55 protein-coding genes and 2 tRNA genes (2 of these 57 running past the window's edge) are annotated in these 56,055 nt (G+C 72.2%); 16 read left to right on the top strand and 41 right to left on the bottom strand.

What is annotated here, in order from left to right:
- The 6 genes from ACYVKF_RS05230 to ACYVKF_RS05205 all read right to left on the bottom strand — a co-directional run.
- On the bottom strand, positions 1-2,166 hold the 5' portion of the coding sequence (locus tag ACYVKF_RS05230) for a WD40/YVTN/BNR-like repeat-containing protein (protein WP_460965320.1). It extends 522 nt beyond the left edge of the window; only the first 2,166 of its 2,688 coding nucleotides appear in the window; its start codon is at positions 2,164-2,166; its stop codon lies off the left edge, out of view.
- A 227-nt stretch (positions 2,167-2,393) separates the two neighbouring features.
- Positions 2,394-2,666, bottom strand: a complete 273-nt coding sequence (locus ACYVKF_RS05225; protein ID WP_056915162.1) for a hypothetical protein — start codon at positions 2,664-2,666, stop codon at positions 2,394-2,396.
- A gap of 129 nt (positions 2,667-2,795) precedes the next feature.
- Entirely contained in the window at positions 2,796-6,368 is a 3,573-nt protein-coding gene (smc, locus tag ACYVKF_RS05220) for a chromosome segregation protein SMC (RefSeq protein ID WP_460965318.1), read from the bottom strand.
- A gap of 196 nt (positions 6,369-6,564) precedes the next feature.
- A complete protein-coding gene (locus tag ACYVKF_RS05215) occupies positions 6,565-6,873 on the bottom strand; it encodes a chorismate mutase (RefSeq protein ID WP_200947721.1) in 309 nt (102 codons plus the stop codon).
- A 26-nt stretch (positions 6,874-6,899) separates the two neighbouring features.
- A complete protein-coding gene (locus ACYVKF_RS05210) occupies positions 6,900-7,103 on the bottom strand; it encodes a hypothetical protein (protein WP_460965316.1) in 204 nt (67 codons plus the stop codon).
- A gap of 144 nt (positions 7,104-7,247) precedes the next feature.
- Positions 7,248-7,544: an acylphosphatase gene (locus tag ACYVKF_RS05205; RefSeq protein WP_056915165.1), complete on the bottom strand. Its 297-nt coding sequence runs from the start codon at positions 7,542-7,544 to the stop codon at positions 7,248-7,250.
- A gap of 185 nt (positions 7,545-7,729) precedes the next feature.
- Between ACYVKF_RS05205 and ACYVKF_RS05200 the strand changes: the two genes are divergently transcribed.
- Positions 7,730-8,860 (top strand): cell wall-binding repeat-containing protein, encoded by a 1,131-nt coding sequence (locus ACYVKF_RS05200; RefSeq protein ID WP_460965314.1) that lies wholly within the window; start codon positions 7,730-7,732, stop codon positions 8,858-8,860.
- A gap of 9 nt (positions 8,861-8,869) precedes the next feature.
- Here ACYVKF_RS05200 and mutM read toward each other — a convergent pair whose 3' ends face one another.
- From mutM to ACYVKF_RS05165, 7 genes are all read right to left on the bottom strand, one after another.
- The gene (mutM, locus tag ACYVKF_RS05195; RefSeq protein WP_460965312.1) at positions 8,870-9,739 is read right to left on the bottom strand and encodes a bifunctional DNA-formamidopyrimidine glycosylase/DNA-(apurinic or apyrimidinic site) lyase; all 870 of its coding nucleotides are present in this window, start codon (positions 9,737-9,739) and stop codon (positions 8,870-8,872) included.
- Positions 9,740-9,760: 21 nt separating this feature from the next.
- Entirely contained in the window at positions 9,761-10,609 is an 849-nt protein-coding gene (gene rnc / locus ACYVKF_RS05190; RefSeq protein ID WP_460965310.1) for a ribonuclease III, read from the bottom strand.
- Positions 10,610-10,647: 38 nt separating this feature from the next.
- On the bottom strand, positions 10,648-10,842 hold the full coding sequence (gene rpmF / locus ACYVKF_RS05185) for a 50S ribosomal protein L32 (protein ID WP_056915169.1): 195 nt from the start codon (positions 10,840-10,842) through the stop codon (positions 10,648-10,650).
- A 1-nt stretch (position 10,843) separates the two neighbouring features.
- Entirely contained in the window at positions 10,844-11,440 is a 597-nt protein-coding gene (locus tag ACYVKF_RS05180) for a YceD family protein (protein ID WP_056915170.1), read from the bottom strand.
- Positions 11,441-11,553: 113 nt separating this feature from the next.
- A complete protein-coding gene (locus tag ACYVKF_RS05175; RefSeq protein WP_460965541.1) occupies positions 11,554-13,611 on the bottom strand; it encodes an acyltransferase family protein in 2,058 nt (685 codons plus the stop codon).
- Positions 13,612-13,658: 47 nt separating this feature from the next.
- On the bottom strand, positions 13,659-14,204 hold the full coding sequence (gene coaD / locus ACYVKF_RS05170; RefSeq protein WP_056915172.1) for a pantetheine-phosphate adenylyltransferase: 546 nt from the start codon (positions 14,202-14,204) through the stop codon (positions 13,659-13,661).
- Positions 14,205-14,255: 51 nt separating this feature from the next.
- Positions 14,256-14,816 carry a hemerythrin domain-containing protein gene (locus tag ACYVKF_RS05165; RefSeq protein WP_460965307.1) on the bottom strand — a complete coding sequence of 187 codons (561 nt, stop codon included), beginning with the start codon at positions 14,814-14,816 and terminating at the stop codon, positions 14,256-14,258.
- A gap of 162 nt (positions 14,817-14,978) precedes the next feature.
- On the opposite strand from ACYVKF_RS05165, the gene ACYVKF_RS05160 reads away from it, so the two are divergent.
- Positions 14,979-15,275 carry a hypothetical protein gene (locus tag ACYVKF_RS05160; RefSeq protein ID WP_056915174.1) on the top strand — a complete coding sequence of 99 codons (297 nt, stop codon included), beginning with the start codon at positions 14,979-14,981 and terminating at the stop codon, positions 15,273-15,275.
- A gap of 70 nt (positions 15,276-15,345) precedes the next feature.
- Here the strand turns inward: ACYVKF_RS05160 and rsmD are convergent, their stop codons facing one another.
- The 4 genes from rsmD to ACYVKF_RS05140 are packed head-to-tail and all read right to left on the bottom strand — an operon-like array spanning position 15,346 to position 20,757.
- On the bottom strand, positions 15,346-15,921 hold the full coding sequence (rsmD, locus tag ACYVKF_RS05155; protein WP_056918217.1) for a 16S rRNA (guanine(966)-N(2))-methyltransferase RsmD: 576 nt from the start codon (positions 15,919-15,921) through the stop codon (positions 15,346-15,348).
- Positions 15,922-15,957: 36 nt separating this feature from the next.
- Positions 15,958-16,734 (bottom strand): alpha/beta fold hydrolase, encoded by a 777-nt coding sequence (locus tag ACYVKF_RS05150; RefSeq protein WP_460965304.1) that lies wholly within the window; start codon positions 16,732-16,734, stop codon positions 15,958-15,960.
- A gap of 52 nt (positions 16,735-16,786) precedes the next feature.
- Positions 16,787-19,066: an ATP-dependent DNA helicase RecG gene (locus ACYVKF_RS05145; RefSeq protein WP_460965302.1), complete on the bottom strand. Its 2,280-nt coding sequence runs from the start codon at positions 19,064-19,066 to the stop codon at positions 16,787-16,789.
- Positions 19,067-19,068: 2 nt separating this feature from the next.
- A complete protein-coding gene (locus ACYVKF_RS05140; protein ID WP_460965300.1) occupies positions 19,069-20,757 on the bottom strand; it encodes a DAK2 domain-containing protein in 1,689 nt (562 codons plus the stop codon).
- Between the two features lie 165 nt (positions 20,758-20,922).
- Here ACYVKF_RS05140 and rpmB point away from each other — a divergent pair, with 165 nt between their 5' ends.
- Positions 20,923-21,117, top strand: a complete 195-nt coding sequence (gene rpmB / locus ACYVKF_RS05135; protein ID WP_055814433.1) for a 50S ribosomal protein L28 — start codon at positions 20,923-20,925, stop codon at positions 21,115-21,117.
- Between the two features lie 163 nt (positions 21,118-21,280).
- On the opposite strand, the gene thiL is transcribed toward rpmB, so the two are convergent.
- Complete coding sequence (gene thiL, locus ACYVKF_RS05130) at positions 21,281-22,246, bottom strand: thiamine-phosphate kinase (protein WP_056918220.1); 966 nt, start codon at positions 22,244-22,246, stop codon at positions 21,281-21,283.
- Between the two features lie 188 nt (positions 22,247-22,434).
- Between thiL and ACYVKF_RS05125 the strand changes: the two genes are divergently transcribed.
- Together ACYVKF_RS05125 and ACYVKF_RS05120 are read left to right on the top strand one after the other, a co-directional pair.
- Positions 22,435-22,668 (top strand): Lrp/AsnC family transcriptional regulator, encoded by a 234-nt coding sequence (locus ACYVKF_RS05125; RefSeq protein ID WP_056915180.1) that lies wholly within the window; start codon positions 22,435-22,437, stop codon positions 22,666-22,668.
- A gap of 1 nt (position 22,669) precedes the next feature.
- The gene (locus ACYVKF_RS05120; RefSeq protein ID WP_460965297.1) at positions 22,670-23,149 is read left to right on the top strand and encodes a DUF3515 family protein; all 480 of its coding nucleotides are present in this window, start codon (positions 22,670-22,672) and stop codon (positions 23,147-23,149) included.
- A 253-nt stretch (positions 23,150-23,402) separates the two neighbouring features.
- On the opposite strand, the gene ACYVKF_RS05115 is transcribed toward ACYVKF_RS05120, so the two are convergent.
- On the bottom strand, positions 23,403-24,548 hold the full coding sequence (locus ACYVKF_RS05115) for a D-alanine--D-alanine ligase family protein (protein ID WP_056915182.1): 1,146 nt from the start codon (positions 24,546-24,548) through the stop codon (positions 23,403-23,405).
- Positions 24,549-24,622: 74 nt separating this feature from the next.
- Here ACYVKF_RS05115 and ACYVKF_RS05110 point away from each other — a divergent pair, with 74 nt between their 5' ends.
- On the top strand, positions 24,623-25,696 hold the full coding sequence (locus ACYVKF_RS05110; protein ID WP_460965295.1) for a trans-sulfuration enzyme family protein: 1,074 nt from the start codon (positions 24,623-24,625) through the stop codon (positions 25,694-25,696).
- Positions 25,697-25,704: 8 nt separating this feature from the next.
- On the opposite strand, the gene ACYVKF_RS05105 is transcribed toward ACYVKF_RS05110, so the two are convergent.
- The gene (locus ACYVKF_RS05105; RefSeq protein ID WP_460965293.1) at positions 25,705-26,703 is read right to left on the bottom strand and encodes an NAD(P)H-dependent glycerol-3-phosphate dehydrogenase; all 999 of its coding nucleotides are present in this window, start codon (positions 26,701-26,703) and stop codon (positions 25,705-25,707) included.
- Complete coding sequence (locus tag ACYVKF_RS05100) at positions 26,700-27,461, bottom strand: lysophospholipid acyltransferase family protein (protein WP_460965291.1); 762 nt, start codon at positions 27,459-27,461, stop codon at positions 26,700-26,702. Before ACYVKF_RS05100 ends, ACYVKF_RS05105 begins: the two co-directional genes overlap by 4 nt.
- Positions 27,462-27,567: 106 nt before the next feature.
- Here ACYVKF_RS05100 and cofC point away from each other — a divergent pair, with 106 nt between their 5' ends.
- Complete coding sequence (cofC, locus tag ACYVKF_RS05095; RefSeq protein ID WP_460965289.1) at positions 27,568-28,236, top strand: 2-phospho-L-lactate guanylyltransferase; 669 nt, start codon at positions 27,568-27,570, stop codon at positions 28,234-28,236.
- Positions 28,237-28,256: 20 nt separating this feature from the next.
- Positions 28,257-28,475: a hypothetical protein gene (locus ACYVKF_RS05090; RefSeq protein WP_460965287.1), complete on the top strand. Its 219-nt coding sequence runs from the start codon at positions 28,257-28,259 to the stop codon at positions 28,473-28,475.
- Positions 28,476-28,484: 9 nt separating this feature from the next.
- Here ACYVKF_RS05090 and murA read toward each other — a convergent pair whose 3' ends face one another.
- From murA to leuC, 4 genes are all read right to left on the bottom strand, one after another.
- Entirely contained in the window at positions 28,485-29,801 is a 1,317-nt protein-coding gene (gene murA, locus ACYVKF_RS05085) for a UDP-N-acetylglucosamine 1-carboxyvinyltransferase (RefSeq protein WP_056915187.1), read from the bottom strand.
- 135 nt (positions 29,802-29,936) lie between these two features.
- Complete coding sequence (locus ACYVKF_RS05080) at positions 29,937-30,683, bottom strand: HU family DNA-binding protein (RefSeq protein WP_460965284.1); 747 nt, start codon at positions 30,681-30,683, stop codon at positions 29,937-29,939.
- A 408-nt stretch (positions 30,684-31,091) separates the two neighbouring features.
- Positions 31,092-31,685: a 3-isopropylmalate dehydratase small subunit gene (gene leuD, locus ACYVKF_RS05075; protein ID WP_056915189.1), complete on the bottom strand. Its 594-nt coding sequence runs from the start codon at positions 31,683-31,685 to the stop codon at positions 31,092-31,094.
- On the bottom strand, positions 31,685-33,145 hold the full coding sequence (gene leuC, locus ACYVKF_RS05070; protein WP_460965281.1) for a 3-isopropylmalate dehydratase large subunit: 1,461 nt from the start codon (positions 33,143-33,145) through the stop codon (positions 31,685-31,687). The genes leuD and leuC overlap by 1 nt, the downstream gene beginning before the upstream one ends.
- Positions 33,146-33,287: 142 nt before the next feature.
- Between leuC and ACYVKF_RS05065 the strand changes: the two genes are divergently transcribed.
- Both ACYVKF_RS05065 and ACYVKF_RS05060 read left to right on the top strand, forming a co-directional pair.
- Positions 33,288-34,031 (top strand): IclR family transcriptional regulator, encoded by a 744-nt coding sequence (locus ACYVKF_RS05065; protein ID WP_056883602.1) that lies wholly within the window; start codon positions 33,288-33,290, stop codon positions 34,029-34,031.
- Between the two features lie 154 nt (positions 34,032-34,185).
- Complete coding sequence (locus ACYVKF_RS05060) at positions 34,186-34,779, top strand: MerR family transcriptional regulator (protein WP_056915191.1); 594 nt, start codon at positions 34,186-34,188, stop codon at positions 34,777-34,779.
- Between the two features lie 95 nt (positions 34,780-34,874).
- Here the strand turns inward: ACYVKF_RS05060 and ACYVKF_RS05055 are convergent.
- The 5 genes from ACYVKF_RS05055 to gltX all read right to left on the bottom strand — a co-directional run bounded on the left by ACYVKF_RS05055 (position 34,875) and on the right by gltX (position 37,439).
- Positions 34,875-34,947: transfer RNA gene (locus ACYVKF_RS05055), tRNA-Glu, on the bottom strand.
- A gap of 109 nt (positions 34,948-35,056) precedes the next feature.
- Positions 35,057-35,128 (bottom strand) — tRNA-Gln (locus tag ACYVKF_RS05050).
- Positions 35,129-35,224: 96 nt separating this feature from the next.
- Complete coding sequence (locus ACYVKF_RS05045) at positions 35,225-35,437, bottom strand: hypervirulence associated TUDOR domain-containing protein (RefSeq protein ID WP_460965278.1); 213 nt, start codon at positions 35,435-35,437, stop codon at positions 35,225-35,227.
- Positions 35,437-35,916: an SRPBCC family protein gene (locus ACYVKF_RS05040; protein ID WP_460965276.1), complete on the bottom strand. Its 480-nt coding sequence runs from the start codon at positions 35,914-35,916 to the stop codon at positions 35,437-35,439. The genes ACYVKF_RS05045 and ACYVKF_RS05040 overlap by 1 nt, the downstream gene beginning before the upstream one ends.
- Entirely contained in the window at positions 35,913-37,439 is a 1,527-nt protein-coding gene (gltX, locus tag ACYVKF_RS05035) for a glutamate--tRNA ligase (protein WP_460965274.1), read from the bottom strand. The genes ACYVKF_RS05040 and gltX overlap by 4 nt, the downstream gene beginning before the upstream one ends.
- A gap of 136 nt (positions 37,440-37,575) precedes the next feature.
- On the opposite strand from gltX, the gene ACYVKF_RS05030 reads away from it, so the two are divergent.
- Positions 37,576-38,259, top strand: a complete 684-nt coding sequence (locus tag ACYVKF_RS05030; protein ID WP_460965272.1) for a DUF2306 domain-containing protein — start codon at positions 37,576-37,578, stop codon at positions 38,257-38,259.
- A 53-nt stretch (positions 38,260-38,312) separates the two neighbouring features.
- On the opposite strand, the gene ACYVKF_RS05025 is transcribed toward ACYVKF_RS05030, so the two are convergent.
- Both ACYVKF_RS05025 and ACYVKF_RS05020 read right to left on the bottom strand, forming a co-directional pair.
- Positions 38,313-39,083, bottom strand: a complete 771-nt coding sequence (locus ACYVKF_RS05025; RefSeq protein ID WP_056915195.1) for a fumarylacetoacetate hydrolase family protein — start codon at positions 39,081-39,083, stop codon at positions 38,313-38,315.
- Between the two features lie 20 nt (positions 39,084-39,103).
- The gene (locus tag ACYVKF_RS05020; protein ID WP_056915196.1) at positions 39,104-40,057 is read right to left on the bottom strand and encodes a GlxA family transcriptional regulator; all 954 of its coding nucleotides are present in this window, start codon (positions 40,055-40,057) and stop codon (positions 39,104-39,106) included.
- Between the two features lie 94 nt (positions 40,058-40,151).
- Here ACYVKF_RS05020 and ACYVKF_RS05015 point away from each other — a divergent pair, with 94 nt between their 5' ends.
- Complete coding sequence (locus ACYVKF_RS05015) at positions 40,152-40,331, top strand: hypothetical protein (RefSeq protein ID WP_056915197.1); 180 nt, start codon at positions 40,152-40,154, stop codon at positions 40,329-40,331.
- An 8-nt stretch (positions 40,332-40,339) separates the two neighbouring features.
- On the opposite strand, the gene ACYVKF_RS05010 is transcribed toward ACYVKF_RS05015, so the two are convergent.
- Positions 40,340-41,269, bottom strand: coding sequence for an SGNH/GDSL hydrolase family protein (locus ACYVKF_RS05010; protein WP_460965269.1), 930 nt, complete (start codon positions 41,267-41,269; stop codon positions 40,340-40,342).
- 60 nt (positions 41,270-41,329) lie between these two features.
- On the opposite strand from ACYVKF_RS05010, the gene ACYVKF_RS05005 reads away from it, so the two are divergent.
- Positions 41,330-42,262, top strand: coding sequence for a 3-methyladenine DNA glycosylase (locus tag ACYVKF_RS05005; RefSeq protein WP_460965268.1), 933 nt, complete (start codon positions 41,330-41,332; stop codon positions 42,260-42,262).
- 114 nt (positions 42,263-42,376) lie between these two features.
- Positions 42,377-43,804: an argininosuccinate synthase gene (gene argG, locus ACYVKF_RS05000; RefSeq protein WP_056915200.1), complete on the top strand. Its 1,428-nt coding sequence runs from the start codon at positions 42,377-42,379 to the stop codon at positions 43,802-43,804.
- A 90-nt stretch (positions 43,805-43,894) separates the two neighbouring features.
- On the opposite strand, the gene ACYVKF_RS04995 is transcribed toward argG, so the two are convergent.
- The gene (locus ACYVKF_RS04995) at positions 43,895-44,575 is read right to left on the bottom strand and encodes a response regulator (protein ID WP_082552847.1); all 681 of its coding nucleotides are present in this window, start codon (positions 44,573-44,575) and stop codon (positions 43,895-43,897) included.
- A gap of 84 nt (positions 44,576-44,659) precedes the next feature.
- On the opposite strand from ACYVKF_RS04995, the gene ACYVKF_RS04990 reads away from it, so the two are divergent.
- Entirely contained in the window at positions 44,660-45,139 is a 480-nt protein-coding gene (locus tag ACYVKF_RS04990; protein ID WP_056915202.1) for a response regulator, read from the top strand.
- A gap of 98 nt (positions 45,140-45,237) precedes the next feature.
- Positions 45,238-46,785 (top strand): PAS domain-containing sensor histidine kinase, encoded by a 1,548-nt coding sequence (locus tag ACYVKF_RS04985; protein WP_460965264.1) that lies wholly within the window; start codon positions 45,238-45,240, stop codon positions 46,783-46,785.
- Between the two features lie 512 nt (positions 46,786-47,297).
- On the opposite strand, the gene cimA is transcribed toward ACYVKF_RS04985, so the two are convergent.
- From cimA to ACYVKF_RS04950, 7 genes are all read right to left on the bottom strand, one after another.
- Positions 47,298-48,878: a citramalate synthase gene (gene cimA, locus ACYVKF_RS04980; protein ID WP_460965262.1), complete on the bottom strand. Its 1,581-nt coding sequence runs from the start codon at positions 48,876-48,878 to the stop codon at positions 47,298-47,300.
- A gap of 276 nt (positions 48,879-49,154) precedes the next feature.
- A complete protein-coding gene (locus ACYVKF_RS04975; RefSeq protein WP_460965260.1) occupies positions 49,155-49,880 on the bottom strand; it encodes a gamma-glutamyl-gamma-aminobutyrate hydrolase family protein in 726 nt (241 codons plus the stop codon).
- Between the two features lie 19 nt (positions 49,881-49,899).
- Positions 49,900-50,667 (bottom strand): 3-oxoacyl-ACP reductase, encoded by a 768-nt coding sequence (locus ACYVKF_RS04970; RefSeq protein WP_460965258.1) that lies wholly within the window; start codon positions 50,665-50,667, stop codon positions 49,900-49,902.
- An 11-nt stretch (positions 50,668-50,678) separates the two neighbouring features.
- The gene (locus ACYVKF_RS04965) at positions 50,679-52,058 is read right to left on the bottom strand and encodes an aldehyde dehydrogenase family protein (RefSeq protein ID WP_056918233.1); all 1,380 of its coding nucleotides are present in this window, start codon (positions 52,056-52,058) and stop codon (positions 50,679-50,681) included.
- Positions 52,055-53,422, bottom strand: a complete 1,368-nt coding sequence (locus tag ACYVKF_RS04960) for a glutamine synthetase family protein (RefSeq protein ID WP_056918234.1) — start codon at positions 53,420-53,422, stop codon at positions 52,055-52,057. Before ACYVKF_RS04960 ends, ACYVKF_RS04965 begins: the two co-directional genes overlap by 4 nt.
- A 20-nt stretch (positions 53,423-53,442) precedes the next feature.
- The gene (locus ACYVKF_RS04955; protein ID WP_056915209.1) at positions 53,443-54,165 is read right to left on the bottom strand and encodes a FadR/GntR family transcriptional regulator; all 723 of its coding nucleotides are present in this window, start codon (positions 54,163-54,165) and stop codon (positions 53,443-53,445) included.
- 62 nt (positions 54,166-54,227) lie between these two features.
- Positions 54,228-56,055: the 3' portion of a GcvT family protein gene (locus ACYVKF_RS04950; protein ID WP_460965255.1), read on the bottom strand. The gene runs 638 nt beyond the window's last position; only the last 1,828 of its 2,466 coding nucleotides appear in the window; its start codon lies off the right edge, out of view — the gene reads right to left on this strand; its stop codon occupies positions 54,228-54,230.

Below are 56,055 nucleotides of genomic sequence, written 5' to 3'. Positions count from 1 at the left end.
GGCCGAGTGGCCGGCACCGAGGTCGAACGCCTTGGTCAGGTCGGCAGCGCTGCGCGTCGCCGTCCAGCCCTTCATCCCGGTGTAGACGAACTCGCCACCGAAGATGAAGTGGTCCGGGTTGCCCGAGTCCAGGGAGATCGGCGCGATGAACCGCGGCAGCGGGTCACCGGGGTCGAGGGAGTACGACGTCGCCTCGGCCTCTGACTGGGCGCCGGGGTTCAGCGCGCAGTTGTTGGTGATCTTCACCGCGAGGTTGGTGTACTCCTGCAACTGGTTGCAGCCCTGGCGCGGGTCGGCCGCGCCGTCGCCACCGTCGCCACCGAAGTTCGAGCCCATCTTGGTGTCGCTGTTCGAGCCGTCGGGCCTGACGGCCAGCAGGTTGGACACGCCGTTGTCCTGCAGGCCACCGGAGACGACGACGCCGCCGTTCTTGGCGTCCTTGCCCACGGAGACCGAGTAGTACTGCAGGGCGTCCATCGTGCCGTCGGCCGTCGCGGACTCGAGGTCGGTCGCGTTGCCGTTGGCGTTGACCGTGCCGTTGACCGGACGGCGGTAGACGCCGCCGTCGTTGCCGAAGAAGACCGTGGGCTTGCCGGCCCTGGTGCCCACCGTGACCGAGTGCTGGTCGGGGTGACCGGCGAGCGGGCAGGTGTTCGAGGCGTCGGAGAGGCTCCAGCACGGGAAGGTGAAGTTCCAGTAGGGCGAGACTGCCGACCAGTGCGACCCGGCGTCCTTGGTCTCGAAGACCTCCTCGAGCCCGGCCCAGACGTGGTCACGGTTCGCGGGGTCGACCTGGAGGAACTGGTTGTACCAGGCCTGCACACCGACGGCGTACCCCTTGCGGTCCAGGGCGGAACCGCTGTTGTGCAGCTGCGCCGCGTCGGCGATCTTGTTCCACGGTCCGCTCGGCGAACCCGACTTGGAGACGAAGATCCCGGCCAGCGAGGACGCGGTGCTGATCTTGCTCGGCTGCTGCACCTCGGCGTAGAGGCGGCTGCCGTCCTTGCTGAAGGCGAAGGTCGTGTAGCCCACGTCACTGCTGTTGCTGATGCTGCCGAGCGTCACCGAGAGCTTGTGCCAGCTCGACGGGCCCGCGGTGAAGTCGTTCGTCTCGTAGAACCCGTTGTAGGTGTCACCCGAGCGCCAGCCGATGGCCGCGATGACGTGCTTGGGGTTCTTGGGGTCGACAGCGATGTCGTTGACGATGTTCTTGTATGCCGCGTTGGTCGCCCCCGAGGACGTGTTGCCCTTCCAGTCGGACCCGGCCGGGACGAGCACGGCGCCCGCGTCGTCCTTGATCTCGGGCATCCACGACATGTTGGGGGCGAACCCGAAGGTCCAGGCCCCGGCCTTGGTGCCGGCCGCGTGGTACCAGATGCCACGGTTGGTCGCCGCGAAGACGTTGGAGCCACCGCCGAACCGGATGCGGCCGATGGTCGTCGACTCCAGCTCCTTGCCACCGACACGGTCGGTGGGGGCGAAGCTGCCCGAGGCCGGGGTCGCGAGGCGGTAGACACCGGCCCCGACGTAGGACGTGCCACCCGTGTTGGCCTCGCCCGTGGCGTACCAGAGCGAGCTGTCACCGGCGAGCTGCAGGTCTCCGCCGCTCAGCGACGGGAGGCTGTCCGCGATGGGGGTCCAGGCGCCGCCACCCACGGAGGAGCGCCAGACACCGCCGTCCGCTCCCGCCGCATACACGTGGTCGCTGGAGTCGGCCGCGAGCCCGGTGATGCGGCCCGTCACCTTGCCGGCTCCCCCAGAGGAGTTGGAGTTCCAGTCGCGGTAGCGCGGGTCGTCGGCGTCGTAGGGCACCTTGGTGACCTCGTGCCACGTGCCGGCCGTCTTGGGCAGCGACTGCAGCTGGGTGTAGGCCGAGCCGTACGCCCCGGGCGCGACGATGCCGGGCGCGGTGCGCGCCTGCTCGAACTGCTCCGCGATGGTCACGGCTTCCTTGGACTCGTTCTGCGCCTCGGTGGGGTTGCCCCCGGCGATCATGAGCGCCTTCTCCATCACCGCGGCGTTGTAGTGCTTGTCGCGCCACTGGTACTTGAGCCAGGCCTCGTTGAGCTCGTGCCGACCGAGGAAGCCGGCGGATCCGCCGGCCACCAGGGCGATCCCGGCACCCGCGGCGACCAGCCGCCGGGCTCGGGGGGAAAGGGATGCCATCGTGTTCGTCTCCTCCGACGCAGAACCGGGCCCGATCGGGCCCCGCCACAGCATCGGACCCCGGACGACCAACGATCCGTGACATCTGTCATGGACCGTTCAGTTGAGCCCCGTCATCGGATGTTCGGTGAACGCGGCCGGCGCCCGGGCACGACGAAGGCCGCCCCGGAACGGGACGGCCTGCTCGGTGCGACCAGCGCGGTGGTGCGACCAGCGCGGTGGTGCGGTCAGCTCGCGCGGCGGTGACGCCCGGAGTCCTCGGACGGGTCGCGCTGCACGGTGTCGCTCACCTTGTCCTTGGTGGCGCTGATGACGTCACCGGTCTTCTCGATGGTGGACTCGAGGGTGTCCGCGGTCTTCTCCTTCACCGCGGCCACGATCTCCTCGCCCTGCGGGCTGAGCAGGTCACGGCCCTCCCGGCGGGCGGGGACGGCCACGACGGCGACGACGGCCAGGGCCAGTCCGACGCACAACAGCATCCCGATGATCAACGGCACCATGGGTCCAGAGTGCCCTGCCCAGCACCCCGGGCCAAATCGACACCCCGCCGTGGGACGACCGGTCGTGCCGGTCGCTCCCCCGCGACACGCGAGGTGACCTGCGGCGCAGCAGTCGGGCCGGACGCAGCCTCAGGCGCTCTGCGCCGCGACGTCGCGGATCCGCTGCGAGACCACAGTGGTCACACCGTCACCACGCATCGACACGCCGTACAACGCGTCGGCCACCTCCATGGTGCGCTTCTGGTGGGTGATGACGATGAGCTGGCTGGAGTCGCGCAGTTCCTCGAAGAGGGTGATGAGGCGCCCGAGGTTGGCGTCGTCGAGCGCCGCCTCCACCTCGTCCATGATGTAGAAGGGGCTGGGCCTCGCCTTGAAGATGGAGACCAGCAGGGCGACCGCCACGAGCGACCGCTCGCCGCCGGAGAGCAGCGAGAGCCGCTTGATCTTCTTGCCGGGCGGACGGGCCTCGACCTCGATGCCCGTCGTGAGCATGTTGGACGGGTCGGTGAGGGTCAGCTTGCCCTCGCCCCCGGGGAACAGCCGGCTGAAGACGCCCTCGAACTGGGCGGCCGTGTCGTGGAACGCCTCGGTGAAGACGCGCTCCACGCGCTCGTCGACCTCCTTGACGATGTCGAGCAGGTCGCGCTTGGACTTCTTGAGGTCCTCGAGCTGGTCGGTCAGGAACTTGTGGCGCTCCTCGAGCGCGGCGAACTCCTCGAGCGCGAGCGGGTTGACCCGCCCGAGTGCGCTGAGCCCGCGCTCGGCCTTGCGCAGCCGCTTCTCCTGGACCTCGCGCACGTAGGGCGCCGGCTCCGGCAGCGCGTCCTGGTCGTCGTCCGGGCCGGGCACGTGGGGCACCAGCTGGTGCGGCCCGAAGTCCTCCATGAGGACGGCCGGGTCCATGCCCAGCTCCTCGACGGCCTTGGCCTGCATGGCCTCGATCCGCAGCCGCTGCTGGGTACGGGCGACCTCGTCGCGGTGCACGGTGTCGGTGAGCTCGCGCAGCTCGTCCTGCAGGGCGCTCACCTCGCGCCGCACCTGGGCGAGCGCCTGGTCCCGCTCCGTGCGGGCGGTCTCGGCCAGGGCCCGCTGCCGGGCGGCGGTGTCGAGGGTGGTGGCCACGAGCGAGACGGCGTATGCCGCGCCGCGACGGACCGCCTCGGCGACCGTGGCCTCGCGCTTGCGGCGCTCCTGGCGGGCCGCGAGGCGCTGGCGGGCGGCGAGCTCGTTGCGCGCTGCCCCCTCGAGGGACTCCGCGCGCCCCTTGAGGGCCCGGGCCCGCTCCTCCTTGGTGCGCAGCGTGAGGCGCACCTCGGTCTCGGTGGCGCGGCCGCGGCTGGCGAGCGCCTCGAGCCGGTCGCGCTCGTCGGTGCTGGGGTCCTGGGCCTCGGTGGGCTCTGCGCTGGCCTCGTCGAGCCGCTCGGAGAGGGCCGCGAGCTCGACCCGGTCGGCCTCGAGGGCCTCGGTCGCCGTCGCGATGCTGCGCTCGGTGCGCTCGGCCTCGGCCCTGGCAGCACGGACGGTGGCTCCGAGCTGACCGAGCCGCTCGGCCACGGCGGCCATCTTCGCGTCGGAGTCGTGCAGCGCGTCGAGTGCCACCTCGACGTCGGCGGCGGCGTCCCGGTGGCGCTCCAGGGCGCTCGTGAGCGCGAACCTGGCCTGCTCGCCGCGTCGCGTCGCGTCGGCGACCCGGTCGCGGGTCTCGTCGACCGCCGACTGGATCTCGATCAGGCTCGGGGCGTGGCTGCTGCCACCGCGGACGAACCCGGGAGCGAACACGTCACCGTCGGCGGTCACCGCGGTGACCCCCTCGCCCCCGGCCACGAGGGCTGCCGCGAGGGCGGGGTCGTCGACGAGGGCGACCCGGTCGAGCAGCTGCTCCACGGCCGGGCGGACCGTCGCCGGCGCCTCGACGACCTCACGAGCCCACACCGCCGAGCCCTCGAGCGCCGGCCAGGTGGAGGGGTCGCTCGAGGTCGCGGTCTGGCCCACGAGGAACGCGGCGCGGCCGGCGTCGTCGGCGCGCAGCGTGAGCAGGGCGCGGGCCGCGTGGTCGACCGACTCGACGGCGAGCGCGTCACCGGCCCAGCCGAGGGCTGCGGCGACGGCCGCCTCGTGGCCACCCTTGACCTGCAGGAGTGAGGCGACGGAGCCGACGATGCCGTGCTGGGAGTCGGCGGCGGCGAGCAACGTGGCCGCGCCGTCCTTGCGCGACAGGCTCAGCTCCAGGGCCTCGAGCCGGGCGGCGGCCGTGGTGCGGTCGCGCTCGGCGGTGCGCTCGGCCTCCTTGTGCTTCTCGACCTCGGCCTCGAGCGTCTCGAGGACGGCGGCGGCCTTCTCGTAGGCGGAGTCCAGGCCCTCCTCGCCCTCCTCGTCCACGGCGACCGAGGCCTCGAGCTGGGTGAACTCGCGCTCGGCGGTGGCTGCCCGCTCCTGCGACTGCTCGACGATGCCGCGCAGGCGACCGATCTCGGCCTCGCCCGCCTCGATCCGGCTGCGGCGGGCGCCGACCTGGCCGGCCAGCTTGGCCAGACCCTCCCGGCGGTCGGCCGCGGCACGGACCAGGCGCTGGAGGCGCTGCTGCTCCGCGGCATACGCCTGCTCGGCCGCGGTGCGCTCGGCGATGGCGGCCTCGAGGGCCTTGGCGGCCTCGCGGACGTCGGCGAGCAGCGCCTCCTCCTGCTTGCGCGCCTCGGCGGCCTGGGCCTTGAGCTCGTCGGGGTCGCGACCGGTGGTCTGCTCGTCCTGGCTGTCCTGGGACAGCAGGCGGACGCGTTCGGAGGCGAGCGACTCGGTGGAGGCGAGCTTGTCGCGCAGCTGCTGGAGGGCGAACCAGCGCTCCTGCGCCTTCGCCAGTTCGGGCGCGGCGTCCTGCGCCTGCTGCTCGAGGGTGGCGAGGCGGCTGCGCAGCATGGTCAGGCCCTCCTCGACCTCGGTGCGCTTGGCGATGAGGGCCGACTCGTCGGCGACCTCCTGCTCGAGCGTCGAGGTGAGCTGGACGAGGTCGTCGGCCAGCAGGCGCAGTCGCGCGTCGCGGGCGTCGGCCTGGATGCCGGCGGCTCGACGGGCCGCCTCGGCCTGGCGGCCGAGCGGGCCGAGCTGGCGCCGGATCTCACCGGTCAGGTCGTTGACGCGGGTGAGGTTGGCCTCCATCGACTCGAGCTTGCGCAGCGCCTTCTCTTTACGCTTGCGGTGCTTGAGGACGCCGGCCGCCTCCTCGATGAAGCCGCGGCGCTCCTCGGGGGTCGCGCGCAGCACCGCGTCGAGCTGGCCCTGGCCGACGATCACGTGCATCTCGCGGCCGATGCCGCTGTCGGACAGCAGCTCCTGGACGTCGAGCAGGCGGCAGGACGTGCCGTTGATGGCGTACTCCGAGCCACCGTTGCGGAACATCGTCCGGGCGATGGTGACCTCGGTGTAGTCGATCGGCAGGGCGCCGTCGGTGTTGTCGATGGTCAGGGCCACCTCGGCGCGGCCGAGCGGCGCACGGCCGGCGGTGCCGGCGAAGATGACGTCCTCCATCTTGCCGCCGCGCAGGCTCTTGGCCCCCTGCTCCCCCATGACCCAGGCGAGGGCGTCGACGACGTTGGACTTGCCGGAGCCGTTGGGGCCGACGATGCACGTGATGCCGGGCTCGAGGCGCATCGTGGTCGCCGAGGCGAAGGACTTGAAGCCCTTCAGGGTCAGGCTCTTGACGTACACGAGCGGGTCGGCTCCTGGGTGAGGTGGAGGGGCAGCGTCTGGATCGCAGTCACCTTACCCGCGAGGGCGCCGTCCTCCCGGCACGTGCCACGTCCCTGCGTTGCCTGTGCACCGTGGGGCGGGTGTGACGCCAGTGGCGGCCTGGGGCGGCTCAGCGGCGGCCGAGGAGCGGCCCGGTGGCCAGCACGGCGGCGGGTCAGGACTTGGCGATCGCCTCGTGGTGGTGGATGACCTCGGCGATGACGAAGCCCAGGAACTTCTCGGCGAACGTCGGGTCCAGCCCGGCGGTGTCGGCGAGGTCCCGCAACCGCGCGATCTGGGCCTCCTCGCGCGCGGGGTCCGCGGGCGGCATACCCTCACGGGCCTTGAGCTCGCCCACTTGCTGGGTGCACTTGAAGCGCTCGGCGAGCAGGTGGATCAGGGCGGCGTCGATGTTGTCGATGCTCGCCCGCAGGCGCAGGAGCTCGGCGGACGTCGCCCCTTCGTCGGGGCGGCGGTCGGGCAGGTGATCGGGCAGGTGATCGGGCTGGGTCACCCGGCAATCGTAGGCGCGCCCGCGCCCACGACGTCCGGCTGTCTCACTCGCTCCCGCAGGGTCTCGCGCAACGAGTCGTTGTCCCGCTGGAGGCGGTCGACGAGGTGCTCCAGGTCGGCGACACGACGGCGCAGTTCGAGGGTCTCGAGCATCAGTCGCTGGTCGTAGGCGACGCGGTAGCCGACCAGGGCCTTGGCCATGTTGACTCCTAGGAGACGGCTGGCGACCGTCGGGGATCTGCCGGTGGGGGGCCGTCTCTCAGCGTGACAGCCTCGCCAACGCTGGTCAATGGACGAGCCCGGGCGCATCGCGACGGAACGCCCGGCGCACCCCTGCGCCGCCCGCTACTTCTCGACGAACCCGTCGATGCCGTCGCGCGGCGCCCCGAACGACGTCACGCAGGTCTGCACGTCACCAGGCCGCAGGTGCTGGGTCGGCTTCTCCTCCAGCATCGCGATCAGCCTGCGCACCTGGTCCTGCTCACCCTGGGCCACGACCTCGACCCGGCCGTCGCCGGCGTTGCGGGCGTGCCCGACGAGCCCGAGCTCCAACGCGCGCGCTCGCACCCACCACCGGAAGCCCACGCCCTGCACCCGGCCATGCACCCAGATGACCGCCCTCGCGGGCCCGTCGTGATCCATCTGCCCCACCTCCACCGCTTCGCCTGGTCCTGCCCGCGTGCTCGTCGGGCCGGTCGTCGACCGACTCCACAGTTGTACCTTGCCGATGCACGCAACCACCACAGCCAAGGCCCCGATCGTGGCCCGGATCGCCTACGGTCTCCCCCGTCGCAGGCGCCCGCAGGGGGCGCCGGGGGAAGGGACCCATGACTCGTCGAACCACCACCATCACCACCGTCGCGGCCACGGCCTGCGCCCTGGTCGCCTCGGGGGCACTGCTCGGTGCTCCCGCGTACGGCGCCGCGCCGGCCGCCGTGCACCGCGCCGCTCCCGCCGTGGTCACCGGGGCCGGCACGGCAGCAGGAGCGGACTCCGCTGCTGCCGCGGCGACCACGCGTCGGCTCGCGGGAGCCAACCGGTACGAGACCGCTGTCGCCGTGTCGCGGTCCGCGTTCCCCGGGACCGTCGACTCGGTCTTCGTCGCCTCCGGCGCGACCTTCGCCGACGCCCTCGCCGCAGGGGCTGCCGGGGGGAGCCAGCAGGCCCCCGTGCTCCTCGTGCCCCAGAGCGGCACCCTGCCGCCCGTCGTGGCCGCCGAGCTCGACCGCCTGGGCCCGTCGCGCATCTATGTCGTCGGCGGGACCGGGGCGGTCAGTGGGCAGATGGGGGTCCAGCTCGGCACGCACGCGCCTGTCACCCGCATCGCGGGGGTCGACCGCTTCGACACCGCGGCGAAGCTCGTGCCGTTCCACGTCTACACCGACGGGGCCGACGGCGGCACCGAGGGCCCGGGGTCGGCCGTCCTCGCCAACGGCCTTTCCCTGGCTGACGGCGTGACCGCCGGAGCCCTCGCCGCCCACCGCCGCAACCCGGTGCTCGCTTCGCCGCTCCTGCTCACGACCACCGGCTCGTTGCCCGGCTCCACGCGCAGCGCGCTCAAGGCCGGCGGCTTCGTCGACGTGGTCATCGTCGGGGGCACCGGCGTGGTCTCCCCTGCGGTGGAGAAGGAGGTCCGCACCCTCCTCCCGAAGGCCCGGGTCACCCGCTTGGCGGGAGCCGACCGCTACGCCACGGCAGCAGCCGTCTCCCGGGCGTCGATCCCCCAGGCGCCTGCCCAGGACGTCTTCCTCACCAGCGGCACGACCTTCGCCGACGCGCTGAGCGTCGCGCCGGTCGTCTCGCCGCGCGCTGTGCGGTACGCGTTGCTGCCGACGCGCAAGGACTGCGTCCCCGCCGTCATCCTCGCCGAGGTCAGGCGCCTCCAGTCCCCGCAGCGCACCGCCGTCGGCGGGACCGGCGTCGTCTCCGACGACGCGCTGGCGCTCAAGCCCTGCTGACCTCCGGTGTCAGCCGCGCCGGGCTCGGGGGCGCGGCTGGCACCGCGGGCAGGAGAACGACGACCGGTTCATGAAGGCCTCGCGCCGGATCAGCGTCCCGCAGCGGTCGCACGGACGCCCCTCCTGGCCGTAGGCGTGCAAGGAGCGGTCGAAGTACCCCGAGGCGCCGTTGACGTTGACGTACAACGCGTCGAAGCTCGTGCCGCCCTGCCCCAGCGCCTCCACCATCACCTCGCGGGCGTGCTCGAGGACCCGGGCCAGCGTCGGCCTGGTGAGGGAGGAGCACAGCCGTTCGCCGTGCACCTGCGCGCGCCACAGCGCCTCGTCGGCGTAGATGTTCCCGACACCGGAGACCAGCGTCTGGTCGAGCAGGGCGCGCTTGACCGCCACGTCCTTGCCCTTCATCCGCCGCACCACGGCAGCCCGGTCGTACGCCTCCTCGAGCGGATCGGGGGCGATGTGGGCCACCGGCTCGGGCACACCCTCGGGCGTGAGGTCGGCCAGCGCCATACCGCCGAACGTCCGTTGGTCCACGAACCGCAGCTGGGGACCCTCGTCGGCGAAGTCGAACACCGCGTGCAGGTGCTTCTCCGCCGGGGCGTCCGGCGCCTCGACGAGCAGCTGCCCGCTCATGCCGAGGTGCGCGATCAGGCCCTGGCGGGAGCCGTCGGGGGTGCGCAGGACGAGCCAGAGGTACTTGCCGCGCCGCCGCGCCTGCTCGACGTGGTTGCCGGCGAGCCGGTCCGCGAGGTCGATCGGCCCCGGCAGGTGACGGCGCGCGACGCGGGCACCGCGGAACTCCGCCCGCTCGATGGTCCGGCCCACGACGTGGTCGGCCAGGCCGCGACGGACCACCTCGACCTCGGGCAGCTCGGGCACGGCGGTATGGCGTCCGCTCGCCTAGGAGGCTGAGCCGGCTGCGGCCTCGGCCGCAACGGCCTCGGCCTCGGTGTCCTCGGCTGCCGTTGACCGGGCAGCGGCACCGGCCGCCTCGGCCTTCGCCGCAGCGGTCCTGGCGGCTGCGGCCTCCGCCTCGGCGGCCCTGGCGCTCAACGCACGCCAGGCGAGCTCGGCGGCCTTCTGCTCCGCCTCCTTCTTCGAACGCCCGGTCCCGGCGCCCAGCACCTCGGACGCGACGACCGCGTGCGCGGTGAAGGTCTTCTCGTGGTCGGGGCCCTCCTCCTCGACGCGGTACTCGGGGACACCGAGGGACGTCGCCGCGGAGAGCTCCTGCAGGCTCGTCTTCCAGTCCAGGCCGGCGCCGAGCGTGGCGCTCGCGGCCATCAGCGGGTCGAGCAGGTGGTGGACCAGCGTCGCCGCGGCGTCCATGCCGGCGGACAGGTAGACGGTGCCGATGACGGCTTCCATCGTGTCGGCGAGGATCGAGGCCTTGTCGCGACCGCCGGTGGTCTCCTCACCGCGCCCGAGCAGGACGTGGTCGCCCAGGCCCAGCGTGCGGGCGACGTCGGCGAGGGCCCGCATGTTGACCACGGCCGCGCGCAGCTTGGCGAGCTGGCCCTCGGGCAGGTCCGGGTGCGTGGTGTAGAGCGTGTCGGTGACGACCAGGCCCAGCACCGAGTCGCCGAGGAACTCGAGGCGCTCGTTGTTGGGCAGGCCACCGTTCTCGTACGCGTACGAGCGGTGGGTCAGGGCACGCAGCAGCAGCGGCTCGTCGACGGGCCCACCCACCACCTCGGTGAGGTGCTGGAGGAACCCGTCGACGGGCCGCTGCGTCTCGCTGTCCCCCACGGGGGACGGAGTGGAGCTCAACGGAGAGTCAGACCGACTCAGCCCTGGTGCTCGGTGCGCTCGGCGACCGTGTAGTGACGACCCTTGTAGGTGCCACAGGACGGGCACGCGATGTGCGGCTGCATCTGGGCCTTGCACTGGGGGCACGTGGTCAGCGTGGTCGCCGTCGTCTTCCAGTTCGCGCGACGCGAACGGGTGTTGGAGCGCGACGTCTTCCGCTTTGGGACAGCCACGTCAGTTCCTCTTCTCTTCGATGGTGCTCTGGGTGGTGGTGCTGGCGTCGGCGGTCAGCGCGTTGAGCGCAGCCCACCGGGGGTCGATCACTTCGTGCTGGTGGTCGGGATCATCGGCCAGGTGCACTCCACACTCGGAGCACAGACCCGGACAGTCCTCCCGGCACACCGGCTGGAACGGCAGTGCAGGCACCACCGTGTCCAGGAGCACGGACTCGAGGTCGAACAGGTCCCCCTCGAGCTTGTGCTCCTCGGTCTCGTCGTCGTCCGCCCCCACCTCGCGGTGGTGGGCAGCACGGTCGGCGTAGGCGAACAGCTCCTGGAAGTGACCGTCCACGTCGTGGGCGATCGGGTCCAGGCACCGCACGCAGGCGCCGGTTGCCGTGGCGTGGACCGAGCCGGTCACGAGCACTCCCTCGACCACGGACTCGAGCCGCAGCTCGAGCTCCATCGCCGCGCCCTGGGGCACTGCGACGACCTCCGTGCCGAAGTCGGCAGGTGCCTCGACGGTCCGCTGGACCTGCACCATGGATCCGGGTCGCCGACCGAGGTCCGTGGTGTCGAAGACCAACGGCGATCGGGGATTGAGGTGTTCCATGGCTCCAGCTGTGTCGAGTGACTCGGTCGACCGCCTCGGATGAGACGTAGACCGACGCACGAGGTTACCGGAGCGCGTGCCACTCTCCCAAATGCACGGAGATCGGCACCGGGTCAGTGCCCGGCGGTGCTGGGGTCGCCGGACCCCGGCAGCCCGTCGAGCGCGGCACCGAGCTGGGCCGCCAGCGACCGCACGTAGGTCGCCGTGAGGTGGTCGCCGGCCCGGTGGATGCTCACGTGGCCGATGGCCACCGGGCACTGGGCCACCGGGCAGATGTACGGCGTCAGGTCGATCAGCGCCGTGCCCGACGCCTGCGCGGCCAGTCGCTGCACGGGCAGTCCGCTGCCGGCGACGGCGGGCTCGCGGTCGAAGGCGCAGCGCGTCAGCTCACGGGGGTGCCGGGCGGTGCAGACGTCGAGGTCGTCCGGGGACAGCGGGCTGTCGCCCAGCACCGCCAGCCTGCTGCCGAGCGCGCGGACCTCCTGCCACCGCTCCCCCAGACCGGCCACGAGGGCGTCGCGGCTGGCCGCACGTCCGTCCCACGCGGTCGCGGCGTACCCGGAGGTGAGGACGAGGTCGGGTGGGTTCGCGCGCAGCGCCTCCATGACGTGGCGGTTCCAGGCGTCGCAGGACGGGTAGGGCTGCCCCGCCTGCTGGGCGTGTCCTGCCGCGAAGGCGCACGCCGACTTGCCGTAGGTGACGATCCGCCACCCGCGACCCGGCGCGAGCCGTTCCAGGGCCGGCAGCCACTGCATGGCCTTGGAGTCCCCGACGAGCGCGACCGTCGTGGTGCCGGCCCGCACGCCGAACTCGCACGGCACCGGGGCCGACGCGAGGCGGTCGACCTGGCAGCGGTCGACGTCGGCCGCGGGCCGGTCGTGACCGGCGAGCTGGGGGTCGGGGGTGAGCCACTCCCAGTCGTCCACGGCATACGTGGCCGGGTCGGTGCCCGGGGGCGTCGACAGGGCCGCGGCCCCCAGCTCCCCCACGGCCGGTATGGCGCCGGAGACCGGGGTGGTGCGGAACGGCGAGGGGGCGTGCGCCAGGGGCAGGGCGGCGAGCGCGCCGGCGGCGGACAGGGCTGCCCCGAGCACCAGCACCCGTCCGGTGCGGGCGGCGAGCGCCGTGCTGTGGTGGACGGGCTGCTCGAGGTACCGGTGGCTGAGCCAGGCGGGAACGACCGAGGCGAGCACGACGAGCACCTTCTGGGTGCCGGTGAGCCCCTGGGCCGCCCAATCGGCGAGGATCACGGCCGGCCAGTGCCAGAGGTAGAGGGAGTAGGAGAGGCCGCCGATCCAGACCATGGGGCGCGTCCCGAGGACCCGGACCGGCCCCCCGCTCGCCCCGGTCCACCCCGCCCAGAGCACGGCCGCGGCCCCCAGGGTCGGCACGACGGTCCAGGGCCCGGGGGCCGACGCCCCGACCGGCAGCCGCACGGCGGTGCCGAGGACGGCGGCGAGGCCGAGCCAGCCGACCACGGCCGGCAGGTGCCGCGCCCACGCGGCGCGCGCGGGCTCGGTGTGCGGGCCGGCCTCGCGGGCGGCGCACCAGACCGCCAACGCGGCGCCGACACCGAGCTCCCACGCCCGGGTCGTGGTGACGAAGTACGCGCGGTTCGGGTCGACGGCGTTGAGCCACACGGCATACGCGAAGGACGGCACCGCGATCACGGCGAGGAGCAGGCCGACCGAGCGCATCGACGGGCGGCGGCCGAACCGGCGCAGGACGAAGGCGAGGGCGATGAGCGCCACGGGCCACACGACGTAGAACTGCTCCTCGACGGCGAGCGACCAGAAGTGCTGGACCGGCGAGGGGCTGGTGTCGGAGGCGAGGTAGTCGACGGCGCGGTGGGCGAAGAGCCAGTTGACGACGTAGAGGGCCGCCCCGGCGATGTCGCTGCCGATCTCCCGGCGCCGCAGCCCGGGCACGACGAACCACGTCACGGCCGCGGTCACGACCAGCACGAGGACGGCCGCCGGGAGCAGGCGTCGCACGCGCCGCCCCACGAACCGGCTCCACGAGATCGTGCCGGTGCGTACGAGCTCGCGCACGAGGATCCCCGTGATGAGGAACCCGGAGATGACGAAGAAGACGTCGACGCCGAGGAAGCCGTTCTTCAGCGGGAGGCCGGCGTGGTAGGTCAGGACGAGCAGGACGGCGACCGCCCGCAGGCCCTCGATGTCCGGCCGGAAGCGATCCGGCCGGTGGGTCCGTGCAGTCAGCTGGATGCCCCCGGTCGACGCTCCCCGTCGACGGCCAGGCGGGCCACGAGGGCGTCGCGGACGCGATCGGTGACCAGCCCGGAGACGTCACCGCCGTAGCGGACGACCTCCTTGACGAGCGAGCTCGACACGTGGCCGAAGGTGGGCTCCCCGGGCAGGAAGACCGTCTCGAGACCGGTCAGGTGACGGTTCATCAGGGCCATGGGCAGCTCGTAGGCGAAGTCCGTCCCGCTGCGCAGGCCCTTGACGACGACCTCGGCGCCGACGGCGCGGCAGACGTCGACGAGCAGCTGGCCACCGAACACCTCCACCCGGACGCCCTCGAGGTCGCCGAGGGCGTCCTCGATGAGCTCACGGCGCTCGTCCGGGGTGAACACGCCCTGCTTCGCGGGGTTGTGCAGCACCGCGACGACGACCTCGTCGTGCAGGGCCGCCGCACGCCGGATGACGTCGACGTGGCCCAGGGTCACGGGGTCGTAGGACCCGGGGCAGACGGCGCGGCGCGGCGCACCGGTGGCCGGGGTGGGGGCGGGGCTGGTCACAGCGGCACGCTAGCAGCGGGACCCCCGCACCCCCGCCCCGTCAGCGGCGGCTCACTCGTCGTCGTCCTCGTCGTCCGCCGGGAGCAGACCTTCCTTGTGCGCCTTGGCGACGATCGAGCGGACGTTCTCGATCGAACCGGCGCCCTCGTCGAGGAGGCGGTTGCGCTCGGCCGTCCACTTCGCGCCGAGGTCGTCACGGACCTCCTGGGACACTTCGGTGCGTGCGGGGTTGAGGATCGTCTGCTCCTCCTCGCCGATGTGGTGGTTGAGGGCGGTGGCCAGGTCCTCGACCGCGTCGTCGAACTTCTGCGTGTCGGTGCCCTTGCACTCCAAGAGCGCGAGCAGCGCCTCGTTGCCCTCGGCGTGCTCCTCCTCGCCGTGCTCGGCCTCGTGGTCGGTGATGGCGTCCTTGCGCTGGAGGTTCGGGTAGACCTTCGACTCCTCGGCCTCGCCGTGGGCGATGAGCACCGCTGACAGGGCGGCGCGGGCCGCCTCGCGGTCGGCCGTGGCGTCGCGCAGGTCGCGCAGCAGGGACTCGAAGAGGCGGTGGTCGTCGAGGATGAGCTCGACCACGTCACCGGACGTGGGGCGGGGGATCTCGTAGTCCGTCATGGCTCCACCCTTCCTCACCTGCGACGACTCCACATCTCCGGGCCGGGTCCGGAGGTGGGTCCCACCCATCGGACGCGCGGTTTGAGTCCTCCGGCGGCCTGCGAAATGGTGGAGGAGTCCTGACCTCAACGGGCCGAACTCCACCGACAGAGAGGGAGCACCATGCTCACCCTGACCGAGAACGCCAGCACGATCGTCAAGACCCTGGTCGACCAGACGGAGGTCGGCGACGACGCCGGCCTGCGCTTCAGCCAGGAGGACCCGTCCGCGGGCGCCCTCACCGTGACCACCGCCGAGCAGCCCGTGCCCGGCGACGCCGTCGTCGAGAGCGACGGGGCGAAGGTGTTCCTCGACGAGACCGCTGCGGTGGCCCTGGGCGACCAGGTCCTCGACGCGAACGTCGACCAGTCCGGTGCGGTGCAGTTCAGCATCATCCCCTCGGCGGCCCCGACCGCCTGAGGCGCCGACTCCACGCGAGGGGCCCGGGACCAGTCACTGGTCCCGGGCCCCTCGTCGTCCGCTGCGCCGCTCAGGCGATCTCGTCCGGCACCCGCGGGCCGGCGAACCAGATCCGCGTCTCGCCGTAGCGCCGCTCCCCCTCGGGCTCCCACTGTGCCGGCCACCGCGGCTCCGGGGTGCGTGCGGAGCGTTCGACCACGACGAGGGCGTCGTCGCTGAGCCAGCCCGGTTCGGCGAGCAGGGCCAGGTCGGCGGCGAGCTCGTCCTCGGTGAGGGCGTAGGGCGGGTCGCTGAAGACCAGGCTGAACGGTTCGCCGGGGGGTGCCGCGAGGACCCTCGCCACCGTGGAGTGGCGCACCACGGCACCGGGGATGCCGATCCCGTCCGCGTTCGCGCGGGTCACCTTCACGGCGCCCTTGTCGGACTCGACGAGCAGCACGGACGTGGCGCCGCGGCTGAGCGCCTCGAGACCGAGCGCGCCCGACCCGGCGTAGAGGTCGAGGACGCGCGCCCCGCCCAGCACGTCGAGGTGCTCGAGCCGGGAGAACAACGCCTCACGCACCCGGTCGCTGGTGGGACGGGTCCCTGCCCCGGGAGGCGTGGACAACCGCTGCCCACCGGCCCGGCCGCTGATGATCCGCGTCACGGCGGCACGGTAACAGCGCCGGTGGTGGCGCCGCGCTCAGGGCTGGTGGACCGTGGGGTCGTCCCGGAGCACGTCGAGCAGCAGGGCCAGGACCGCGTCGGGGCGTTCCAGCGACGGCAGGTGGCCGGCCCAGTCGAGCTCGATCGACTCGGCGCCCGGGATGTCCCGGGCCAGGACCACCGCGACCTCACGGAACAGGTCGAGGTCCAGCGCCCCTGACACGACGACGGTGTCCACGGCGATGGCGGTGGGGTCGACGTCCACCCGTCGCGGCGCCGGTGGCGGGTCCTGCTCGTCCGCGGCCAGCTGCACCTCGAAGGCGTGGCGCTGCATGGCCAGGAGCCGTGCACGGGTGGCGTCGTCGGCGTCGGGTCCCAGGAAGGTGCGGACGTTCAGCTCACTGGCGCCCTCGACGTCCCCGGCCTCGAGGAGCCGGTCCTCCTCGGCGCCGAACTCCTGCACGTCCGCGGTCGGTTCCACCCCCCGGTATGCCGCGCACAGGAGCACGAGGGACGAGACCCTCCCGGGGTGCAGGGTGGCGAGCTCGAGCGCGACCCGGCCGCCGAAGCTCGACCCGACCACCGCGGCGTCGGTGATCCCGAGGTGGTCGAGCAGGGTGTCGAGGTCGTCGGCGTCGGCGTACTCCCCCGGGGGCAGCGGCGTCTGCCCGAACCCGCGGAAGTCGGGTCGCACCACGGTGAACGCGTGGCCCAGCGCCGGGACGAGGTCGTCCCACATCCGGCGGTCCGCGACACCGGAGTGCAGCAGCAGGATCGCCGGGCCCGAACCCGAGACGTCGTGGGAGAGCAGCATCCCGCCACCCTAGGGCGCCCGGAGGCTGCCTGGCTCCCGGATTTGCGCGTCGTCAGCCGCGTTCGAGGAAGGCGGCCTGCTCGGCGTCGAGGCGCTCGGCGACCGCGGCGGAGAGCTCCGGGTGACCGGTCAGCTCGGGGTCGCGTGCGACGAGCGCAGTGGCGTCGTCGCGGGCCTCGAGGATGATCTCCTCGTCCCGGACCAGCGACAGGAAGCGGAAGCTGCCCCGGCCCATCGCCCGCCCGGACCGACCGCCACCGCTCTGCTTCCCGCTGAGGACGTCGCCGGTGCCACGCAGCTGCAGGTCGAGCCGGGCCAGCTCGAACCCGTCGGTGGTGGCGGCGACCGCCTCGAGGCGTTCCATGGAGGTCTCCGTCTCCGACGACGTCATGAGCAGGCAGAGCCCGGCGTGCTGACCTCGACCGACCCGGCCGCGCAGCTGGTGCAGCTGGCTGACCCCGAAGCGGTCGGCGTCGACGACGACCATGACGGTGGCGTTGGGGACGTCCACGCCGACCTCGATGACGGTGGTGGACACGAGGACCTGCACCTCGCCGGCGTTGAACGCAGCCATGACCGCGTCCTTGTCCTCCGGCGCCATCCGTCCATGCAGGACCGCGAGGGAAAGTCCTGCGAGCGCAGGGTTGTCGCGCAGGGCCGCCTCCACGGCATACACGCTCGCGAGCTCTCGGGGCGCCGTGGCGGTGGGGGCACCGTCGTCACCGGGCTCGGCGTCCGGGTAGTCGTCCTCCGCGTCCAGGGCGCGAGGACCCGAGGAGGAGAGCGGCGCGGTCGGCAGCTCCTCGTCGTCGGCGGACACGGCGCTACCCGCTGACCCGGACTCGTCACCGATGCGGGGGCACACGACATACGCCTGGCGCCCGGAGCGGACCTCCTCGGCGACGCGCTCCCACGTGCGCTGGACCCAGGCGGGGCGCTCGGACGGCACGACGTGCGTGGCGATCGGCGAACGGCCCCGCGGCAGCTCGGACAGGGTCGAGGTCTCCATGTCGCCGAACACGGTCATCGTCACCGTCCGAGGGATCGGCGTCGCGGTCATGACGAGGACATGGGGCGGCTGGGTTCCCTTCTCGCGCAAAGCATCTCGCTGCTCGACGCCGAACCGGTGCTGTTCGTCGACGACCGCCAGCGCAAGGTCCTGGAACTGCACCTTCTCCTGGATGAGCGCGTGGGTGCCGATGACGATGCCGGCGTCGCCGCTGGCCACCTGCAGGAGGTTCGCGCGGCGGGCGGCCGTCGCCTGGCTGCCCGTGAGCAGCGCGACCCGGGTGCCGATGTCGCTGCCGCCGAGCAGCCCGCCCTCGGCGAGGTCGCCGAGCATCGCCGTGATCGACCGGTGGTGCTGCGCCGCGAGGACCTCGGTGGGCGCGAGCAGGGCCGCCTGTCCGCCGGCGTCGACGGCGGCGAGCATGGCCCGCAGCGCGATGATCGTCTTGCCCGAGCCGACCTCGCCCTGCAGGAGCCGGTTCATCGGGACGTCGCGCGCCATCTCCGCGGCCAGGGTGTCGCCGACCTCGCGCTGCCCCGCAGTGAGCTCGAACGGCAACCGCTCGTCGAACGCCGCCAGCAGCCCCCCAGCCCGGGGCGTGCGGCCGACGGTGCGGTCAGCGGCCTGCCGGGCCCGGCGCTGGGCCAGCAGGGTCTGCAGGACCAGGGCCTCCTCGTACCGGAGCCGGTGGCGGGCACGCTGCACCTCGGGGAAGGCCGCGGGCACGTGGATGCCGCGCAGCGCCTCGAGCCGTCCGGGAAGGCCGTGGCGCGAGCGCAGCGTGGCCGGCAGCGGGTCGGGCACGGACTCGAGGTGGTCGAAGACGATGCGCACGCACTCGGCGACCGACCAGTTCTGCAGCCCCTTGACCTGCAGGTAGACCGGGATCGGGCCGCGGTCGGTGGCCGACGTCCCGAGGCCGCCCTCGACGACCTGGTAGGCCGGGTGGGTCAGCTGCCAGCGGCCGCGGTACATCCCGACCTCGCCGGCGAACACCGCACGCACCCCGGGGAGCAGCGCGTCCTTGTGGCCCCAGGCCTTGAAGAACGCGAGGTCGACGTCGTTGCGCCCGTCGGTGATCGTGACGTTGAGCATCTCGCCGCGACGCTTCTGCATGCGGCGGGTCACCGACGTCTTCACCTCGGCCACGGCGACGACGTACTTGCCGACGTGCAGGTCGGACAGGTCGGACGTGTGCTCGAGGTACCGGCGCGGCCAGAACTCGAGCAGGTCGCCCACCGTCACGAGGTTGCGGTGCTTGGCCAGGGTGCCGGCCGTCCTGGCCCCGAGGACCTTGTCGAGCTTCGTGCTCTCGTCGACCACGCCTACTCGACTCCCAGCAGCAGGGGGTAGTGCGGCTGTCCGCCGTCGATGACGGTGACTTCCACGTCGCGGTGGCCACGCTCGATCCTCGCGCCGAGGTCCTCGAGGAGCCCCTCGGGCGCGGCCTCCCCGCCGATCACGGTGACCAGCTCGCCGCCGCTGGACAGCAACCGTCGGACCACGTCGAGGGCGACCTCGGCCAGGTCGTGGCCCACGACGACGACATCGCCGCCGACCGCCCCGAGGACGTCGCCCGCCTCGCAGGGACCGGCACTCGTGAGCGCCTGCTTGCTCGCGAGGGCCACCGCGCCGTGGCGCGTGGCGGCGGCTGCGTGGCTCATCTCGGCAGCGTTCCGCGCGGCCGAGGCGTTCTCGTCGAAGACGGCGAAGGCCGCGAGTCCCTGCACCGCGGTCCGCGAGCGCACGAGGTGGACGTCGAGGCCCTCCTGCTCGGCGGCACTCGCGGCCGCCCGGGCCGCCATCTCGGTGTCGCGGTCGTTCGGCAGCACGATGACCGACAGTGCGTGGGTGGCGCGGATGGCGTCGAGCAGCTGCCCGGCGGAGGCCCGCAGGCCCGGACCACTGGTCACGACGACGGCCCCCGCTCCCTCGAACACCTCGGCCAGGCCGGGTCCCGCGGCACAGGCGACCACCGCGACGCCCGACGCCGGGAGGCGGTGGCCCACCTGGTCGGCGAAGTGCGTGACGCGGACGCGGTACGGCCGCCCTGCGTCCAGCCCTGCCTCGATCGCGGCCCCGACGTCGTCGACGTGCACGTGGACGTTCCAGAGGTCCGGTCCACCGACGACGAGCAGCGAGTCGCCCAGCCCGTCGAGGACCTCGCGCAACGCCGCTGCGCGTTCCTCGTCGCTGTCGCGCAGGAGGTACATCACCTCGAACGCGGGGCCGCCGGGCGTCCCGTCGTGGCCGCTCGTGGGGGCTCCCCCGGTGCGGCCCATCGGCTCGACCGGCCCGCCCTGGCGGCTCCACTCCTCGCGGCGACGCAGCGAGGGGTCCTCGGCGAACGGCTCCATCCGTTCGCCGACGTGGGCCCCGTCCTGGTGCACCACACGTGCCAGGGCCTCGAGCAGCAGGAGGTACCCGGCCGCACCGGCGTCGACGACCCCCGCGCGCTCGAGGGCGGCGAGCTGGCCCGTCGTGGCCCTCAGCGCCGCCGTCGCCGCGTCGAGCGCCGCCTCGGCGACGGCGGGCAGCCCCGCCTCGACCGCTGCGGCGCCCGCCTCGGCCGCCGCCTTGGCGACGGTGAGGATGGTGCCCTCCTCGGGGTGGGTGACGCTGGCGTACGCGCGGGCGCTGGCCCGCGCCATACCGTCGGCGATGACGACCGGACCGGCCTCGGGCAGGCCGCTCTCCGCGATGGCCTCCGCGAACCCCCGCACCAGCTGGCTCAGGATCACCCCCGAGTTGCCCCGGGCGGTGAGCAGCATCGAGCGGGACAACGCCGAGCACTCCTGCTCCAGGGTCGCCGTCCCGAGGATGCCGGCCTTCTCGTGCTCGGCCCGCACGGAGTCCAGCGCGGCGTCGAGGGTGAGGTAGAGGTTCGTGCCCGTGTCGCCGTCCGGGACGGGGAAGACGTTGAGCGCGTCGATCTCCGCCCGGCGTGCCGCGAAGGCCATCCGGGTGAGCACGGCCCACCGCCGCGCATCGACGGCAGACAGGGCTTCGAGCACGGTGGCAGGCTAGTGCCCAGCACCGTCGGGAGCCTCGTTTTGGTCGGAGCACCTGTCCTCGGCTACTCTTGACCGGTTCCCGTGGTCCTTCGTGGTGCTTCATTGCGCCCGCATCCGGCCCGGGACATTCCAAGTCTTGTCACCATCGAATTTCAGGAGAACCCCGTGGCTGCCAACTGCGACGTCTGCGGCAAGGGACCGAGCTTCGGTCACAACATCTCGCACTCGCACCGCCGCACCAAGCGTCGCTGGAACCCCAACATCCAGCGCGTCAAGGCTCTGGTGGGCGACGCGGGCGTGACCCCGAAGCGTCTCAACGTCTGCACCTCGTGCCTCAAGGCCGGCAAGGTCAAGCGCTGACCCTGCCCGACCGGCACTGACCGAAGCCGACCCTCCCCTCGCGGGACGGTCGGCTTCGTCGTTCCCGGGGCTGCTCCCCCGGCCACTACCCCTGGCGCGCGTCCGGTCGGAGCTCAGCGGGCGCGTCCGCGTCGCCCGCGGAGAGGTATGGCGCGGGGCCGGGTCAGCCCGCGAAGTGGTCCCAGCCCCGGGGCTGCTGGGACACCCCGTCGAGGGTGACGCCCTCGCCCTCCTCGACCCGACCGAGCGGCCGCCACCCGCCGGGCAGCGGCCCCGCGAACGTCGCGAGGAGGCTGTGCTCCTCACCGCCTGCGAGCACGCACTCGAGCGCGGCCTCGCCGACCGCCTCGCGGAGCACGATCAGGTCCGGCTCGAGGAGCGCCGAGTCGAGGGCGAGGCGCACGCCGCTGGCAGCGGCGATGCGTGAGCCGTCGCGCAGCAGGCCGTCCGAGACGTCGAGCATCGCCGTGGCGCCGGCGGCGGCGGCGGCGGGCCCGGCCGAGACCTCGACGAGGGGCCTTCGGTGGTGGGCCACGCACGTGGCCCGCACGCCCCTCGTCTCGTCGTGAGCGGCGGCGCCCTGCTGCAGGAGCACCAGCCCGGCGGCCGAGCGTCCCAGGCTGCCGTGGACGGCCACGGTGTCGCCCGGGCGGGCGCCGCTACGCAGCACCGGATCCCGCCCCTGGAGGTCGCCCAGGGCGGTGATCGACACCATGACGGTGCCGGCGGGCGCCGACGAGAGGTCCCCGCCGGCGACGGCCACCCCGGCCGCGTCGGCCAGACCGCCCAGCGTCCGGGCGAACTCGACCGCCCAGTCCGCCGGGGTCGCCGGGTCGGCGACGAGGGTGACGACCAGCGAGGTGGGGACAGCGCCCATGGCCGCGACGTCGGCGACGTTCTGGGTGAACGCCTTGGTCGCGACGTCGGCGGCCGTGGACCACTCGTCGAGCCAGTCGCGTCCGCGCACCATGGCGTCCGTCGTGACGACCACCGGTCCGGTCGAGACCAGCACCGCCGCGTCGTCCCCCGGCCCCACGAGCACGCCCTCGCGGGCGGGGAAGAACGGGAAGATCTCTGCGAGCAGCGACGCCTCCGAGACCTGCGCCAGTGTGCGACCGGCCGTGACCATGACTTGACCTCCTCGTGACAGCCCGGGGAAGACGGCCGGGACACCGGCACGGTAGCGTCTGCCCTGGCCGTGGCTCCGCTGCGGCCTGGTTCTCTCGGGACGACGACGTCCCGGCCAACCGGAACATGACGTGCCGTCGTCGACGTCACGACATGTCCCATCTTCGACAGAAGTTGAGGTGCTCAGTGGTGGTCCAGGCCTACATCCTGATCCAGACCGAAGTCGGCAAGGCGGCGACCGTCGCAGAGGCCATTGCCGGTATCGCCGGCGTGGTCCTGGCAGAGGACGTCACCGGCCCCTACGACGTGATCGCTCGCGTCGAGGCCAACACGGTCGACGAGCTGGGCAAGCTCGTCATTGCCAAGATCCAGGACGTCCCGGGCATCACCCGGACCCTGACCTGCACCGTCGTCCACGTCTGACGTGAGCCGCGCCGCCCGTCGGCGCCTGCTCGTCGCTGCCGCCGGCCTCCTCCTCCTCGGGGTGGCCGGCGGCGTGCTGTATGCCGTGCAGTCGCCCGAGCAGGTCGCCGCGCCGGCCCACGTGGCGGCGTGCGAGACCCCGATGAGCCGGATGCCGCCCACGGTCGGCGGCCAGCGTTCCCGCGAGGTCTCCGTCGCCGAGGGCACCGACCCGCGCGACGTCCGCGAGTGGGGCGACCCCGCGATCATCGCGACCTGCGGCTGGCCGGCCCTCGGCCCGACCTCCGACCAGTGCCTCGACGTCGACGGCGTCGACTGGGTCGCGCAGGAGCTCAGTGACGGCGTCCGGTTCACGACGTTCGGGCGCGACCCCGCGATCGAGGTCCTGGTCCCCGACGCCTATGCCCCGGCCCCGCTCCTGCTCCCTGCCTTCAACGAAGCCGCCAGGGCCCTCCCCGGCAACAACCGCACCTGCAGCTAGGCGCCTTCGCGCGCTGTGGCGCCCGGCCCCCCACTCAGTGGGCACCAACCGCCGCTCACCGAGCGGGATACCGACACTTCCCGCTCACCGAGATCGGTTGCAGCGGGGAGCGGAGGTGCGAGCGGAGCGGGGTGGGCAGGGGGCACGGAGTCCCGCTGGTGGGTCTGGCGGGAGCGCGGGAGCGAAGCGGAGGCGCGAGTGGACGCGGGCCGAGTGCCCCCTGCCCAGCCCGCGACCGTGCGATGACGAGGGGCTACCGGAGGCCGACGGGGCGGGTCAGGGCGAGCTGGAGCAGCTCGTCGATGAGCTCGGGGTAGCCGAGCCCCGTCGCCTGCCACATCTGCGGGTACATCGAGTGCGGCGTGAACCCGGGCATGGTGTTGATCTCGTTGATGACGACGTCCCCGGCCTCGGTGTAGAAGCAGTCGACCCGCGCCAGCCCCTCGCACCCCAGCGCCTCGAACGCCGCCGCCGCGAGCCGCTGCACCTCTGCCGCGATCTCGTCGGGGACCTTGGCCGGGCAGGACAGCACGGCCCCGTCGTCGAGGTACTTCGCCTCGAAGTCGTAGAACTCGTGCCCGCCCTCGGCGGTGACCTCGATCTCGCCGACGTGCGAGACGCGGGGCTCGTCGGTGCCACGGCCCTGGAGGACCGCGCACTCGATCTCGCGGCCGACGATCCCCTGCTCGACGACCACCTTGAGGTCGTGCGTGCGCGCCACCTCGATCGCGCCTTCGAGGGCCTCCGGCGTCGAGACCTTGGAGATGCCCATGCTCGAGCCGGCGCGGGCCGGCTTCACGAACACGGGGTAGTCGAGCGCCGCGACGGCATCCATGGCGGCGGCCTTGTCGCGACGCCACTGCGCGTCGGTCACCACGACATACGGCCCGACGGGGAGGCCGGCCCCCGCGAACAGGACCTTCATGTGGTGCTTGTCCATGCCTGCGGCCGAGGCGAAGACGCCGGACCCGACGTAGCGGATGTCGGCGAGCTCGAGCATGCCCTGGATCGTCCCGTCCTCACCGAACGGGCCGTGCAGCAAGGGGAAGACGACGTCCACCTCACCGAGCGAGCGCGGCACCTCGGCCGCCTCGAGGCTGACCAGGGTGCGGTCGGTGGTGGCCAGCGGGACGACGACGCCGGCACCGTCGGCCGCCACCTCGGGCGTGCGCTCGGACGTCAGCTCCAGCCGCTGCGGGTCACCGTCGGAGAGCACCCAGTGCCCGTCGCGGGAGATCCCGATCGGGACGATGTCGTAGGCGTCGCGGTCGATCGCACGCATCACGCCTGCCGCCGTGGCGCAGGACACCGCGTGCTCGGAGGAACGGCCGCCGAAGACGATGGCGACGCGGGGCTTCTGGGCAGGCTCGCGAGAGGCTGTGGGCTGGTCCGTGGTCATCGCGGACGAGCGTATCCCGCTCACCGGGCGGGCACGGAGCACGGCTCGCGGGCGCCGCCGCCTACGCTGGCCGCGTGAGCCACGAGCAGCTGTCCCCCGCCTCCCGCGTCGTCGCCCTCGGACGCCAGCCCCGGGTGCCCGGCGCCGGCGTCAACGCGCCCCTGGAGTTCTCGTCCACCTACATCGCGGACGGCCCCGTCAACTACGCGCGGGTCGGCAACCCCACGTGGACGGCGTTCGAGGAGGCCCTCGGCTCGCTCGAGGGCGGCGACGCGCTCGTCTTCGCCTCCGGTATGGCGGCGGTCTCGGCTGCCGTCTCCCTCGTCCCCCACGGTGGCGCGGTCGTGGTCCCGCACCACGCCTACAACGGGACGACGGCCCTGCTCGACCAGCTCGCCGCCACCGGGGCGGTCGTGGTCAGGCGGGTCGACCCGACCGACCAGGCCGCGGTGCGCGCGGCCCTCGACGGCGCCGCCATGCTGTGGCTCGAGTCGCCGACGAACCCGATGCTCGAGGTCTCGGACCTGCGCGCGTTGTCCGCGATGGCGAGGGAGACCGGCGCGATCACGGTGTGCGACAACACCTTCGCCACCCCGCTCGTCCAGCGCCCGCTCGAGGACGGGGTCGACATCGTGCTCCACTCGGTGACCAAGTACCTGTCGGGCCACTCCGACGTCATCCTCGGCGCCCTCGTGACCGCCTCGACCGAAGCCGGCGCAGAGCTGCGTGCGCGGCTGTCGACGGCGCGCGTGCTCGGCGGCGCCATCGCGGGGCCGATGGAGACCTGGTTGGCACTGCGCGGGCTGCGCACCCTGCACGTGCGGCTGGAGCGCGCCACCGCCAACGCCCGTGAGCTCGCGGCTCGCCTCGACGGCCACCCCGGTGTCGAGACGGCCCGGTACCCCGGGTTCGGTGCCATCATCGCCGTCGAGGTGCCGGGGGGTGCGGAGGCGGCCGAGCGGGTGGCCGCGGCCACCACGTTGTGGACCCACGCGACCAGCCTCGGTGGCGTCGAGTCGCAGATCGAGCGGCGCCGACGCCACCCGGCCGAGCCCCACACCGTCCCCGAGAACCTGTTGCGCCTGTCCGTGGGCATCGAGGACGTCGAGGACCTGTGGCACGACCTCGACCGGGCCCTGCGCGGCTGACCGACCGGCTACTCGGCCTCGTTCTTCAGCGCCCGGAGCATCAGGGCGCCGACGACCTCCTTGGGGCTGCGGCCGTCGTGCACCACCGCTGCGACCTGCTCGATGATCGGCACCGAGACCCCGTGGTCGTGCGCGAGCTGGAGGATCGACTCGCACGACTTCACGCCCTCGGCCGTCTGCCGGGTGACGGCGACGACCTCCTCGACGGTCATGCCCTTGCCGAGGTTGAGCCCGAACGTCCGGTTGCGGGAGAGCGGCGACATGCACGTGGCGATGAGGTCCCCCACCCCGGCGAGACCGCTGAACGTCACGGGGTCGGCACCGAGCTTCATGCCCAGCCGCGACGTCTCGGCCAGGCCGCGGGTGATGATCGAGGCCTTGGAGTTGTCGCCCATGCCGAGCCCCTCGGCCATGCCGACCGCGAGCGCGATGACGTTCTTCACCGCGCCACCGAGCTCGGCGCCGACGACGTCGGTGGTCGTGTAGGGACGGAAGTACGGCGGGTTCGAGGCCTCCGCGACCATCTCGGCGATGCGCTCGTCGATGCACGCGATGACGCTGGCGGCCGGCTGCTTCTGGGCGATCTCCTTGGCGAGGTTCGGTCCCGAGACCACGACGATGCGGCCGGGTTCGATGCCCCCGGCCTCGGCGATGACCTCGCTCATCCGCTTCGTGGTGCCGAGCTCGACGCCCTTCATCAGCGACACGATCGCGGCACCGGCCGGCAGGGCGTGGGCCCACTCGGCGAGGTTGGCGCGCAAGGTCTGCGACGGAACCGCCAGGACGACGACGTCAGCGTCCGCCGCGGCCTCGAGCGGATCGGCGGTGGCGCGGATGCCGTCGGGCAGCGCGATCCCGGGCAGGTAGTCCTCGTTGCTCCCCGCGTTGATCTGGTCGACCATCTCCTGGCGTCGGCCCCACATGGTCACGGGGGTGCCCCCGTCGGCCAGCACCGCGGCATACGCCGTGCCCCAGCTGCCCGTGCCGAAGACCGCGGCCCTGGTCACGCGCCCTCCCCGGTGCGGCGGTGGAAGTTGCCGGTCTCGGGGAGCCCGTGCTTGCGTGAGTCGAACCGCTCGGCCGGGGCCTTCTCGCCACGGATGCCCTCGAGCTGCACCGTGATGGCGTCGACGATGCGGTCGGTCGCCTGGCGCAGCAACGGCCCCGTCACCGGCTGGTCGTACAGGTCGCTGAGGTCGACGGGCGGGCCCGCGGACATCTGGATGCGCGTGCGCGGGAACAGCCTGGGCTTCTTGGAGTAGGGCGCGAGCATCTCCTGCGGACCCCACTGCGCCACCGGGATCACGGGGCAGCGGGTCGTCAGGGCGATGCGCGCCGCACCGGTCTTGCCGACCATCGGCCACAGCTCGGGGTCACGGGTCAGCGTGCCCTCGGGGTAGACGCCGACGCACTTGCCCTCGTTGACCGCGGCCACCGCCGCGCGGAAGGCGTCGGCTGCGCGACCGGTGTTGCGGTACACCGGGATCTGCTGCGCCCCACGCAGGATCGCGCCCGCCACGGGGATCCGGAAGACCGCCTCCTTGCCGAGGAAGTACGGCGGGTGGCCGTTGTCGTAGAGGAAGTGGGCGAACGTGAACGGGTCGGCGTAGGAGAGGTGGTTGGGGCAGACGATGAACCCGCCGGACGTCGGGAGGTGCTCGGTGCCACGCCAGGTGCGCTTGGTGAGCAGCAGCATCAGGGGACGCACGATCGCCACCGCCAGGCGGTAGGCGAAGGGCAGTGGGCGTGTGCCGCTGGCGGTCACGTGGGATCTCCGTGGTCAGGATCGGGGGCGACGGTCGAGTGTGCATCCTCTCTGGTCAGGGGGTCGGTGTCGAGGAACCGCGCCACCACCTGCGACGATCGGGGTGATGACGTCCCCCAGCCCCCGACCGCCCGGTCTCCGGTGGTACCTCGTGGTGCCCGTGAAGGGCGGCGCGGGCGCCAAGTCGCGACTGCACCCCCCGGCCGGCGTGGGTCGCGAGGACCTCGCGCTGGCCCTCGCCACCGACTGCCTCTCCGCCTGCTGCGCCGGTATGCCGCCCGCGCGCGTCGTCGTCGTCTCCTCCGACCCGCGGGTGTCCGAGGTCGCGCTCGGGCTCGGCGCCCACGTCGTCGCCGATCCCGGTGGGGGCCTCGACGCGGCGGTGGTGGCCGGTCGGGACCACGTCGCCGCGTCGGCACCGGGCGACCCGCTGGCCGTCCTGCTCGGAGACCTGCCGTCGTTGCGGCCCGAGGACCTGGTCGCCGCGCTGGACGCAGCAGCGGCTCACGCGATGGCGGTCGTGCCGGACGCCTCCGGCGAGGGCACGACATTGCTCACGGCCCTGGACGCGACGGCGCTGCACCCGCGGTTCGGGACCGGTTCGGCGGCGGCGCACACCGGGGCCGGGCACGTGCGGCTGGACCTCGACCTGCCCCGGCTGCGCACCGACGTCGACGACGACAGGGCACTGACCTCCGCTGCGGGCCTGGGCCTCGGTCCCGCGACGAGGGCCGCCTTGTCCGCGGCCCGTCGGGAGGCCACGGCGCCCAGGTGACGCGGGCTACGCTGCCACCCATGCAGGGCAGCGTGCACAGGTTCGACGAGCAGACCGGGGCGGGCTCCCTCCTGCTCGACGACGGCCTCGAGGTGACCTTCTCCGCGGCGGTGTTCGGGGCGAGCGCCCTGCGGCACCTGCGCCCCGGTCAGCGGTTGAGCCTGGACGTCGGTGACGACGGCCGTGAGGTCACGAGGCTCTGGATCGTCGGGATCGGCGACGACCAGGTGATCGGCTGACGCTGCCGGTCAGCCGACCTCGTAGTCGGCACCGAGCGCGTCGAGCTTCTCGGAGAACCGCTCGTAGCCGCGGTAGATGAGCTCGATGCCGTGCACCTTGGACTGCCCTTCGGCGGCCAGGGCGGCGATGAGGTAGCTGAACCCGCCGCGCAGGTCCGGCACCGTAATCTCGGCACCGCGCAACGGCGTCGGGCCGGAGATGACGGCGCTGTGGCGGAAGTTGGCCCGGCCGAAGCGGCACGGGGAGCCGCCGAGGCACTCCTTGTAGAGCTGGACGACCGCGCCCATCTCCCCCAGGGCCTCCGTGAAGCCCAGGCGGTTCTCGTAGACCGTCTCGTGGACGATCGACAGGCCACTGGTCTGGGTCAGGGCGACCACGAGCGGCTGCTGCCAGTCGGTCATGAACCCCGGGTGGACGTCGGTCTCGAGCACCAGCGAGTTCAGGGTTCCCCCGGCGTGCCAGAAGCGGATGCCCTCGTCGTCGATGTCGAAGTCGCCACCGATCTTCCGGAAGACGTTGAGGAAGGGCATCATCGCCTGCTGCTGGGCGCCGCGGACGTAGATGTCACCCCTGGTCGCCAGGGCCGCACACGCCCACGAGCCGGCCTCGATGCGGTCCGGGATGGCCAGGTGGTCGTAGCCGCCGAGCCGGTCGACCCCGTCGATCTTGATCACCCGGTCGGTCTCGACGCTAATGATCGCGCCCATCTTCTGCAGAACGGCGATCAGGTCGAGGATCTCGGGCTCGACGGCCGCGTTGCGCAGCTCGGTGACGCCCTGGGCACGGACCGCGGTCAGCAGCACCTGCTCGGTCGTGCCCACCGAGGGGTACGGCAGCTTGATGCGGGTGCCCTTGAGTCCGTTGGGGGCGGTGAGCCGCAGGCCCTCCGGCCGCTTCTGGACGTCGGCACCGAACTGGCGCAGCACGTCGAGGTGGTAGTTGATCGGCCGCTCACCGATGCGGCAGCCGCCGAGGTCGGGGATGAAGGCCTCGCCGAGGCGGTGCAGCAGCGGCCCGCACAGGAGCACCGGCACCCGGGAGGACCCGGCGTGCGCGTCGATGTCGGCGACATGGGCCTGCTCGACGTTCGTGGGGTCGAGCAGCAGCTCGCCGTCGCGGTCGGTGGAGTCGATCTTCACACCGTGCAGCTCGAGCAGGCCGGAGACGATCTTGACGTCGGAGATCTCCGGGACGCCCCGGAGGCGGCACGGGTCCTCCGCCAGCAGCGCCGCCACCATGGCCTTGGACACCAGGTTCTTGGCCCCACGGACCTCGAGGTCTCCGACCAGGGGCGAGCCACCGTTCACGGTGAGGATGTTTGCCATGGCGCAAGCATCCCACCACGCCCTCCCCCGCGTGCGACAGAGGTCGGCACCCGTTCGGGAGCCGACCTCTGTCGTGGTGGGTCAGACGCTGGTCAGGCCCGTGGACGGGCCCGGATCAGCACCGGTCAGAACCGGTCAGGCCTTCTTGGCCGTGCGCTTGACGGCGGCCTTCTTGGCCGGGGCCGCCTTCTTCGCGGGAGCAGCCTTCTTGGCCGGAGCGGCCTTCTTGACGACGGCCTTCGTCGCGGGAGCCGCCTTCTTGGCGGGCGCAGCCTTGGTGGCGACGGCCTTCTTCGCCGGAGCAGCCTTCTTGGCCGGGGCCGCCTTCTTCGCGGGAGCAGCCTTCTTGGCCGGAGCCGCCTTGGTGGCGACAGCCTTCTTCGCCGGAGCCGTCTTCTTGGCCGGTGCCGCCTTCTTCGCCGGAGCCGCCTTCTTGGCCGGAGCCGCCTTGGTGGCCACGGCCTTCCTCGCCGGAGCCGCCTTCTTGGCCGGTGCCGCCTTCTTCGCGGGAGCAGCCTTCTTCGCAGCCGTCGTGGACTTGGCGGTGGCGGTCTTGGCCGTGCCGGCCGCGGCGCGGGCGCCGGCGACGGCGGCCTTGGGCAGCGAGCGCGGGTTCTTGACGACGTCCTTGAACGCCGAGCCGGCGCGGAACTTGGGGACGACCGTCTTCTTGATCTTCACCGAGGCGCCGGTGCGGGGGTTGCGGCCGGTCCGGGCGGCACGAGCGGCCTGCTCGAAGGTGCCGAAGCCGGTGATGGCGACGCTGCCGCCCTTGGCGACCTCACGGATGATCACGTCGACGACGGCGGTGAGAGCGTCACTTGCCGCCTTGCGGCTGCCGAGCCGGGACTCGAGCTCCTTGATCAGTTCTGCCTTGTTCACGGCTTCCCCTCCACAGGGTTGGTGGTGCCGGACACCCTTGGTCCGGCGAGGTGGGCGGCCGAGCCACTGCCCGACGTGGGTCCGACGTTAGGGCTGTTGGGCGTGCTAGTCCACCACTGCGACGCCCTGATCCATTGTGTCGCAACGGATTCAGCCCCAAACCTGCCCCAGCGGGGAGCCCATTTGCGGGTTCGGGCCGCGCTCGCACACACGGACGGGGTCCGGCGCCGAGCGATCGACTGGACCACCGATTGTGTTGTGGTGCAACAGAATCTGCGCCATCCAGCGCGGCACAGGACGGGTCAGCAGCACGCGGAACGGCCCCGGCAGCTGCTGCCGGGGCCGTGTCGCAGCAGGCCCAGTGGGCCCACCCGAGGAAATTTCGTGCCGTGTCGGCGCGCCGCGCCCTCAGGCGCTGGTCGTGGACGGCTTGTAGGACGGCCGGCGCCCCTCGAACTCGGTGACGTCCTGCTCGTGGCGCAGGGTGAGGCTGATGTCGTCGAGCCCCTCGAGCAGCCGCCACCGCGTGTAGTCGTCGACCTCGAACGGCGCGACGATGTCACCGGCGGTCACGGTCCGCGAGACCAGGTCGACGGTCACGGACGCCCCCGGCTCGTTCTCGAGGTACTTCCAGATGAGCTCGATGTCGTCCTGGGACAGCTGGGCCGTGAGCAGCCCCTGCTTGCCGCTGTTGCCCCGGAAGATGTCGGCGAACCGGGACGACAGCACGACGCGGAAGCCGTAGTTCATCAGCGCCCAGACGGCGTGCTCGCGGGACGAGCCGGTGCCGAAGTCGGAGCCGGCCACGAGGACCGACCCGGCGGCATACGAGGGGTTGTTGAGGATGAAGGTCTCGTCGCGGCGCCAGGCCGCGAACAGGCCGTCCTCGAACCCCGTCCGGGTCACCCGCTTGAGGTAGACGGCGGGGATGATCTGGTCGGTGTCGACGTTGCTGCGGCGCAGCGGCACCCCGATACCGGTGTGGGTCGTGAAGGCGTCCATCAGTAGCTCCCCTCGCTCGCGGTGGTGGTCGACGCGTCCGTGCCCTGGGCGGAGCCGACAGCGGCGTCGACGAGGTCTGCGGGGCTGGACAGCGTGCCGCGCAACGCCGTCGCCGCGGCGACCAGCGGGCTGACCAGGTGGGTCCGGCCGCCCTTGCCCTGCCGACCCTCGAAGTTGCGGTTGGACGTCGAGGCGCTGCGCTCGCCCGGGGCCAGCTGGTCGGGGTTCATCCCGAGGCACATCGAGCAGCCGGGGAGGCGCCACTCGGCACCGGCCGCGGTGAAGACCTGGTCGAGGCCCTCCTCCTCGGCCTGCAGGCGCACCCGCGCGGAGCCCGGTACGACCAGCATGCGCACCCCCTCGGCGACCTTGTGGCCCTTGACGACCTCGGCGGCGGCGCGCAGGTCCTCGATGCGGCCGTTGGTGCAGGAGCCGACGAAGACGGTGTCGACCCGGATCTCGCGCAGCGGGGTGCCGGCGGTCAGGCCCATGTACTCCAGGGCGTGACGCGCGGCGGCCTTCTCGTTGTCGTCGCCCATCGTCTCGGGGTCCGGCACCGCGGCGCTGAGCGGCAGGCCCTGGCCGGGGTTGGTGCCCCAGGTGACGAACGGCGTCAGCGTCGTGGCGTCGAGGTCGACCTCGGCGTCGAAGACCGCGTCGTCGTCGCTGCGCAGGGTCTTCCAGTCCGCCACCGCGGCGTCCCAGTCGGCACCGGTCGGGGCGTGGTCGCGACCCTCGAGGTAGTCGAAGGTGGTCTGGTCCGGGGCGATCATCCCGGCGCGGGCACCCGCCTCGATGGACATGTTGCAGACGGTCATGCGGGCCTCCATGGACAGCGCGCGGATGGCGCTGCCGCGGTACTCCAGGACGTAGCCCTGGCCACCGCCGGTGCCGATCTTCGCGATGACCGCGAGGGTGATGTCCTTGGCGGTCACGCCGGGCTGGAGCTCGCCCTCGACGTTGACCGCCATCGTCCTGAACGGCTTGAGGGGCAACGTCTGGGTCGCCATCACGTGCTCGACCTCGGACGTGCCGATGCCGAAGGCCAGCGCACCGAACGCACCGTGGGTCGAGGTGTGGCTGTCACCGCAGACGATCGTCATGCCGGGCTGGGTCAGGCCGCGCTGCGGGCCGACCACGTGGACGATCCCCTGCTCGGCGTCACCCATCGGGAAGAGCCGGACACCGAACTCCTCGCAGTTGCGGCGCAGGGTGTCCACCTGCGTCTTGCTCACGAGGTCGGTGATCGGGCCGGGGGTCGTCGGGACGTTGTGGTCCTCGGTGGCCAGCGTGAGGTCCGGTCGTCGCACCGTGCGCCCTGCGAGCCGCAGCCCGTCGAAGGCCTGCGGCGAGGTCACCTCGTGGATGAGGTGGAGGTCGATGTAGAGGAGGTCCGGTTCGCCCTCCGCGCGACGCACGACGTGCGCGTCCCACACCTTCTCGGCCAAAGTTCCTGACACGTGTCCCACTCCTCCGTCGCGTCCTGCGTCCTGCTCGCGCGCGTGTTTCGTCGGTGCGCCACGCCGCGCGGATCTCCCACGTTGGCACGCACGACACGCCCTCGGATTTGCGTCTCATCGAATGAGACGGCAATATCATCCCATGGACAACACGAGTGGAGTCGGCGTTCTCGACAAGGCAGCCATCGTCCTGGGTGCCCTCGAGGCGGGGCCGTCGACCCTTGCGCAACTGGTGACCGCGACCGGTCTGGCCCGCCCGACGGCCCACCGACTGGCCGTCGCGCTCGAGCACCACCGACTGGTCACCCGCGACCTGCAGGGTCGCTTCGTGCTCGGACCGCGGCTCGCCGAGCTGGCCGCGGCCGCCGGCGAGGACCGGCTGCTCGCTGCCGCAGGGCCGGTGCTCGGCGCCCTGCGGGACCACACCAACGAGAGCGCCCAGCTGTTCCGCCGCCAGGGCGACCACCGCATCTGCGTCTCCGCCGCAGAGCGTCCGGTGGGCCTGCGCGACTCGATCCCGATCGGCGCGACGTTGTCGATGCTGGCCGGGTCGGCCGCCCAGGTGCTGCTCGCCTGGGAGGAGCCCGACCGCCTGCACCGTGGCCTGCACGGCGCCAAGTTCACCGCGACCACCCTGTCCGGCGTCCGCCGCCGCGGCTGGGCGCAGAGCGTCGGCGAGCGCGAGGCCGGCGTGGCCTCGGTGTCCGCCCCGGTCCGCGGACCCTCGGGCCGGGTCGTCGCCGCGGTGTCGATCTCCGGCCCCATCGAGCGACTCTCCCGCCAGCCCGGTCGGCTGCACGCCGCCACGGTGATCGCCGGCGCCAACAAGCTCACCGAGGTGCTGGCCCGCCACCACGCGCAGCAGCAGCAGCAGAACCACGCCTGACCCGGCGCCATACCCCTCCCCACACCTCGCGAAGCGGGGGTTGCTCGGCAACACGGCACCTGTTTCCACCGGTGTCGCCGGACAACCCCCGCTTCGCCGTGTCGGCTCCCACGCCCCGGTATGCCGCGGCGCACTGTGGATAGTGTCGCTCCCCATGCGGATCTCCGAGCTCTCCGAGGCGAGCGGCGTCCCGGTCGCGACCCTCAAGTACTACCTGCGTGAAGGGCTCCTGCCGCCCGGCGAGAGCCTGGGCGCCACGAGGGCCGACTACTCCGAGGACCACCTGCGGCGGGTGCGCCTGGTCCGTGCGCTGGTCGACGCCGGGGTCAGCGTCGCCGAGGCCAGGCGGGTGACCGAGGCCTTGGACGACCCACCGCGGTCACGGCACGACCTGCTCGGCCGCGCGCAGTACGCGCTCCCGGCACCGCACGCCGCAACGCCGGTGAGCGACGAGGTCACCGGGCTGCTGGCCGACCTCGGCTGGGTCGTGGGGCCCGACTCCCCCGCGCTGCACTCGCTCAGCGGGGCGATCGCTGCAGCCCGGTCGGCCGGGGTGCCGCTGCCCACCGACGCACTGACGGGGTACGCCCGGGCCAGTGAGGCCGTCGCCGCAGTCGACGTCTCGAACGTGCCCACCGACGACCTCGCCTCGGCCCTGCACCGGGTCGTGGCCGGCACCGTCCTCGTCGACCCGGTCCTGGCAGCCCTGCGCCGCCTCGCCCAGGAGCACGTGAGCAGTCGGGGCTGACGGCGTGGCGCCGAGCTGCCCGGCCGGTCCACGCCGTGCGATGGCCCGGACATGCGCGAAGGCCCCCGCCCTGGTGGGCGGGGGCCTTCTGCGAGTAGCCCCGACGGGATTCGAACCCGCGCTACCGCCTTGAGAGGGCGGCGTGCTAGGCCGCTACACAACGGGGCCCTAGCTGGTTTCGCCCGGCGCCTTGCGGCTCCGGGCAGCGGAGAGAACCTTACCGAACAGTGAGGGAATTCTCCGAATCGGCGTGTGTCCCAAAGGACTTGCGCCTGAGCTGGGGTACCAGGACTCGAACCTAGAATGACGGTACCAGAAACCGTAGTGTTGCCAATTACACCATACCCCAAGGGGGTATCACGCCCAGCGCGCCCGAAGGCCTTCAGGGAGTGAACCGAGAAGCGATACTACCGGTCTGCCCCACCCCGCCCAAATCGGCTCCCGATCAGGACTCGCGCAGCTCGCTGCGGAGCTTGAGGACGGTCGTCCCGTCCTCCTGCTCGATGACGTAGGCGGGGTCGTCGTCGCTGCCGTTGCGCGTGATCTGCGACCCCTTGACGGTCCGGGTGACCGAGTCGTGGTGCACCTCGGCGATCGTGCCCTCGGCCACTCCCTGACCCCAGGACCACGAGACGTTGCTTCCCTTGCGCAGGGCCATCAGGACCCGCCTCCTCGAACGGGCTCACGGGCATCGGCTTCCGCGACCACCTTGAGGGTCCGCAGGGTCTCCTCGATGCCTCGTTGGTTGCGTCCGGGGAAGCCCAGCGCCTCGATGACGAGCCGCTGCGGCGCGGCATACATGGAGTAGTCGAAGGACTCGGTCACACGGGTTCCGTCGCCCTCGGGCTCGAGCTCGTAGCGCCAGCGGTGACCGCCGAAGTGGCGCCAGGCGATCCGTCGGCCCTCCTCGAACTCCACGACCCGGTTGCTGATCCGGTACGGCAGCCCGGCGAGCTTCATGTCCACGCCGAAGGTGGCGCCACGGCTGAGGCGCTCGGGGCCGGACACGGTGTCGCGCACCGAGCCCGACCCGTCGATCCTTGCGTGCTGGCGCGGGTCGGCGAGGATCGCGAAGACGACCTCGGCCGGCGCCTCGACCCCGATCGACGACGAGACGACCCGGCCGGAGCCGCTCATGCGGACAGCTCGTCGCGCAGGCGGGTGAGCCGGGCGAGCGTCGAGGCCTTGCCGAGGATCTCCATGGACTCGAACAGCGGCGGGCTGATCCGCTGCCCCGAGACCGCGGTGCGCAGCGGGCCGAACGCGAACTTCGGCTTGATGCCCATGCCCTCGACGATCGCCGCGCGCAGCGCTGCCTCGATGGCGGCCGCGCTCCACCCGCTCTCGGAACCCAGGAGGCCGGTGGCGGTGTCGTCCACGGCACCCAGAGCCGTGACGGCGGCGGAGAGGACCTCTCCCGCGTCGTCCTTCAGCTGGGCGCGCGCGTCGTCCGCGATCACCAGGGCGTCGTCCGCCACGTAGAAGGGGCCGACCAGGGCCACCGCCTCGGTCAGCAGGGCCATGCGCGTCTGGATCAGCTCGGTGACCTTCTCGAGTCGGGCGAGCTCGCCCAGGCTCGGGTTGCCCGACAGGACGCCGGCCCGTTCGAGGTACGGCAGCAGCCGGGACGCGAGCTCGCGGACCTCGAGCCCGCGGATGTGCACGCCGTTGAGCCAATCGAGCTTCTTGAGGTCGAAGATCGGGCCGACCGGGTTGACCTTGCGCCAGTCGAAGTCGGCGGAGAACTCCTCGAAGGTGAAGACCTCGACGTCCTCGCCACCCTCGCCCTCCTTCGGCGGATAGGCAAGCAGGGCAAGGAAGTTCACGAGGGCCTCGGGCAGGTAGCCCTCCTCGCGGAACCACGTCAGGCGCGCGGCGGGGTTCTTGCGCTTGGAGATCTTCGACTTGTCGGTGTTGCGCAGCAGGGGCATGTGCGCCCACTTCGGCGGCTCCAGCCCGAGCCAGCGGTAGAGCAGGATGTGCTTGGGGGTGCTGGAGATCCACTCCTCGCCGCGGACGACGTGGGTGATGCCCATCTCGTGGTCGTCGACGACGACGGCGAGGTGGTAGGTCGGGAACCCGTCCGCCTTGAGGATCACCTGGTCGTCGGGGCGCGGAGCGGAGACCCGGCCGCGGATCAGGTCCTCGAACTGCAGCTCGACGTCGTCGGGGACGAGCATGCGGACGACGGGCGTCTCGGAGAACCCGGGCAGCTCGGCCCGCTCCTCGCGCGTCTTGCCGTGGCACAACCGGTCGTATCCGGTCGGCAGCTTGGACTTCTGCTGGATCTCGCGCATCGTCGCGAGCCGCTCGGTGGAGCACCAGCAGTGGTACGCCCGGCCCTCGGCCAGGAGCCGCTCGACGTACGGGCGGTAGGTGTCCAGCCGCTCGGACTGCCGGTACGGCGCGTACGGGCCGCCGACGTCGGGGCCCTCGTCCCACTGCAGCCCCAGCCAGTGCAGCGTGTCGAAGACCTGCTGCTCGCTGTCCTCCCGGAAGCGCGCACGGTCGGTGTCCTCGATGCGCAGGACGAACGCACCGCCCTGCTGCCGCGCGAACGCGAGGTTGAACAGCGACATGTAGGCGGTGCCGACGTGCGGGTCACCGGTCGGTGACGGGGCGACGCGGAGGCGGGGGGCGGCGGGGGTCTGCTCACTCATGGTGGACCTGATTCTAGGGAGCCCGACCGCGAGCGCCTCCTCGGCGGTCGGGGGCGTCGGTCGAGCAGCCCCTCCGCGGTGCACCGATCACGGGCGAACCGTGGCTTTTCGGCCCGGATCGGCCCAGACTGCCTCCGTGGGGACGACGGCGGAGCAGGGACGACAGGCACCGGTGCGGCCGCTGGGCGTCGTCATCGCCGTGCTCGTGACGATCATCATGGTCTTCTTCGCGCGCCGGCTCGCCACCGACGTCCCCCACATCGTGGCCGGGACCGTCCCGGACGACGACCTCGCGGAGAAGTACGTCGCCCACCCCTGGCTCGCCTACGGCCACATCGTGCCGGGCGTCGTGTACCTCCTCGGTGCGCCCCTCCAGCTCTCGCACCGGTTCCGCAGCCGCCACTACCGGCTGCACCGCAGGCTCGGCCGGGTCCTGCTCGGCTGCGCGCTGCTCTCAGGCGTGCTCTCGGTCGTGCTGGGGGTGGTGTTCGCGTGGGGCGGCGGCGCGGAGACGACCGCGACAGCGGTGTTCGGGTCGTGGTTCGTGGTGGCCCTGCTGCTCGCCTTCCGGGCGATCCGCAGGGGTCAGGTGCGCCAGCACCGCCGCTGGATGGTCCGGGCCTTCGCCGTTGGGCTGGGCGTGGCGACGATCAGGATCTGGGTCGGCCTCTTCACGGGCATCCAGATCGGTCTGCTGGGGATGGGCGACGAGACCATGCCCGTCCGCGCCACCTTCGGCATCGCGTTCTGGCTGGGCCTGTCGATGCACGTGGCCTTCGCCGAGTGGTGGCTGCGACGCACCCCCGACCTCGACGGGTGAGCCCTGGCAGGTGACCGGTATGGCGCGGGGCCGGCCCCGCGCCATACCTCGCCTCAGCGGCGGACGAACGGGTTGGACAACGTGCCGATGCCCTCGATCTCGACCTCGACGCGCTGGCCGCCCTCGACCGGGCCGACCCCCGCGGGGGTGCCGGTGAGGATGACGTCGCCGGGCAGGAGGGTGAACGCCTTGGAGGCGTGGGAGACCAGGGTCGCGACGTCGTGGACCATGTCGGCGGTGGTGCCGTCCTGGACGAGCTCGCCGTCGCGGCGGGTGCGGATCGACAGGGCGGACGGGTCGAGGTCGGTCTCGATCCACGGGCCGATCGGGCAGAACGTGTCCATGCCCTTGGCGCGGGCCCACTGGCCGTCGCCGCGTTGCAGGTCGCGGGCGGTGACGTCGTCGGCGCAGGTGTAGCCGAACACGACCTTCGACACCTCCTCAGGCTCGATGTCCTTGCAGAGCCGGCCGATGACGACGGCGAGCTCGCCCTCGTAGTGGACCTCGGAGGTGAGCGACGTCAGCACGACCGGCTCACCGGGGCCCACGACGGCGGTGTTGGGGATGAGGAACATCAGCGGCTCGGCCGGCGCCTCACCACCCATCTCCTTCGCGTGGTCGGCGTAGTTCTTGCCGATGCCGATGACCTTGCTGCGCGGGATGACCGGCGCGAGGAGGCGTACGTCCTCGACGAGGTGGGTCGCCCCCGTCAGCTCGATCTTCGTGTAGAGCGGGTCGCCGGTGATCTCGGCGATCTTCTCCCCAGCCCCGTCGACCAGTCCGAAGACCGGGTCCTCACCCGTCGTGAATCTCGCGATGCGCATGGGACCGAGCCTATCGGCGCTCAGCGCGCGGAGAACTCCCGGCGGTACCGCTGGGGGGAGGTGCCCACGACCGACTGGAAGTGCGTGCGCAGCAACGCCGCCGACCCGAACCCGCTGTGCGAGGCCACCGAGTCGACGGGCAGGTCGGTCTGCTCCAGCAGCTCGCGGGCGCGCAGCACCCGCTGCTGGACGATCCACCGGTGCGGCGTCGTGCCGGTCTCGGCGACGAAGCGACGGGCGAACGTGCGCTCCGACATCATCGCCAGGCGGGCGAGGTCTGGGACGGTGTGCGGTTCGTCGAGCTTCTCGGTGATGTGGTCCAGGACCGGCTGGATGCTCTCGCAGCTGGTCTCCGGCAGCGGTGACTCGACGTACTGCCGCTGACCGCCGTCGCGCTGCGGCGGGACCACCATGCGTCGGGCGATCCGCGTGGCGACAGCCGACCCGAGCTCGCGCCGGACGAGGTGCAGGCACGCGTCGATGCCCGCCGCGGTGCCGGCGCCGGTGATGATCGAGCCCTCGTCGATGTAGAGGACGTCCATCGAGACCCTCGTCCGCGGGAAGCGACGGGCGAACTCCTGCGCGTAGCGCCAGTGCGTCACGGCACTGCGGCCGTCGAGCAGACCGGTCTCCCCCAGGACGAAGGCGCCGGTGCAGATGGACAGGATGGTCGCTCCCCGCCGGTGAGCCTCCCGGATCGTCTCGAGCAGGGGCTCGGGATAGCTGTCGCGGACCCCGCCGGCCGGGATCACCACCAGGTCGGCGTCGACGGCGTCGGCCCAGCCGTGGCTCGGGACGAAGTGGCCGCCGCTGGTCGTGGCGACGGGTTGCCCGGCCTGCTCGCCACAGGTGATGAAGCTGAACGGCGGGACGCCGTCATCGGTGCGGTCGAGCCCGAAGACCTCGCAGGCCACGGACATCTCGAACATCGCCATGGGGTTCGTGGCCAGGGCCGCGATCGTCGTGAGCGCCATACCGGCATCATGACACGATCACTGGCAGAAATCATGCAGACCTCGTCAGTTCTGCCACTCGTGGCGGGATACTGCCGAGCGAATGATTACTGACATGACCATCATCCTGCTCCTGGCCTTCGTCGCCACCCTCGTCGTCGCCCTGGAACGGCACCACCGCCGGACCTGGGCCCTCCCCCACGCCCCCCACGGCGCGGACTCCACCATCGCCTTCACCGACCTCGACCACGACGTGGACCGCGTCCTGCACGACGTCGAGGCCCACCGCGCCTGACGGGCTCGTCAGCGCAGCTGCTTCGTGACCGCGCCGGCCATCACGGCATACCCGAGGTCGTTGGCGTGGAAGTCGAACCGCGGCGGAGCCATCCACGTCCACTGGAGGATGCGCGCCAGGTTGGTGGGCAGCCTCCCGAGGTCCTTGACGGTCGTCGGTGTCGTCACCGTCGTCTGGAACGCGGTCGCCACGTCGGCGACGCGGGCGTCGACGCGCTTGGCACTGCTGGAGATCGCAGCGTTGACCTTGGCCAGCTCCTTGACCGACTGCTGGCCCAGACCCGCGTCGCCCAGCAGGTCGAGGACGAGGAACGGGTCGTAGTAGTTGAGGACCACGACCTCGGCGCGCGGCGCGGCAGCGCGCAGACGACGCGTGATCTGCGGCAGGTTCTCGGACAGGGTCGCGAGCGCCGGCTTCGTGCAGGACGGCTTCAACCCACCGAACCCGCACCGGGCCACGTCGTTGCCCCCGATGTCCACGGTCACGAGGTGCACGTCCGCCGCGTGACTGCGCAGGAACTTCTCCGCCTCCGCGAGCTGGCTGCCGGCGTCGTAGGGGCAGCCGCCACCCTCGAGCATCGACGTCGTCGTCTCTCCCGAGCAGGCGAGGTTGACCAGCTCGGTCGGGCCGTCGCGCTTCTCGACGGCGGTGCGCACCGCGCCGACGTAGCCCGCCGCCCGGTGGTCGGCGCCGTTCTGGAAACCGGCCGCGAGCGAGTCGCCGAGCGCGACGTAGTACCCGGTGCCGGCGGCCGGTGCGCTCCTCGTGGCGGTGGCGCCGGGCGGCTGCGTCGAGGCGGTGCCGCCCGGTGACGACGACGCGGCCGACGGGCTGGGTCGTCCCCCGCCCGCCCCACCCGTGGTGAGGCCCACGACGGCGCCTGCCCCCAGCAGCAGCGCGAGCGCGGCCAGCGCCGCCGCCAGGGTCCGTCTGCTCATGGCCACCACGGTGCCACGCCCGGCTGGGAACCGGTCCGTCCGGGTTACCCTGCTGCGGCGATGCAGACCACTTCGACGCCGAGCCGGGCCCTGTCCCGAGCGCAGTGGCAGGCCCTCGAGGCCGACCACGAGCGCCGCGCCGACGACGCCACGGCCGGTCACCGCGCACGGAGGGGCGAGCAGGTGGCCCACCCGGTCGAGGACTTCCTGTTCACCTACTACCCGTTCCGCCCGGCCCTCCTGCGCCGCTGGCACCCGGGCCCGGGGGTCCGACTCGAGGACGCGGCAGCGCTCCCCCGGGTGCAGTGGAAGCACTACCGCGCGGAGGGGGCGGACCTGGAGCTGGACGTCGCGGCATACGTCGAGGCACGGGGCCGGACGCTGGAGTTCGTGCGGGACCTGATCACCGCCACCGCCACCAGGCCGGCACAGCTCGGGTGCTTCGGGCTGCACGAGTGGGCGATGGTCTACCAGCAGACCCCGGAGCAGGTGCGGCACGCCGACTGGCCGCTGCGCCTGGGTGCCGACGCCACCGACGACGTGGTGCGGGGCCAGCAGATCCGGTGCACCCACTTCGACGCGTTCCGGTTCTACACGCCCCCGGCGCGCCCGCTCAACCTGCTCCAGCCGACGCGCGAGACCCAGGTCGCGCTCGAGCAGCCGGGCTGCCTCCACGCCGGCATGGACCTCTACAAGTGGGCGATGAAGCTCGCCCCCGCGATCCCCGGCGACCTCGTCCTCGACTGCTTCGACCACGCCCGGGCGATCCGCGAGCTCGACATGCGGGCCTCCCCCTACGACCTCAGCGCCCTGGGGTACGAACCCGTGCGGATCGAGACCCCCGCCGGACGGGCCGAGTATGCCGCCGCGCAGCGCGGGTTCGCCGACCGCGGCCAGGCCCTGCGGGGCCGGCTGGTCGCCGCCATCGACGCGGTCACTGGCGCGGTCACCGACGCGGTCCCGGATGAGGCCACGGGCGCACCTCCCGCCTGACGGCAGGGCTCGCGACCAGCGGTGGGGACCGCCTGGGGCCTCGACCCCGGAGGCACCCGCCCGCGTGCTGGTCCACTTCGTGGCACCGGGCGCGGTGGCCCTAGTCTGGACGCCGTGTCCAAAGTTCTGACGTCCTTGCCCGTTGGTGAACGTGTCGGGATCGCCTTCTCAGGCGGTCTGGACACCTCTGTCGCAGTCGCCTGGATGCGCGAGAAGGGGGCGATCCCCTGCACCTACACCGCCGACCTCGGCCAGTACGACGAGCCTGAGATCGACACGGTCCCCGACCGCGCCGGGCAGTACGGCGCCGAGCTCGCCCGCCTCGTGGACTGCCGCCGCCCCCTCGTCGAGGAGGGACTGTCCGCGATCGCGTGCGGGGCGTTCCACATCCGCAGCGGCGGCCGCACGTACTTCAACACGACCCCGCTGGGCCGCGCCGTGACGGGCACCCTGCTCGTGCGCGCCATGAAGGACGACGGCGTCGACATCTGGGGCGACGGCTCCACCTACAAGGGCAACGACATCGAGCGGTTCTACCGTTACGGCCTGCTCGCGAACCCGTCGCTGCGCATCTACAAGCCGTGGCTCGACGCCGACTTCGTCACCGAGCTCGGTGGCCGCAAGGAGATGTCGGAGTGGCTCACCGCCCGCGACCTCCCCTACCGCGCGAGCACCGAGAAGGCCTACTCCACCGACGCCAACATCTGGGGCGCCACCCACGAGGCGAAGACCCTCGAGCACCTGAACGAGAGCCTCGAGATCGTCGAGCCGATCATGGGCGTGCGGTTCTGGGACGAGTCGGTGTCCATCGCCGCCGAGGACGTCACCGTGCGGTTCGAGCAGGGCCGCCCGGTCGCCATCAACGGCAACGACTTCGGCGGCGACCCGGTCGCCCTCGTCGACGAGGCCAACAAGGTGGGCGGGCGCCACGGCCTCGGCATGTCCGACCAGATCGAGAACCGCATCATCGAGGCCAAGAGCCGCGGCATCTACGAGGCTCCCGGCCTGGCTCTGCTCCACATCACCTACGAGCGCCTCCTCAACGCGATCCACAACGAGGACACCATCGCGAGCTACCACGCCGAGGGCCGTCGCCTCGGACGCCTCCTCTACGAGGGCCGTTGGCTCGACCCGCAGTCACTCATGCTGCGCGAGTCGCTCCAGCGCTGGGTCGCCTCCGTGGTCACCGGCGAGGTCACCCTCCGCCTGCGTCGCGGCGAGGACTACTCGATCATCGACACGACCGGCCCGGCGTTCAGCTACCACCCGGAGAAGCTCTCGATGGAGCGCACCGAGGGGGCGGCGTTCGGTCCGGTCGACCGCATCGGCCAGCTCACCATGCGCAACCTCGACATCGCGGACTCCCGCGCCAAGCTCGAGCTGTATGCCGCGCAGGGCCAGCTCGTGGCCGGTCACCAGGCGCTCGTGGGCGACCTCGAGCCCGGCGGCGCCAAGGCCATCTCCTCGAATCCGGCTGCGGCACAGGCAGACTCGGACGACAACGCGCTCGACCGCGCAGCGATCGAGTTCGGCACCGACTGATCCCGTCCCACCGGCACAACGCCGGTTGCGCGGCATACCGCGGGAAACCATCGCGCGGGACGTCCCGCAACCGGCGTTCCGCGTGGGGCCTCAGCCGGGCGGGTCCAGCAGCCCGCGCTGGATGGCGATCGACATCGCCTCGAGCTTGCTGTGCGCGCCGAGCTTCGCGGACAGGTTGGAGACGTGGTTGCGCACCGTGTTGACGCTCACCGTCAGCTCGGCGGCGATCGCGGCGTTGGACAGGCCCTGGGCGAGCATGCCGAGCACCTCCTCCTCGCGCCGGGTGAGCGTCGGCGTGGGCGCACTCACGCGGGTGAGCCTCGGGAGCAGGCGGGCCAGCATCTCGGAAGAGATCGAGGCCTCCCCCTGGGCTGCGGCGCGGACGGCCGCCGTCACCTCGGAGAGGCTGCGGGTCTTGGAGAGGAACCCCGCCGCGCCGGCCTCGAGCGCACGGACGAGGACGTCGTCGGAGCTCGACCCGGTCAGGACGAGGATGTTCATGCTCGGACGGAGGGCCTTGAGGTCCCTGATCGCGTCGACCCCGTCACCGTCCGGGAGGCGTCGGTCGAGCACCAGCACGTCGGGTGCGGTGGACACCACCCGGGACCGCGCCTGGGCGAGACTCGAGGCGAGTCCGACCGAGACGACGTCGGGTTCGTCGTCGAGGACGCGGGCCAGGCTCGCGGCCATGACCTCGTGGTCGTCGACGATCAGCACCCTGATCGGCTGTTCCGGGCGCGGCTGCTCCATCACGCCATGATCTTCGCTCATGTCCCCTCCTCGCCGCGCCTAGTATCCATGCACTAGGTGCCGCGGCGCGCGCGCACCGCCAGATTGCGCCTGTCGAGCGGGATCATGGACGTCCTGACGACCGCCGCGGTCGCCCTCATCCCAGGACAGGCAGGGGTCGTGTCCACCGTCCGTGTGCTCATCGCCGACGACCACCCGCAGATGCTCGCCGCGATGGTGCACGTGGTGGAGTCCGACGGGCGGTTCACCCTGGTGGGAACAGCGGCCAACGGTCCGGACGCACTGCGCCTCGCCCAGGAGTTCCCCGTCGACGTCGCCCTGCTCGACGTGCGGATGCCGGGTGGTGGCCCGGAGGCAGTCACCGCGTTCCACGCGATGGACCCCGCCCCCGCCGTCGTCGCGGTCTCCGCCGAGACGTCGATGAGCACCGTGGCAGCCATGGTGCGGGCCGGCGCGGTGGGCTACCTCGCCAAGGGACGCATCGGCGAGAGCCTCCCCGACGTGCTCGCCCAGTGCGCTGCCGGCGAAGTCGTGCTGGCCACGGGTTCCGGCGCCGGGGCCATGCGCATGCTGCTGGGAGCCTGAGAAACCGACACCGACCCGTGGTGCCGGTCCGCCACCATGCCTACGATGGCGCCCGAGGGCTGGGTGGACCGGGGCGGACGACGTGAGGGGAACGCCGGATGGCGCACGACGCAGGGCTGTCGAACGAGTCCGACGCGGCCATCGGCCCCCAGGTGATCTTCGGCATGGACCGGACGGGGCGGTGCACGCTCTCGGTCGGGCCCGGCCTCGACGTCCTCGGGCTCAAGCCCAACGAGCTGGTCGGCCAGAACCTCTACGAGGTGTACCGCGACGACGCGGTGGGGCTGAGCGCCCTCGACACCGTGCTCGCGGGACAGCGGTTCGTCCACGAACGTTCCCACCAAGGGCGCCGGCTGGCACTGCATCTCGAACCCATCCTCGACGCCGAGGGTGTCCTGACGGGGGCGGTGGGCATCGCCACCGACGTCACGGAACAGCGTCGCGCCGAGAGCGTGGCGCTCGAGGAACGCCGGCGCTCCGCCGAGCTCGCGGGTCGCCTCATCCGGTTCCAGGCGCTCGTCGAGGCCTCGCCCGACTTCATCGCCATCGCTGCCCTCGACGGCACGGTCTCCTACGTCAACCCCGGTGGCCGCACGCTGATCGGCATGGCCCTGGACGCCGACGTCACGACCACCACCATCTCCGACTACCTCACCCCGGAGGGCCTGGTGCTCTCGCTCGAGATCGAGCAGCCCGCGGTGGTCCGGGACGGGCACTTCGAGGGTGAGACCACCCTCAAGCACCAGGACGGCCACGCGATCCCGGTCGCCGTGGCGAGCTTCCTCATGTTCCACCCCGGTACCGGAGAACCCTTCGCCCTGGCCACGGTCCAGCGCGACATCAGCGAACGGGTGGCGGCCGACCAGGTCATGGCCGACCTCATCGAGCAGCGCACCGCCCTGCTCACCCGCCTGGTCGACGCCCAGGACGCCGAGCGGAGCCGCATCGCCGCGGACGTGCACGACGACCCCGTGCAGGCGATCGCCGCCGTCGACCTGCGGATGGGGCTGCTCCGGCGCCGGCTGCGCGAGCAGGCGCCGTCCCTGCTCCCGGAGCTCGACGGACTGCAGGAGACCCTCTCGGGTGCCACCGAGCGGCTGAGGTCCCTGCTGTTCGACCTCGAGCCACCGTCCTTCGCCCACTCCGGTCTCGCGGGAGCGCTGAGGCGGGCGACGGACGAGATCTACGAGGGCACCTCGGTCCAGGCCCGCGTGGACGGGACCGACGAGCCGGTGATGCCCGAGGCGACCCGAGCGGTGGCCTACCGCATCGTCAAGGAGTCCCTGGTCAACGTCCTCAAGCACGCGGGCGCCGGCACCGTCCACGTCACGGTCGACTCCCTCGACGCTGGTCTGCACGTCACCGTCCTGGACGACGGCGTCGGGCCCGGCGAAGCCGTCTCGGCCCCCGGCCACCGCGGCGTGGCCGGCATGCGCGACAGGGCGACCCTGGCAGGCGGATGGTGCACCGTCGCGGACGGACCCGGGGGCGGCACGCTCGTCACGCTCTGGCTGCCGGGCCCGGAGGTCACCACGACGTCAGCACCCGGGCTGGGCGCCGGGCTGGGGCTCACCGAGGCGGCCAGCCGCAGCACCACCAGCCTGGGCTTCGCGCACGGGACGGATGACGGCCACAGCGACGCCTGACCGCGGTCAGGCGTCCCGCGACCGCTGGACCGCGGGACGGTGAGGCGCAGCGCTGGTGGGTCAGTGCCCTTGCACTAGTGGAGATGCCCCCGCGGCACCGAGTTCGGCAGGCAGCGCTGAGGCATCGTGGGAGCACGTCGACCGGCCCGCGTCCCCTGAGGGCCGGTCGGCGCTCGACATCCGCGGTTCCTGCACCCCCCAGCACGAGCCCCTGGTGTCGATGCACTAGTCGAAATGCGACACCCGCATCGGTTCGTCCCTTGCGGACTGGACCAGACTGGTGCCACGAGCCCCGGTGATCCCCCCACGTCACGTGCACCGGAGCTCGTCGTGACGAGCACCGATCGGCCCCTCCAACCCCCTGCGCCGGGGCCGACCGGTGCTCGTCCCATGTCCGGTACCTCTGTGGCCCCAGCCGGACCCGCCGCCCCAGCCGGACCCGCGGCCCCAGCCGGAGTCCCGGCCCGGCCCGGACCGGACCGTCAGGACCGGGGCACCTGCGGCGCGAGGACCTACCTCACCGGGACGCCGGCACGCACCAGGCCGTAGGTCACGCCCTCGACGAGCGCCTGCCACGAGGCCTCGAGGATGTTGCCGGCCACGCCGATCGTCTCCCAGGACGTCGTTCCGTCCGAGGTCTCGATGAGGACGCGCGTCACCGCGTCGGTGCCGTGGGCCGCGTCGAGGATGCGGACCCGGAAGTCGATGAGCTCGAGCTTGGCCAACTCCGGGTAGGCAGGGCTGAGCGCCTGGCGCAGGGCGTGGTCGAGCGCGTTGACCGGGCCGTTGCCCTCCCCGGTGGCGACGACGCGTTCCCCACCGGCGAGGACCTTGACCGTCGCCTCGGACAGCGCGTCCTCCTCGCCCCGGGCGTCGGTGATGACGCGCCACGACTCGACCGCGAAGAAGTCGAACCCCTTGCCCTCCACCTCGCGACGCAGCAGCAGCTCGAACGACGCGTCCGCCGCGTCGAAGGTGTAGCCGCGCAGCTCGAGGTCCTTGACCTTGGCGAGCACCCGGCTGAGCAGCTCGTCGTCGCCCGACAGGTCGTACCCCAGCTCGCGGCCCTTGAGCTCGATGCTGGCGCGACCGGCCATGTCGGACACCAGCATCCGCATGTCGTTGCCCACGTGCACGGGGTCGGTGTGCTGGTAGAGGTCGGGGTCGATGCGGATCGCGCTGGCGTGCAGCCCGGCCTTGTGGGCGAACGCGCTCGCCCCGACGTAGGGCTGGCGGCTGTAGGGCGGGACGTTCGTGATCTCGCTGATGGAGTGGGCGATCCGGGTCGCCTCGCGCAGCCGGTCCGTCTCGAGCAGGGGCAGCCCGCGCTTGATCTGCAGGTTGCTCACGACGGTGAGGAGGTCGGCGTTGCCGGTCCGCTCGCCGTACCCGTTGATCGTGCCCTGCACGTGCGTCGCGCCCGCGTCGACGGCCGCCATGGAGTTGGCGACGGCACACCCGGTGTCGTTGTGGCAGTGGATGCCCACGCGTGCCGAGGTGCTCGCCACGGCGTCGGCGACGACGTCGGCGATCTGGTCGGGGAGCATGCCGCCGTTGGTGTCGCACAGGGCGACGACCTCGGCGCCGGACTCCATCGCGGCGCGGACGACCTCGAGCGCATAGGCGCGGTCCGCGGCATACCCGTCGAAGAAGTGCTCCGCGTCCAGGAACACGCGCCGTCCCTCACCGGCGAGGAACGACACCGTGTCGCGCACCATCTCGAGGTTCTCCTCGAGGGTGGTGCGCAGGGCCGTCTCCACGTGGCGCACGTGCGACTTCGCCACGAGGGTGACCACGGGCGCACCCGAGTCGACGAGGGCGCGGACCAGCGGGTCGGTGGCCGCGCGACCGCCGGCCCGCCTGGTCGCGCCGAACGCGGCGAGGGTGGCGTTGCGCAGCCGCAGCTCCTGCTGGGCACGGGCGAAGAACTCGGTGTCCTTCGGGTTCGCGCCCGGCCAGCCACCCTCGATGAACCCGACCCCGAGCTCGTCGAGGTGCACGGCGATGGCGAGCTTGTCCGACACGGAGAGGTTGAGCCCCTCCTGCTGCGCTCCGTCGCGCAGGGTCGTGTCGTAGACGTGCAGGTCGCTCATCGTGGTGGTTCCCGTCGGGTCATCGGTGGTGTCGGGTCGCTGGTGCCGTGTGGTCCTGGTGGTTCATTCTCCCCCGTCGCGCCTCCGGGGCCGGGGATGGTGGCCGGACGGAGGTCCTGACAAAGCAAAAGACCCCCCGGGTGTGGGAGGTCTGCGCGACGAGGAGGTCTCGTCGCGCTAGTCGATAATCACCATGGTGGTCGCCATGTGCCAGGAGGTCACGGGACCACTGTGGCACGCGGTGTCCGCGGGTTGAACCCCCGGTCCGTATGCCGGTCAGGCCCGTTCGGCCGGCCGGTCCCGGGCGGCAGCCACGAGCGCGTCGAAGAGCCGCGGGTCGTCCCCCATCTCCGGGTGCCACTGGACGGCGAGCCGGAAGGGGGAGGCGGGATCCTCCATCGCCTCCAGGGTCCCGTCGGCGGCCCAGGCCGACGGCACGAACCCGGGGTGGGTGAGCACGGACTGGTGGTGGTAGCTCGGGACCTCGGTGGTCTCGCCCAGCAGCTGCCGGAGCCTGGACCGCTCCACGGTCGTGACGGGGTGGGTGCCGTACACGCCATCGCTCGGGGAGTGCTCGTCGTGCCCGACCCGGTCGGGCAGGTGCTGCTCGAGCTGCCCGCCCGCGGCGACCGCCATGACCTGCATCCCCCGGCAGATCCCGAGCAGCGGCAGCCCGCGGTCGTGCGCCGCCAAAGCGAGTGCGAGCTCCATGGCGTCGCGGTCGGCGCGGGGGTCCTGCACCTTCGGGTGCCGCTCCTGGGCGTACCGGGTCGGGTCCACGTCGGCACCGCCGGCGATCACCAGGGCGTCCAGGCGGGCGAGCACCTCGTGGGCGACCTCGAGGTCGCCGTCGGCCCGCGGGGGCACGACGAGGACGACCGCGCCGGCCTGCTCGAGCTTCTCCACGTAGGCGTGCGGGACCGTGGCGCTGGGCTGGTCGCGCCAGGGCCCCCGGGTCACCGGTTCGATGTAGCAGGTGAGCCCCACCACCGGCCGGGTCATCGGGGTCGGTCCTGCCCGGTCACAGCGGCGTGACGTAGGCGCCGCTGATCCCGCCGTCGACGAGGAACTGGGACGCGGTGATGAAGCTCGACTCGTCGCTCGCGAGGAACAGCACCGCCGCGGCGATCTCGTCGGGCTCGGCGAACCGGCCGACCGGGATGTGCACCATCCGGCGGGCCGCCCGCTCGGGGTCCTTGGCGAAGAGCTCCTGCAGCAGCGGCGTGTTGACCGGTCCGGGACACAGGGCGTTGACCCGCACGCCCTCGCGGGCGAACTGCACCCCGAGCTCGCGCGACATGGACAGCACACCACCCTTGCTGGCGGTGTACGAGATCTGGCTGGTCGCCGCGCCCATCACCGCGACGAACGACGCGGTGTTGATGATCGACCCCCTGCCCTGCTCGAGCATGTACGGCAGGGCCGCCTTGCAGCACAGGTAGACGCTCGTGAGGTTGACCTCCTGGACCCGCTTCCACGCGTCGAGGCCGGTGGTGAGGATGGAGTCGTCGTCGGGCGGGGAGATGCCCGCGTTGTTGAAGGCGACGTCCACGCTGCCGAAGCGCTCCTTGGCGGTCGCGAACAACACCTCCACCTGGGCGGGGTCCGTCACGTCGCAGTGGACGTAGGCGCCGCCGAGCTCGGCGGCGATCGCTTCGCCCGCGTCGTCGTGGAGGTCGCCGATGACGACCTTGGCGCCCTCCTGGGCGAAGCGTCGGACGGTCGCCAGACCGATGCCGCTGCACCCTCCGGTGACGACGGCGACCTTGCCCTCGAGCCTGCCTGCCATGGGTGTGCCTTTCAGGATTCGGTGGAGATGAAGACGTTCTTGACGTCGGTGAACGAGTCGAGGGCGTCGGGTCCGAGCTCGCGGCCGAGGCCGGACTGCTTGAAGCCGCCGAACGGTGTGGAGTACCGGACGCTGCTGTGGGAGTTGACCGAGAGGTTCCCCGCCTCGACGCCGCGCGCCACCCGCAGGGCCCGCCCGACGTCACGGGTCCAGATCGAGCCCGAGAGCCCGTATGCCGTGTCGTTGGCCTTCGCGACCGCGTCCGCCTCGTCGTCGAAGGGCATCACCGCGACCACCGGCCCGAAGACCTCCTCCTGCCAGACCCGGTCGGTGGTGGCCCTCGGCAGGACGACCGTGGGCGGGTACCACCAGCCGGGCCCGTCGGGGGCGCTGCCGCGGAAGGCGACGTCCACGGGTTCGGACGACTCCTCGACGTAGGAGCGAACCGTCTCCCGCTGCCCGCTGCTGATGAGCGGTCCCATCTCGGTCGCCTCGTCGCCGGGTGCGGCGACGACGACACCACGGACGGCGGGCTCGAGCAGCTCCATGAACCGGTCGAACACGCTGCGCTGCACCAGGATCCGGCTGCGCGCGCAGCAGTCCTGGCCGGCGTTGTCGAAGACGCCGTACGGTGCCGTGGCCGCAGCCTTCTCGAGGTCGCTGTCCGCGAACACGATGTTGGCGCTCTTGCCACCGAGCTCGAGGGTGACCCGCTTCACCTGGTCGGCGGCCCCACGCATGATCCGCTGGCCCACGGCCGTCGAGCCCGTGAAGCAGACCTTGCGCACCGCCGGGTGGGTCACGAAACGTTCGCCCACAACCGCTCCGCGCCCCGGGACGACCGTGAACACTCCCTCGGGCAGCCCCGCCTCGAGGGCGAGCTCGCCCAGCCGGATGGCGGTGAGCGGGGTCAGCTCCGCGGGCTTGAGGACGACGGTGTTGCCCGCTGCCAGCGCCGGCGCGAAACCCCAGCCGGCGATCGGCATGGGGAAGTTCCACGGGACGATGATGCCCACGGTGCCGAGGGGCTCCTTGAACGTGACGTCGAGCCCGCCTGCCACCGGGATCTGGCGTCCGAACAGGCGCTCGGGGGCGGCGGAGTAGTAGGTCAGCACGTCGCGGACGTTGCCGGCCTCCCACCGGGCGTTGCCGATCGTGTGCCCTGAGTTCTCGACCTCGAGCAGCGCCAGCTCCTCGAGGTGGTCGTCGACGGACTGGGCGAAGCTGCGCAGCAGGCGGGCCCGGTCGGCGGGCGCCACCGCGGCCCAGGCCGGTGCCGCGGCGTCGGCGGCCGCGATGGCGGCGTCCGCCTCCTCGATCCCGGCCAAGGGAACGCTGGTGACGACGGACTCGGTGGCGGGGTTGACGACGTCGTGCAGGACCTGGCTCACAGCCGCTCGAACCCCCTGATCCGCTCCCAGTCGGTGACGGCACCGTTGTAGGCCGCGAGCTCGACCTCTGCCGCGTGCGCGTAGTGCTCGACGACGTCGTCGCCGAGAGCGGCACGGGCCACCTCGGAACCGAGGAACAGGTCACGGGCCTCGTGCAGCGTCGACGGGACCCGGTCCTTGTCGGAGGAGTACGCGTTGCCGGCGAAGGCCTCCTCGAGCGGGATCTCCTCCCGTATGCCGTGCAGCCCCCCGGCGATCATCCCCGCCACCGCGAGGTAGGGGTTCACGTCGCCGCCCGGCACGCGGTTCTCGACCCGGAGCCCGTGCCCGTGCCCGACCACGCGCAACGCGCAGGTGCGGTTGTCCGTCCCCCACGCGACAGCCGTCGGGGCGAACGAGCCGGGCTGGAAACGCTTGTAGGAGTTGATGTTCGGGGCGTACAGCAGCGTCATCTCGCGCATCGTCACCTGGAGCCCCGCGACGAAGTGCTCGAACAACGCGGACCGGCCACCTTCCCTGCTGTCGTCGGCGAACACCGCACCGCCGTCGGTGCCGCGCAGCGACAGGTGGATGTGGCAGGAGTTGCCCTCGCGCTCGTCGAACTTGGCCATGAAGGTCAGCGACTGCCCGTGCCGGTCCGCCAGCTCTTTGGCCGCGGTCTTGTAGACGACGTGGTTGTCGCAGGTCCGGATGACCTCGTCGTAGAGGAACGCGATCTCGTGCTGGCCGGGGTTGCACTCCCCCTTCGCACTCTCCACGGTGACGCCGGCGGCATACATCTCGTTGCGGATCTCGCGCAGCAGCGGCTCCACCTTGGTGCCGCCCATGATCGAGTAGTCGACGTTGTAGCGGTTGGCTCCGGTGAGCCCCTGGTAGCGCTGGTCCCAGGCGCGCTCGTAGGTCTCCTCGAAGACGATGAACTCGAGCTCGGTGCCGGCCAGCGCGACGAACCCCATCTCCGCGGCGGCATCAACCTGGGTGTGCAGGACCGACCGCGGCGACGGGCGGACCAGCCCCCGCCCGTCCAGCCAGGACAGGTCGCACTGCACCGTGGCGGAGTACGGCTGTCCGGGCGTCCGGCGCAGGGTGGCGAGGTCGAGGTCGAACATCATGTCGCCGTAACCCTGTTCCCAGGAGCTGATGGCGTACCCGTCCACGGTGTTCATGTCGACGTCGACGGCGAGCAGGTAGTTGCACCCCTCCGTGCCGTGCCCGAGCACGGAGTCGAGGAAGAACTGCCCGTGGATCCGTTTGCCCTGCAGGCGACCCTGCATGTCGGTGAAGGCGACGACGACGGTGTCGATGCGGCCCGAGGCGATGTCCTGCCTCAGCTCGTCGACCGTCAGGGTGGGTGGGTGCGTCACGGTGCCTCCTTGGTCGTCCGTCAGCCCAGCAGTCCGCGGAGCAGGGCGGCGGTGGCGTCGCAGTGCTCTTCCATCGTCGCCCGCGCCTGCTCGGCGTCGCCGCCGAGGATCGCCGCGACGACGGCGTCGTGCTGGTCGTTGGAGTGCGCGATGTTGGGGGGCAGCACCGGGATCGCGGACAACAGCTCGTGCAGGGCGGACTGGGCCCTGGTCACGGCCTCGATGAGCATCGGGGACCCGGACAGGGTGGCGACGGCGAGGTGCAGGCGGCTGTCAGCCAACCGGTGGGCCGCGTTGTCGGGCGCCTGACGTGCCGCCTTGGCGCTCTCGAGCAGCCACGCCCGCTGGTCGGCCGAGAGGGCCCGGGTGGCAGCGAGCGCGGCAGCACCGGGCTCGACGACCCGGCGGAAGTCGAGGGCGTCGGTGAGCGCGGCACCTGTCCGGACGTGCGGGTTGCCGGTGCCCGGCTCCGACCCTGCGTAGGTGATCACCGTGCCACCGCCGCGGCCGCGGCGGGTGGTCACCAGGCCGGAGTCGCGCAGGGCCGCGATCGCCTCCCGGAGGGTGTTGCGGCTGACGCCCAGCCGCTCGGCCAGCTCGCGCTCGGGCGGGAGCTGCTCCCCGTCGGTGAAGACCCCCAGCCGGATCGCGGTGGCCAGCTGCTCGACGGTCACCTCGAACGCGTTGCCCGAGGCTGCCCGCAGGACGACCAGCGGGAGGGAGGTGTGGGGGGCGGCGCTCACGCTCCGATCCAATACCCCGGCAGCATCCGCGTCAATGGTCTGCGAAAGGACCTTTCGGCGAGTCATGGCTTCACCCGCCCCAGCTTCAGGCCCTCCGGGTCGTACGGGGCGCGCAGCATCGCCCTCACCGGGAACCGTTGGCCTGCAAGGTCGACCTCCCACGCGCCGCCCGTCAGCCAGGCCGCGGTGACGGGACCCCCCTGACGGTCATCGACCAGGGCCAGTCCCACGGAGGAGCCGACCGCTGCGCCCCACGCCGCGCTGGTGACCTGACCGACGGGGACGCCGTCGCGCAGGACGAGCTCCCCACCCCAGAGGTACGCATCCGGGTCCGTGACGACCAGGGAGACCACACGACGCCTTGGGGGCTCGGCCCGCGCTCGTTCGACCGCGTCACGTCCGAGGAAGTCGTGGTCGGCACCCCTCTTGCAGGCGAACGTGAGGCCGGCCTCGACCGGCCCCAGGTCGGTCGTGAGCTCGCGCCCGAAGGCGCGGTACCCCTTCTCCAGCCGCAGCGCCTCGATCGTCCAGTACCCGGCCGGCACGACCCCGAGGTCGGCACCGCACCCGAACAGGTCGTCGTGGACACCGAGGGCCAGCTCGGTGGGGACGTAGAGCTCCCAACCCAGCTCGCCGACATACGTGATGCGGGTGGCCCGGACCGTCGCGTGGCCGAGCCGGATCTCACGGCTGGTCGAGAAGGGGAAGCCTGCGTCCGACAGGTCGTCGTCCGTGAGCCGCTCGAGCAGCGTCCGCGACAGCGGCCCCATCACCCCGAGGACCGCCCACGCGCCGGTCACGTCCACCACCTCGACCCGCGAGCCCCGGGGGACGTGGCGTCGGATCCAGTCGAGGTCCCGGACGGTGGTCGCGGCGCTGCTGACGACGAGGAACTCGTGCGTCGTCAGTCGGGTGACGGTCACGTCGGCTTCGTAGGTGCCCCGGGTGTTGAGCATCCCCGTGTAGACCGTGCGCCCCGTGGGAACCGCGACGTCAGCGGTGCACAGCCACTGCAGGGCCGCCTCCGCGTCGGGTCCGGTCACGAGGTACTTCGAGAAGGAGGTCTGGTCGAACACCGCGACCGACGACCGGGTGGCCAGCTGCTCCGACACGGACCAGTCGACCCAGGCCGGCCTCTCCCACGAGTACTCCACCACCGGCGGGACCCCTTGCGGCGCAAAGACGTTGGCCCGCTCCCAGTGGTTGCGCGAGCCCAGGCAGGCGCCCCGCTCGACCAGCCGGTCGTGCAGCGGCGATCGCTTCTGCGGGCGCCCCGTCTCAGGCTCGCGGTTCGGCCAGGGCACGGCGTAGTGCAGCCCCAGCACCTCCACCACCCGCTCCCTCAGCCAGGAGTGGTTTCCGGCCAGCGGGGAGAACCGACGGATGTCGGCGCTGATGAGATCCATCGTCGGAGCCCCCTCGACCACCCACTCGGCGAGCGCCCGACCGGCCCCACCGGCCGAGGCGATCCCGACCGAGTTGAACCCCGCCGCGACGAAGAAGCCGGCCAGCTCGGGTGCCTCGCCGATGATGAACTGGTTGTCGGGGGTGAAGCTCTCGGGCCCGTTGTAGAACTTGCGGACGCCCGTCTCGGCGAGCACCGGCAGCCGCTGCACCGCGCTCTCCATGAGCACCTCGAAGTGCTCCCAGTCCTCGTCGAGGAGCGCGAACTCGAACGGGTGCGGGATCTGGTCCGGCGGCACCCACGGCTTGGCCTGGGGCTCGAACCCACCGACGAGGAGGCCACCGACCTCCTCCTTGACGTAGGTCCAGCCGTCCGGGTCACGCAGGATCGGCAGGTCGCGGTGCACCCCGTCGACCTGGTCGGTGACGACGTAGAAGTGCTCCGCGGAGTGCAGCGGCACGTTCACACCCGCCATCGCCCCCACG

It is taken from the genome of Pedococcus soli (genome assembly GCF_054782575.1).
This window is presented reverse-complemented; position numbering and strand designations above follow the sequence as displayed.

What these genes read in the sequence shown, in the direction of transcription:
- ACYVKF_RS05225 (WP_056915162.1), bottom strand. Translation starts at nt 2,666, where the DNA reads ATGGTGCCGTTGATCATCGGGATGCTGTTGTGCGTCGGACTGGCCCTG.
- ACYVKF_RS05210 (WP_460965316.1), bottom strand. Translation starts at nt 7,103, where the DNA reads ATGGCCAAGGCCCTGGTCGGCTACCGCGTCGCCTACGACCAGCGACTG.
- ACYVKF_RS05205 (WP_056915165.1), bottom strand. Translation starts at nt 7,544, where the DNA reads ATGGATCACGACGGGCCCGCGAGGGCGGTCATCTGGGTGCATGGCCGG.
- ACYVKF_RS05200 (WP_460965314.1), top strand. Translation starts at nt 7,730, where the DNA reads ATGACTCGTCGAACCACCACCATCACCACCGTCGCGGCCACGGCCTGC.
- ACYVKF_RS05180 (WP_056915170.1), bottom strand. Translation starts at nt 11,440, where the DNA reads ATGGAACACCTCAATCCCCGATCGCCGTTGGTCTTCGACACCACGGAC.
- ACYVKF_RS05165 (WP_460965307.1), bottom strand. Translation starts at nt 14,816, where the DNA reads ATGACGGACTACGAGATCCCCCGCCCCACGTCCGGTGACGTGGTCGAG.
- ACYVKF_RS05160 (WP_056915174.1), top strand. Translation starts at nt 14,979, where the DNA reads ATGCTCACCCTGACCGAGAACGCCAGCACGATCGTCAAGACCCTGGTC.
- ACYVKF_RS05150 (WP_460965304.1), bottom strand. Translation starts at nt 16,734, where the DNA reads ATGCTGCTCTCCCACGACGTCTCGGGTTCGGGCCCGGCGATCCTGCTG.
- thiL (WP_056918220.1), bottom strand. Translation starts at nt 22,246, where the DNA reads ATGGTCACGGCCGGTCGCACACTGGCGCAGGTCTCGGAGGCGTCGCTG.
- ACYVKF_RS05115 (WP_056915182.1), bottom strand. Translation starts at nt 24,548, where the DNA reads ATGACCACGGACCAGCCCACAGCCTCTCGCGAGCCTGCCCAGAAGCCC.
- cofC (WP_460965289.1), top strand. Translation starts at nt 27,568, where the DNA reads ATGACGTCCCCCAGCCCCCGACCGCCCGGTCTCCGGTGGTACCTCGTG.
- ACYVKF_RS05090 (WP_460965287.1), top strand. Translation starts at nt 28,257, where the DNA reads ATGCAGGGCAGCGTGCACAGGTTCGACGAGCAGACCGGGGCGGGCTCC.
- murA (WP_056915187.1), bottom strand. Translation starts at nt 29,801, where the DNA reads ATGGCAAACATCCTCACCGTGAACGGTGGCTCGCCCCTGGTCGGAGAC.
- leuD (WP_056915189.1), bottom strand. Translation starts at nt 31,685, where the DNA reads ATGGACGCCTTCACGACCCACACCGGTATCGGGGTGCCGCTGCGCCGC.
- ACYVKF_RS05065 (WP_056883602.1), top strand. Translation starts at nt 33,288, where the DNA reads ATGGACAACACGAGTGGAGTCGGCGTTCTCGACAAGGCAGCCATCGTC.
- ACYVKF_RS05060 (WP_056915191.1), top strand. Translation starts at nt 34,186, where the DNA reads ATGCGGATCTCCGAGCTCTCCGAGGCGAGCGGCGTCCCGGTCGCGACC.
- ACYVKF_RS05045 (WP_460965278.1), bottom strand. Translation starts at nt 35,437, where the DNA reads ATGGCCCTGCGCAAGGGAAGCAACGTCTCGTGGTCCTGGGGTCAGGGA.
- ACYVKF_RS05040 (WP_460965276.1), bottom strand. Translation starts at nt 35,916, where the DNA reads ATGAGCGGCTCCGGCCGGGTCGTCTCGTCGTCGATCGGGGTCGAGGCG.
- gltX (WP_460965274.1), bottom strand. Translation starts at nt 37,439, where the DNA reads ATGAGTGAGCAGACCCCCGCCGCCCCCCGCCTCCGCGTCGCCCCGTCA.
- ACYVKF_RS05025 (WP_056915195.1), bottom strand. Translation starts at nt 39,083, where the DNA reads ATGCGCATCGCGAGATTCACGACGGGTGAGGACCCGGTCTTCGGACTG.
- ACYVKF_RS05020 (WP_056915196.1), bottom strand. Translation starts at nt 40,057, where the DNA reads ATGGCGCTCACGACGATCGCGGCCCTGGCCACGAACCCCATGGCGATG.
- ACYVKF_RS05015 (WP_056915197.1), top strand. Translation starts at nt 40,152, where the DNA reads ATGACCATCATCCTGCTCCTGGCCTTCGTCGCCACCCTCGTCGTCGCC.
- ACYVKF_RS05010 (WP_460965269.1), bottom strand. Translation starts at nt 41,269, where the DNA reads ATGAGCAGACGGACCCTGGCGGCGGCGCTGGCCGCGCTCGCGCTGCTG.
- ACYVKF_RS05005 (WP_460965268.1), top strand. Translation starts at nt 41,330, where the DNA reads ATGCAGACCACTTCGACGCCGAGCCGGGCCCTGTCCCGAGCGCAGTGG.
- ACYVKF_RS04995 (WP_082552847.1), bottom strand. Translation starts at nt 44,575, where the DNA reads ATGAGCGAAGATCATGGCGTGATGGAGCAGCCGCGCCCGGAACAGCCG.
- ACYVKF_RS04990 (WP_056915202.1), top strand. Translation starts at nt 44,660, where the DNA reads ATGGACGTCCTGACGACCGCCGCGGTCGCCCTCATCCCAGGACAGGCA.
- ACYVKF_RS04985 (WP_460965264.1), top strand. Translation starts at nt 45,238, where the DNA reads ATGGCGCACGACGCAGGGCTGTCGAACGAGTCCGACGCGGCCATCGGC.
- cimA (WP_460965262.1), bottom strand. Translation starts at nt 48,878, where the DNA reads ATGAGCGACCTGCACGTCTACGACACGACCCTGCGCGACGGAGCGCAG.
- ACYVKF_RS04975 (WP_460965260.1), bottom strand. Translation starts at nt 49,880, where the DNA reads ATGACCCGGCCGGTGGTGGGGCTCACCTGCTACATCGAACCGGTGACC.
- ACYVKF_RS04970 (WP_460965258.1), bottom strand. Translation starts at nt 50,667, where the DNA reads ATGGCAGGCAGGCTCGAGGGCAAGGTCGCCGTCGTCACCGGAGGGTGC.